Here is a 57,671-nt window from a genome sequence, read left to right as displayed (position 1 = left end):
GCCGACGGTGACAAGCACTGCTGGAATCACCAGGAATTCTCGGCACTCGCCTTCTCGTCCGTCGTCGCGGACCTCCACTGCGTGACGAAATTCAGCATGCTCGGTGCCGAATGGGGCGGAATCCCGGCCCGCGAGATCATGGAACTGGCGCCGCCCGCACCCCACGTCACGCATGTCATGGTCTGGGCCGAATACGGATTCAGCTCGAATCTGCGGCTGGCCGACTTCGCGTCGGACCGGGCGCTGTTCGCCACCCACAAGGACGGCGAGCTGCTCACCGCGGAACACGGATTCCCGCTGCGCCTGGTCGTACCGCATCTCTATGCCTGGAAGGGGCCCAAGTGGGTCCGGGGCATCGAGTACATGACGGCCGACCGCCGCGGTTTCTGGGAGGAGCGCGGCTACCACAACATCGGTGACCCGTGGAGCGAGCAGCGCTACTCCTACCAGGAGGAGCCCGGGGACGGTCCTGAACTCTGACGCCCCCGGGTGGTCGTTCAGTGGTGGCGGTGCACCACCGCGTGACCCTTGCCGCGGCCGATCATCCACTTGTTGACCGGTGTCGTGACGACGAAGGCGGCCGCCAGCGCGATGGCCAGGACGGTCCAGAACGTCGTGTCCGAGAGGTGGGCGTCCATGGCTCCCGGCCAGAGCGCGATCACCCCGTTGTCGATGAGCTCCATCACGGCGATGGAGGCGGTGTCGGCGGCGAGCGCGACCCTGACGGCCGCGCGGAGGCCCATGCCGGAGCTCAGGACCGAGTGCAGGGTCAGCGCGTAGCCGAAGAAGAAGGCCAGGACGATCGCGAGCACCATCGTCCGGACGTTGCCCCAGCCGAGCGCGGTGCCGATCACCATGCCGAGGATCTCGCCGATGGCGCAGCCGGTGAGGCAGTGCAGGGTGGCCCGCGCGGCCATGGCCCAGGACGAGCCCCCGCCGTGCGTGCTGTGGTGTCCCTGGTGCGCGTGGTGTGCGTCGTGCTGCATGAGGAGCCCCCGGAGCTCTGTCGCGGCTACCTGACATCCACCGTAACCACATACCCCCCTGGGGTATTCCATCGCTGTCTCAGCGGGTGTCCCGGAGTTCCTTCAGCCGTGCCACGTCCGCGGCGTGCCCCTCCTTGCCGCCCGGCGTCTCGATGATCAGCGGCACCCCCTCGGTCGCCGGATGCGAGAACAGCTCGGCAAACGGCTCGGCGCCGATATGACCCGCGCCGATGTTCTCGTGCCGGTCCTTGTGGGCGCCCACCACGTCCTTCGAGTCATTGGCGTGGATCAGCTTCAGCCGCCCCTCGCCCACCGTCCCGACCAGCAGATCCAGGGTCTGGCGCATGCCGGAGGGGCCGGCCAGGTCGTGCCCCGCCGCGTAGATGTGGCAGGTGTCCAGGCAGATCCCCAGCTTGGGGTGGGAGTCCATGGCCTCGAAGTACGGGCCGAAGTCCCAGGTCCGCGAGCAGAGCGAGGAGCCCTGGCCGGCGGTCGACTCCAGCAGCAGGAACGGATCGTCGTCATGGGTCAGCTCGTCCAGCAGCGGAAGCATGTGCGTACGCACCTGGGCGAGAGCCACCTCGCGCGGGCGTCCGCCGGTCGCCGAGCCCGTGTGCACCACCACGCCGAGGGCGCCGATCTCTCTCGCCCGGCGCAGCGAGTGGCGCAGCGACAGGACCGACCGCTCGACCGTGGCCTCGGTGTGCGAGCCGAAATTGATCAGGTACGGGGCGTGGACGTACGCCGGAACCGCGTCGGCCGCGCACTCCGAGCGGAACAGCTCGTCCTGCGCCGGATTGCCGGCCGGGGTCGCCCAGCCGCGCGGGTTGGCGACGAAGACCTGCACGGTCTCCGCCGCCAGCTCCCGCGCGTAGCCGAGACCGACCTTGGCCAGTCCACCGGCCACGGGGACGTGGCCGCCTACGGGGTTGCGCATGTGCTGCCTGTCCTTGCCTGATCTACAGAGCCTTGGTCCTGATGGTGATCGTGGAGCCTTCCGGGGCCTTCTCGCCGCCCTCGACCGACTGGCTCTTGACCGTGTCGCTGAAGGAGAGGAACGGGCGGTCCACCTCGACCTCGAACCCCGCGTCCTCCAGTGCGCCGCGGGCCTCGTCGACGTCCTTGCCCGTGACATCGGGGACCGGGAGCATGCGCGGGCCCTTGGAGACCGTCAGCTCCACGGTGTCGCCCTCGGCGGCCTCCGCACCGCTGCCGGGCGTCTGCCGGGCGATGTCGCCGTCCGCCTCGGAGGAGCTGACCCGCTCGGTCAGCACCTTCGCCCTGAGGCCCTCCCCCTCCAGGGCCGCCGTGGCGTCCTCGACGGAGAGACCGGTGACATCGGGTACGTCGACGGGGCTGCCCTTGCTGATCACCAGGGCGACCGCCGAGTCCGGGCGGCGCTCGGTGCCGACGCGGGGATCCGTACGGATCACCTTGCCCCGGTCGATCTCCTCGCTGAACTCCCGGGTCACCATCCCGGGCGCGAGGCCCGTCTCCTTCAGCTCGCGCCGGGCGTCGGCGAGGGCGAGCCCCTCGACGTCGGGCACCTTCACGATCTCCGGGCCGCGCGAGATCACCAGCTTCACCGCGTCGTTGCCACGGATCCGCTCACCGGAGCCGGGATCGCTGCTGATCACCGCGCCGCGCTCCACCGTGTCGCTGTAGGCGCGCTCGACCCCCTTCAGATCGAGGCCCTCGTCCGAGAGCCGCCGCTCGGCGGCGCTCTGGCTCTGGCCCAGGAGGGAGGGCACCCGGGTGAACTGGCCGGAGTTGATGTACCAGACACCCGCACCGGTCCCCAGCGCCAGCAGGACGGCGACGACCAGGGCGAGCATCCCGCGACGGCCCCGGCCCGCGAAGGACCGGCGCCGCCCACGCCCGGGCTCCCCGGGTCCGGACGGGGGCGGCATCTCCAGACGGCTGGTGTGGTGCGCGGTGCCCTGGCCGGCCGGGATCACCCGGGGGATCACGCTCGTACGGTCCTCGCCGGCGTCGTGCGCCTCCGCCAGGGCCCCCGGCGGCATCGCGTCGAGCTGCTCCCCGGTGAGATCCGCCCGTATCTCACGGGACCGCGCGAGGAGCGCCACCGCATCGGCCGGACGCAGATCGGGATTCCGTGCCGTGGCCGCGGCCACCAGCTCGTCCAGCCCGGCGGCCAGGCCCGGAACGGCACCGGACGGCGCCGGGACGTCCTGGTTCAGGTGCTGGTAGATGACCTGGGCGGCGGTGTCCCCGGCGTGGGGCTTGCCGCCGGTCAGCATCTCGTAGAGCACCACACCGCAGGCGTACACGTCGGACCGGGTGTCCGCCGTGCCCTGCTCGATCTGTTCCGGGGCGAGATACGAGACCGTGCCCAGGAGCGAGCCGGTGGTGTCCGTCGCGGTCCCCACCGCCCGTACGAGCCCGAAGTCGGCGACCTTCACCCGGCCGTCGTCCCCTATCAGAACGTTCTCCGGCTTCATGTCCCGGTGGACGAAGCCCGCGCGGTGGGCGGCGCCGAGGGCGGCCAGCACCGGTTCGAGGATGTCCAGGGCGGCACGGGGCTGCAGTGCGCCCCGCTCGCGCAGGACGTCTCGCAGGGTGCACCCGGCGACGTACTCCATCGCCAGGTACACGTAGGCGCCCTGGGCGCCCTGGTCGAAGACACCCACCACATTGGGGTGGGCGAGCCGGGCGACGGACTTGGCCTCGCGGATGAAGCGCTCGACGAACGCGGCGTCGGTCGCCAGCGCCGGGTGCATCACCTTGAGGGCGAGCACACGGTCGAGCCGGGTGTCCACGGCCCGGTAGACCGTGGCCATACCGCCGACGGCGATCCGCGCATCGATGCGATAGCGGCCGTCGAGCAGCTGCCCGACCAAGGGGTCCTGGAGGGTCGTGTCCACAGGGCGAGTCTACGAGCCGGCACGGACACCGCGGACGGGGTCGGGGCCCCGGAGCCGTTCCGGTGCGGAGCCGTGACAGGGGCATGCACGTGCTGTGACCGGGCGACGCCCGCCGGTGCCCGGATCAGAAGGCCGGACGCTCCGGATCCAGCACCGCACGGCCCTCCACCGGGGAGGACGCCTCCGCGAAGTGGCGGCGCGGGATCCGCCCCGCCCGGTACGCGAGGCGCCCGCCGTCCACCGCGTGCCGCATCGCCGCCGCCATCAGCTCGGGTTCCTGGGCCCGGGTCACCGCCGAGGCGAGCATCACAGCGTCACAGCCCAGCTCCATCGCCAGCGCCGCGTCCGACGCCGTCCCGGCACCGGCGTCCAGGATCACCGGGACCTCGGCCCGCTCGACGATCAGCTGGAAGTTGTGGGGGTTGCGGATGCCGAGTCCCGACCCGATGGGGGAGCCCAGCGGCATGATCGCCGCGCACCCCGCGTCCTGGAGCCTGCGGGCCAGGACCGGGTCGTCACTGGTGTACGGAAGGACCGTGAAGCCGTCGTCGACGAGGACCTCGGCCGCGTCCAGCAGCTCGATCGGATCGGGCAGCAGGGTCCGCTCGTCGGCCACCACCTCCAGCTTGATCCAGTCGGTGCCCAGCGCCTCCCTGGCCAGCCGGGCGGTCAGCACGGCCTCACCGGCGGTGAAACAGCCCGCGGTGTTGGGCAGGACCCGGATGGAGAGGCGTTCCAGGACGGAGAGCACCGAGCCCTGCACGGTCGGGTCGAGCCGGCGCATCGCCACGGTCGTCAGCTCGGTGCCCGAGGCGATCAGGGAACGTTCCAGCACGTCGAGGCTGGGGGCCCCGCCGGTGCCCATGATCAGCCGGGAGGAGAACGTGGTGGAACCCAGCGTGAAGAGATCGTCGGACATGGTCAGCCTCCCTGGACGGCGGTCAGGATCTCGACGCGGTCGCCGTCGCGGAGCGCGGTGGCGGACCACTGGCCGCGGGGGACGACGGTCTCGTTGACCGCGGCGGCGACACCGGATCCGGCCGCGGTCAGTCCGGCGACCAGGGTGTCCAGCGCGGTGCGGGCGGGGACGGTGCGGTGTTCTCCGTTGACGGAGACCCGGACGGGGCCGGCGGACGGCACGGACTGTGTCATACGGGCTGCTCCTGCGATGCGGGGGCGGTGGTCACGGGGGAGGGGGGCCGTGAGGCGTCCGACGGGACGGCCGTCGGCGCGAAGCGGCGCGGTGCGAAGGGGCGGCCCAGTTCGGGCAGCTCGCCGGTGGTCAGCACGTGGGCCATCACGTCACCGGTCACCGGGGTCAGCAGCACCCCGTTGCGGTGGTGGCCGGTCGCGAGGTGGAGGCCGTCCAGCGCGGTGGGGCCCAGCAGCGGCGCGTTGTCCGGCGAGGCGGGCCGCAGTCCGGCCCTGGTCTCGGTCAGCGGCAGCTCGGTGATGCCGGGCACCAGCTCGTGGGCGTCCCGGAGCAGCTCGTAGACGCCGCCCGCGGTGACGGTGGTGTCCCAGCCCTGCTCCTCGGTGGTCGCGCCGACCACCAGCTCACCGTTGGCACGCGGCACCAGATAGACGTGGCTGCCGCGCACGACGGCCCGCACCGTCCTGCTGAGGAAGGGGGCGTACGCGGGCGGCACCGTCAGCCGCAGCACCTGCCCCTTGACCGGGCGTACGGGCGGGACGACCGCCTCGGGTATCCCCGCAAGGCGGCCGCTCAGGCTGCCTCCGGCGAGGACCACCTGGCCGGCGGCGAGCTCCGTACCGTCCGCGAGGACGACCCCCGTCGCACGGCCGCCCGTGACCAGGAGCCGCTCGGCCCAGGAGCGGCGGAACCCGACCCCCGTCCGCTCGCAGGCCGTGACCAGCGCCGAGGCCAGCCGCCTGGGATCCACCTGATGGTCCCCGTCGACCCGGAGCCCGCCGCGTACACCGGGGGCGAGCATCGGCTCCAGACGCCGGCACTCACGGCCGGTGAGCCACTCCGACCGCAGCCCCGAACGCTGCTGCAGGGCGTGCAGCTCCCGCAGATGCGCCCGGTCGTCCGAGTCCAGCGCGACGGAGAGCGTGCCGCAGGCGCGGAAGCCGGTCTCCTGCCCGCTCGCCTCCTCCAGTTCGGCCACGAACTCCGGATAGCGCTCCGCGGAGGCCACGTTGAGGCCGAGCAGCATCTGCTCCCCGTAGTGGAGCTCGGTGACGGCGGCGAGCATCCCGGCCGCCACCCGGGCGGCGCCGCCGCCGGGTTCGGGGTCGGCCAGCGTCGTGCTCAGGCCGCGCTGGGCGGACCGCCACGCGGTCACCAGACCGATGATGCCGCCCCCGACGACCAGGACGTCGGAACTCTGTACGGAGGTGCGCATGGGCGTCCAGCCCCTCCCTTCGCCGGCATGACCCGGATCAGGTTCGTACGGTCGGAGGCCGGTCAGCCTCCCTCTCAGCCCGGTGCGTCCGGGCTCCCGCGAGTGTCTTACGGTGGCCAGCCTAGACCCCACCGGCCGCAGCCAGTAAGGGAGCCTCACCCGTGGCCCGTTCGCTCGACGGACTCGTCCTCTCGCCCGTCGCCGACCAGGCGCCCGGCCAGGTCGGCACCCGCACCCGCTTCACGTACCACGAGCGGGACGGGAGGATCTGGGCCGAGTACACCGGCGGCGACATCGTCCGCGGGCATCTCGTCGGAACACGGGCCGCGGACACCCTGGACTTCCGGTACGTCCAGCTGAAACAGGACGGCACCACCTCCTGCGGGCACTGCACATCGACCGTCACGGACCTCCCCGACGGCCGCGTCCGTCTCGAGGAGACCTGGGAATGGGAGTCCAGGGAAGGCAGCGGTACGAGCGTGGTGGAAGAGCTCACTCACTGACGTCACGTCAGGTGATTAGGGTGGACGGGTGAGCGAGCAGACAGAGGATCCGGCAACGGGACACCGGCCGCACGGAGTCGTGATCGTGGGCGCGGGCATGGCCGGGGTGCAGACGGCCGTGGCCCTGCGCGAACTGGGCTTCACCGGCCCGGTCACGCTGATCGGCGCCGAACCCCACCAGCCGTACGACAGGCCGCCCCTGTCCAAGGCGGTCCTGCTCGGCAAGGCCGAGGACTCCGCCTTCGACGTCGACTTCGAGGGGCTGGACATCACCCTGCGCCTGGGGCTCGACGTGGCCGGCCTGCGGGCCGGGGCGCACGAGCTGGACACGGCCGAGGGGCCCGTCCCCTACGACGCGCTGGTCCTCGCCACCGGGGCGGAACCCGTCGGTCTGCCCGGTGCCGAGGGTGTCCCGGGTGTGCACCTGCTGCGCACCCTCGACGACGCCGCACGGCTGCGGCCCGTCCTGGAGCGGCAGCACGACGTGGTCGTCGTCGGCGCGGGCTGGATCGGCGCCGAGTTCACGACGGCGGCGCGTGCGGCCGGCTGCGCGGTCACCGTCGTCGAGGCCGCCGACCGTCCTCTCGCGGGCACGATGCCCGCCGAGGTGGCCGCTCCGATGGCCGGCTGGTACGCCGAGAGCGGAGCCGAACTCCTCACCGGCACCCGGGTCACCCGTGTCGAACAGGGCGCGGTCCGCCTCTCGGACGGCCGGGTGATCCCCGCAGGAGCGGTGGTCGTGGGGATCGGGGCACGGCCCGCCACCGGGTGGCTCGCGGGCTCGGGCATCGCGCTCGGCCCGGACGGCTCGGTCACCGCCGACAGCTCGCTGCGCTCCTCGCTGCCCGACGTCCACGCGGTGGGCGACTGCGCCTCCTTCCCCTCCGCCCGCTACGGGGAGCGGCTGCTGGTCCACCACTGGGACAACGCCCTCCAGGGCCCCCGGGCGGTCGCCGCCGCCCTCGTGAACGGGGCGGCCGGGACGTACGACCCGGTGCCCTACTTCTGGTCCGAGCAGTTCGGGCGCTTCGTGCAGTACGCCGGGCACCACACCGGTGCCGACACCCTCCTGTGGCGGGGCGACCCGGCCGACCCCTCCTGGACGGTCTGCTGGCTGCGGCAGGGGGTCCTGGTGGCCCTGCTGGCGGTCAGCCGGCCGCGCGACCTGGCGCAGGGGCGCAAGCTCGTCGAGGCGGGTGCGCGGATCGATCCGGCGCGGGCCGCCGACTCCTCCGTCCCGCTGAAAACGACGGTGCTCCAGGGGTAGGCACGGCCTCGTACGCCCGGCCCGGCTACCGACTGTCGGTCCGGGATGGCACGCTTGTCCCTGTGACCGAGATTGACGCAAAGATCGATGCTCTCGTCCCTGCCTGGCTCCACCTTCCCGACATCGCGGAAATGCTCGATGTCGAGGTGACGCGCGTCCGGCAGCTGGTCAAGGAAGGCCAGCTGATCGCCGTACGCCGTGGTGAGAACCGGGCGCTCCAGGTGCCTGCCGCCTTCATCGACGGCGACAAGGTGGTCAAGGGCCTCGCAGGGACCCTGACGCTCCTGAGGGACGACGGCTACAACGACGAAGAGATGCTGGACTGGCTCTTCACCCCCGACCCGACCCTGCCCGGCACCCCCGCGCAGGCCCTGAGCGAGAATCGCGGTACGGAGGTGAAGCGCCGGGCCCAGGCGCTCGCCGTCTGACCGGACGACCGTAAGCGGGGTGCGGGCCGCGGCACACGCGGCCCGCACTCCGCCGTTACCGGGGTCCGCCGGCCGGCGGATCACCGACGCACCCGGCGCTCCGGCGCCGCACCAGAGATCCATCGACGCACCGACGGGGGAAACCACCATGCCCACGCCTCGCTCCCAGCTCTCCGGCGCCCGGCTCTATCTGTGCACGGACGCCCGCAAGCGGCAGGGGGACCTCCCGGAGTTCCTCGACGCGGTGCTGTCCGGCGGCGTGGACATCGTGCAGCTGCGGGACAAGGGCTTGGAAGCGGGTGAGGAGCTGGAGCACCTGGAGGTGTTCGCCGACGCCTGCAAGCGCCACGGACGGCTCCTCGCGGTGAACGACCGGGCCGACGTGGCCCACGCCATCGGCTCCGACGTCCTGCACCTCGGGCAGGGCGACCTGCCCGTGCCCGCCGCCCGCGCCGTCGTCGGCGGCGACGTGGTGATCGGCCGCTCCACCCACGCCGAGGCCGAGGTCGACGCGGCCGTCGCCGCGGCGGGCGTCGACTACTTCTGCACGGGGCCCTGCTGGCCCACCCCGACCAAGCCCGGCCGGTACGCCCCGGGTCTCGGCCTCGTGCGCTACGCGGCCTCCCTCGGCACGACGAGGCCCTGGTTCGCCATCGGCGGGATCGACGCGGGCAACCTCGACGAGGTGCTGGACGCCGGCGCGCGCCGCGTCGTCGTCGTGCGGGCGATCACCGAGGCGCAGGACCCGGCCGGGGCCGCGGCCTCGCTCGCCCGGCGCATCCGGGAACGCGCACTCTGAACCGGGCCGCCCGCGTCCGGCGCGCAGCTGTCCGAGGGGTGGACAAAATCCGCCTCATTCCGGTCAATTCGCTCCCTCTTGTTGGGGTACCGCCGGGCCCTGGTTAACCTCCCAGTATGGCCCTTGGCACACCTTCCACCAGGACAGATCACGCGCGCACCGTGCGTGAGCTGCTCGCGACCGGCGAGACGTCGTTCTCGTTCGAGTTCTGGGCGCCCAAGACCGAGAAGGGTGAGCGGAATCTCTGGAACGCCCTGCGCCGGGTCGAGGCGGTGGGACCGAGCTTCGTCTCCGTGACGTACGGGGCGGGCGGCTCCACCCGCGCGGGCACCGTCCGGGCGACCCAGCAGATCGCCGCGGACTCCACGCTGACCCCGGTCGCGCACCTCACGGCCGTCGACCACTCCGTCGCCGAACTGCGCAACATGGTCGGCCAGTACGCCGACGCCGGCATCCGCAACATCCTCGCGGTCCGCGGTGACCCGCCGGGCGACCCGATGGGTGAGTGGGTCGAGCATCCGCAGGGCGTGAAGTACGCGGCGGACCTCGTCCGGCTGATCAAGGAGGCCGGGGATTTCTGCGTCGGAGTCGCGGCATTTCCCGAAATGCATCCGCGCTCCACCGACTGGGACTCCGACATCGGTCATTTCGTGGACAAGTGCCGCGCCGGCGCCGACTATGCGATCACCCAGATGTTCTTCCACCCGGAAAGCTATCTGCAGATGCGTGACCGAGTCGTCGCTGCGGGTTGCGACACCCCGGTCATTCCCGAGGTGATGCCGCTCACCAGCGTCAAACAGCTGGAGAGGTTCGCGCAGCTCAGCAACGCGTCCCTGCCTTCCTCGCTGAAAGACCGCATCCACGCCGCAAAGGACGACCCGGCCGCTGTACGCTCCATTGGGATCGAGTTCGCCACGGAGTTCTGCGCGAAACTGCTCTCCGAGGGTGTCCCGGGGCTGCACTTCATCACGCTCAACAACTCGACGGCGACGCTCGAGATCTACGAGAATCTCGGACTGCACAAGCAGTCCTGACCGGCCGTACCCGCCACCGACCGGGGCGGTGGCCGCAGGAGGGGGCGGGCGTGGGCTGGACGGTCCTCTACATCGCATTCGGGATAGTGGCGCTGTGGCTGCTGGGCGAGGTGCTGCTGCAGTACAAGGCCCGCCTGCGCTGGCGCCTGCTCGCCTTCGCCGGCTTCCTCGGCGTGGTCCTCGGTGTCCTGATCGCCTCCGTGCTGGTGATCGCCGTGGGCGCGATCGCCTTCGCGACGGGCCAGACCTACGTGACGCTCTCCTTCAGGCGCGGCTTCTCGACGGGATGGGCCATAGGCGGCAGCCCGGGTGAGAGCCGCCGGCGCCGCGGGGCTACGGGCCCGGACGACCGGGGGGCCACCCTCGAGGTCTCCGGTCTCGAGTACGAGGAAGCCCCCGCGCCCCAGCACGCGGAGGCCGCCCCCTCGGCGGTCTACGAGCCGGAGCCGATGCCGGACGACACCGGGCAGTACGGCATCTACACCGACCCCGCACCGGCCGGCCGCGACGACCGCCAGGAGCAGCAGCCGCAGTACTCCTCCCACGACCCGTACTCCGGCTACGACGGCCAGGCCGCCCAGGACCCCTACGCCGCCCAGGGCGGCTACCAGGACCAGGGCGGCTACCAGGAACAAGGCCCATACCAGGACCAGGGCACCTACGCCGGCACGTACGACTACGGGACGGACCAGGGGAGCTACGCCGCCTACTCCGACCCCTACACCGGCACCGCCACCACCGCGGGAACCGGGCAGTACGCCCCGTACGACGACACCTACGGCAACGGCAGCGGCTACGACCCCGCCTACGGCACCGGGCAGCAGCCCGCCGATCCGTATGCCGGGCAGTACACCGACACCCCGCCCGGCGGAGTGTGGGTCCCGCAGCAGCGCGAGAGCGACCAGTACCCCCCGCTGCCGCCGGAAGCTCCCGCCCACCCCGCCCCGTACGGCAACGGCTACGACACGGGCCAGAACGAGCAGTACCGCTACTGAGCCGCCGGCCGGCCGCCGCTGTCCGGCGGCCGGTACCGGGTGCGCCGCCCCCGGAATCGCGGGCGGCGGGATCAGCGGGAGCCGCGGAAGCCGTCACCCTCCACGACGAGCCCGGCCACCAGGGCGCCCGACATACCCGCGTGCGCCGTCCCGCCGCCCGGATGGGACCAGCCGCCCGCCAGATACAGCCCCGGCAGCGGGCTGCGGTTCCCCGGGTGCAGATAGGCGCCCCCCGCACCGGCCAGGGCCGGGGGCGGCACCGAGCCGCCCCCGGCGCCGGTCTCGGCCGCGGTCTCGGCGGGCGTCCGCACCTCGGCGTGGAGGATCCGCCCACGCAGCCCGGGAACGGCCTCGGCCCCACGGCCGGTCACCACCTCCGCGAACCGCTCGCGCAGCGCCCCGTCCGTCCAGTCGACCGGACCGTGCGGCGCCACCGTCGCCATCAGGGTCACCGCCTCGTGCTCCTGGTCGGGGCGGGTGGCCGGATCGTCCGGGCGCAGCACGGTCACCGTCGGCTCGTGCGCCGTCCGGCCGCCGAACACCGCCTCCTGCTCCGCGCCCGGGTCCCCGGTGTGCACCACGGTCCGGTGCACGGCACCGGCCTCCCGGGCGTTCCGCAGCGACAGCATGACGAGGAAGCGGCCCGGTACCGGAGCCCCCTGGGTCCCTGCCGGCGGCTCCTCCCTGACCGGCAGGAGTCCGGGCGCCGGCTGCGCGCCCAGGACGACGTGATCGGCCTCCACACCCGTGCCGTCCGCCAGCTCCACGCCTGCCGCCCGGCCGTCCTTCTCGGACACCCGGACCACCTCGGCGCCGAAGACGAAGTCCACCTTGCGGGCCAGACACCGCTCGTACACCGCGTCGGCAAGCGCGCGCATGCCCCCGCCGACGTACCAGCTGCCGAACGTCTCCTCCATGTACGGCAGGAGGGCGGCGGCGGCCGGGGCGCGGCGCGGGTCGAGCCCGTACGACAGGGCGTAGCCGTCGAGCAGGGCGGCGAGCCGGGGATCGGCCAGCTCCCAGGCGCCCACCTCCGCCGGCGTCCCGGCCTGCCGGGCGCCGCGCAGCAGCCTGCGCCGGCGCACCCCGGGGTAGGGATCGCGGCCCAGCGTCTGCCGGTCCTCGGGCAGCGGCTCCTCCAGGAGCGGTCTGCGCGACCGGTTCCAGGCGATGCCGGCCCGGTCCAGGAAGTCGCCCCAGCGCGCTCCGGCGCCCTCGCCGAGCGCCCGGTCCAGCGCGCCGGTCACCCCTGCGCGGGAGGCGTTGGGCAGGGAGACCGCGGTGCCGTCGGCGAAGAGATGACGGCTCGCCGGGTCGACCTGGGTCAGCGTCACGCACTGCTCCAGGCTCTCCTTGCCCGTCTTGACGAACAGGTCGCGGTAGACCGCGGGCAGGTGCAGGAGACCGGGGCCGGTGTCGAAGACGAAGCCGTCACGGGCGTACCGGCCCAGCGAGCCGCCGTAGGTCTCCGAGCGCTCGTACACCGTCACCCGGTGGCCTGCCACGGAAAGCCGGGCGGCCGCCGCCATCGCGCCGGTCCCGGCGCCGATCACCGCAATTCGTGCCATGTCAGTGACCCTACGGGGTGCCACCGACAGGTCAGTCGTGAGGCCGGTACCCGGCCGCCCCGGCCGGGCGTCCCTCCTCGCGCCGCTGCGCCCTGCGGCGCAGGAACCGGCGGATCCGGGAGGCCATGAAGACCAGTATCACCAGGCCCAGCAGCAGCAGGACCCCGGCGACGACCGCGGACGCCACCGGGTGGAAGACCGCGAGGGTGATGATCCCGGCGACGCCGAGGTCCTCCGCCACGCTGACCCCGATGTTGCTGAAGGGCTCCGGGGAGGTGTTCACCGCCATCCTGGTGCCGGCCTTCACCAGATGGCTCAGCAGCGCGGTCGAGCCGCCCACGGCGCCCGCCGCCAGCTCCGGGAGCGATCCGCTCCCACCGGCCAGCAGCGCCGCGACGACCGCCCCCGCGACGGGCCGGATCACCGTGTGGACCGAGTCCCAGGCCGAGTCCACGTACGGGATCTTGTCGGCCACCGCCTCGAGGAGGAACAGAACCCCGGCGGCCACGAGCACATCGGTACGCTGCAGCGACTCGGGCACCTCGTCGGTGAGGCCGGTCGCGCCGAAGAGGCCGAGGAGCAGGACCACCGCGTAGGCGTTGATCCCGCTCGCCCAGCCGCTCGTGAACACCAGGGGGAGTACGGACACGGACGCGATCGTAGCCAGTCGGGGCGGGGCCCGGGTGGGTCCTGGCGCAGGGGCCTGAGTATTCCTACCCAGTGCCGGAGATGAGTAGCGACACGGATGGGCTCTCACCTGCGAGGACGGAAGAGTGGGGACCACGGAAGGGGCGCGGCTCCGGGACCGCCGGCACGGGGCGGCGGAACGGCGCGGCACCCCGGACGCAACGGGGGCGCACGACGCGGGGCTCCGGGACCACGGGGGACGACGGGGTCACGGGGGAGGGCTCCGCGGCGCTACGGGACGCCGGTCCGGCGGAATTCGGGGGGATCGAATTCCGCCGGACCGGCGTTTCCGTGCGCGATGGCCCTTCCAGGCGCGGCGGTTCAGCGCCCGCTGACCCGGCCGTGCAGCAGCAGCGACAGGGCGGAGTGCACGTCGTCGATCGTCCGCTCGGGCTGGAAGGCCTGCCAGTCGAGGGCGGCCACGAGGACCATCCCGACCAGGGCGGCCGCCGTCAGCTGGATGTCGATCTCCTCGCTGAGCTCACCGGCGGCGACGCCCTCCCGGAGCACCCCCTCGACCACGGCGACCGCCTCCTGACGCAGCACCAGGAGGGTCGACTGCCAGGCACGGTTGGTGCGCCAGAGCTCGGCCACGTACAGCTGGGTGAAGGCCGGGTAGCGGTCGATGAAGACGAGACCGGCCCGGATCATCGCGTCCAGTGCCTCCACACGGGTGCCGCCGCGGGCGTCCGTCGAGTCGGCGGCCGACCGCAGCGACTGCGTGAGGAGTCCGACCCCGTGCCGCAGCAGCTCCTCGAAGAGCTCGGTCTTGCTCTTGAAGTTGTAGTAGACCGTGCCCTTGGCGACCCCCGCGCGCTCGGCGATCTCGTCCACCGTCGTCGCGGAGAATCCCTTCTCCGCGATGAGGGTCACCGCCGCCTCGTAGAGCTTCTGCCGGGTGACCTGGCGGCGCGTGGTGCTACTGCTGTCCATACCCTTGATTCTCACAGGTCCCGGCGCGGTCACAGACTCAGCTCCGGGTGGAGCCGGTCCAGGGTCCACACCTGCTTGCGGCGCGCGGACAGGGCGGTCAGCGCCAGGGCGCCCGCGGTGAAGGCCACCAGCACCGCGCAGCCCTGCCAGACCGGGCCGAGCCCGCCACCCGTGATCAGCCGGCGCAGTCCGTCCACCACGTAGGTCATCGGCAGGTAGGGGTGGATCGCCCCGAAGAACCCCGGGCTGGTCTGGACGGGGTAGGTGCCCCCGGCCGAGGTCAGCTGGAGCATCAGCACCGCCAGGACGAGGATTCTGCCCGCCGCGCCGAAGCGGGCGTTGAGCCACTGCACGATCGCGGCGAAACAGCAGGTCACCAGCGCGAGGAAGCCGATCGTGCCGGCGGCGTGCGTCATCTGCAGACCGAGCCGCCAGTGCAGCACCGACATCAGTGCGGCGACCTGCAGCAGGCCGATCGCGGCGACCGGGAGCCACCCCGCGAAGGCGATGCGCCAGGCGGGAGCCCCGGCAGCGAGCGCACGCCGGTTGAGCGGCTGGACCAGCATGTACGCCACCATCGCGCCCACCCACAGCGAGAGCGGGATGAAGTACGGGGCGAACCCGGTGCCGTAGTTGGGCGCGGCGTGCAGCGAGGAGGAGGCCAGCCGCACGGGGTCGGACATGACACCGGTACGGGCGTCGCGGTCCTCCTTGTCGTAGTCGGGAATCTTGCCGACGCCGTCGTTCAGCCCCTGGGCGAGCGTCGCGGAGCCGTCACCCAGCCGGTACAGCCCGCTCTTCAGGGTCGTGGAACCCGTCTTGAGCTTCTTGACGCCGGCGTCCAGGTCCCCCGCTCCGGTCTTCGCGGTGCCGAGACCGGTGTGGAGCGCGTCGGCCCCCGCGGCGACCTCGTGCGCCCCGGTGTTGAGCGCGTTGATCTTCTTCACGGTCGCTTCCAGGTCCGTGTCGAGGTGCGGCGAGCGCTTCGCCAGGGCGTCGGCCTGCTTCTGCAGGGTGGCCAGCCGGCTCCGCAGTTTCGTCAGATCGCCCTTCTGGTTCGTGACCAGGGCGTTCACGTCGTCGGCGACCTCGGTGACATCCGCCGCCGCGGTCCTGGCGCGCTTCAGCTGGGGGCAGACCCCCGGGTCGGGCAGTGTCTGCTCCTCGCAGCGGAGGCGGTAGACCTCGGCCAGGTCGTCGGAGGCCGTGTGGGCGGCCGCCGATGCGGTGGGCGCCGCCTCGGCCAGCAGATCGAGGTTGTCCCGCACGGCCTTCGAGGAGTCGGAGACCAGGCGTGCGGTGTCCCCGATGGCCTTGCCGTTGTCCTTCAGGAAGGGGCGCACGTCGTCGGCGACCGCGTTGACCTTGTCGGCGAGCAGCTGGGTCCCCCCGGCCACCTGGCGGGAACCCGTCTCCAGGTCGCCCGCCCCCTTGTTCAGCGTCGTGACGCCGGTGGAGAGTCTGCCGCTGCCGGACTTGGCGTCCTTGAGGCCGTCCGCGAGGGCCTTGGAGCCCTTCTTCGCCTTGGTGAGGCCGCTCTCGAGGTCGTCGGCCCCCTCGGCGGCCTTGGCGGTCGCGTCGTGGAGGCTCGAGAAGTCGATGAAGATCCGGTCCAGGAATCGGCGCGAGGCCTTGGCCGACGCGGCACTGCGGACCTCGGCGAAGACCGTCCTGGAGATCTGCCCGACGATGTAGTTGTTCGCGTCGTTCGTGCGCACCCGCAGGGCACCGGTGCCGGGGGAGTCCCCGGCGCTCGAGGCGATCCTCTCGCTGAAGTCCGACGGCATGGTCAGCGAGAGGTAGTACGTTCCGTCCTCGACGCCCCGAGCGGCCTCCGAGGAACCGACCTCGTGCCAGTCGAAGACCTTGGAGCCGAGCAGCCGGTCCGCGATCTCGTCCCCGGCCGCCAGACGTTCGCGGCCGGCGTTCGCGCCCTTGTCGTCGTTGACGAGGGCTACGGGGATGCGGTCGAGACGCCCGTAAGGGTCCCAGAACGACCAGAGGTACAGCGCTCCGTACAGCAGAGGCAGCAGGAGGAGTGCCACGAGTGCGGCACGCGGCATCCGGCCCCTGCCGAACCGTCGCAGCTCAAGCGCGGCCAGTCTCGGCGATCGCATCGGCCGTCCCCTTCCCGGTCGTCGTGTCGTCGGCCGCTTTCCCGGCCTCCGTATCCGCTGCTGCGTCCGGCTCCGCGTCGGCCACCGGCCGGGTGCGCACGGTGAGCGCGTCCTCGGGTGCCTCGCTGCACACCGCCAGCACCGTGGTGCCGTCCGCGGCGATGGCGCGCAGCAGTTCCCAGGCCAGGGCGCGGTCCGTGACGGAGAGCTTGAGGTCGGTGTCGTCCACGGCGAGGAGCCGCGGACGGCTCATCACGGCGAGGGCGACGGACAGGCGCAGGGCCTCCAGGCGCTCCAGGTCCCGCACCGAGGTCCGTTCGGCCTTGGGCAGGGTCGAGGTGTCGAGGCCCGCGGTCTCCAGCGCGGCGTCCACCGTCGCCCGTGCCGCGGCGGCGCGCCCGGCGCCCGGACGCAGCAGGGAGCGGAGCGATCCGTCGAAGCGGCGCCGCAGGAGGGCGCGTTCGCGCAGATGCTCGGCGACGGTGAAGGAGGGGTCCAGTTCGCTGACCCCGGGGACGGGCCCCAGCGCGCTGAAGCGGCGGACGGCGGCGAGCCGGCCCGGCAGGCGCTCGCCGCCGACCTCGGCGTGGCCCTGCGTGGAACGCATCCGGCCGGTGAGTGCGAGCAGCAGACAGGTGCGGCCCGAGCCCGACGGCCCCTCGACCGCGACGAGCGATCCGGGACCGGCGGTGAACCCCACGCCCCGGAACGCCCAGCCACGTGGTCCCTTCAGACCGAAGTCCTCGGCGCCCAGCGCCGCCCCGTGCGGGCCGTCCACGACCCCACCCCCATCTTTTGAACTGACCAGTCAGTGCAAAAAATCTAACCCGAACTCGCGCTCGAAGCAAAGTGCCTGGTCGGAGCCGGATTCTGAGGGATTGTCAGTGGGGGGCGTCACGATGGACACATACGGCCACGGAGCCGTCACACGACGACAGGAGGCTCGTCATGGCCAGCTCGTCCGCAGCCGCCGCCCCGCGGCGCCGCGCAGTCAGCCCTGCCCCCTCACCGACCGGTCCGGCAACCGACGTCCACCCCGTTCCGCGCCGCACCACGGCGCCGCCCGCCGCGCTCGATCTGCTCGCCCAGGCCCACGCCGGCCTGGACGAGGCCGCCGTACTCGACGTGCCCAACGAGAGGTACGCCACCGCGCACCTCGCCGCGCTGCGCACCGCGGCCGCCGTGCTCGCCGCCCGCGCCCGGCCCGAGACCGGCAGGCGCCGCAAGGAGCGGATCCGCAGCGCCTGGGAGGTCCTTCCGGACATCGCGCCGGAACTCACCGAATGGAGCGCCCTGTTCGCCTCCGGAGCCCCGCGCAGGGCCCGTGCGGAGGCGGGCATACCCGGCGCGGCCAGCAGCCGCGACGCCGACGATCTGCTGCGCGACGCGGCGATGTTCCTGCGCCTGGTCGAGCGACTGCTGGTCCTCCAGCCCGCCCTCCCGCAGCCGCGGACGGACGGGACCGGGCGGCGGCCCGACGCGGAGTGACCGCGAGGGTGGTGCGAGGCAATAGGGTGGAGCGCACCCGTACCACCTGCACCGTTCACGCTCCGCCGTCCGTGGCGGCACCGTGCCGAGGAGTCAACTGCCGTGTCGGACCAGCTGCGCCCCCGCGCCTCCCTCCGTACCGCCGTGGTCTGGGAGGTCCTCAAGGACGCCCTCGAGCGCCGGGTCAAGGCGACCGGCAGGGAAGCCTTGGACGTGCTGGACACCGGCGGCGGCACCGGCAACTTCGCCGTGCCCGTCGCCCGGCTCGGCCACCGGGTCACCGTCGTCGATCCCAGCCCGAACGCCCTCTTCGCGCTGGAGCGCCGTGCCGACGAGGCCGGAGTCGCCGACCGGGTCCGCGGCGTCCAGGGCGACATCCTCGGCCTCTTCGAGGTGGTGGACCGTGCCGACTACGACGCGGTCCTGTGCCACGGCGTCCTGGAGTACGTGGACGACCCCGCCGAAGGCGTGCGCCACGCGGTCGACGCGCTCCGGCCGTCCGGCGCTCTCAGCCTGCTCGGTGCCGGCCTCGGCGGCGCCGTCCTGGCCAGGGCGCTGGCCGGACACTTCGCCGAGGCCCGGCAGGCCCTGACGGACCCCGCCGGGCGCTGGGGCGACGGCGACCCCGTGCCGCGCAGGTTCACGGCCGACCAGCTGACCGGACTGGTCGCCGACGCGGGCGTCGAGGTCGGAGCCGTCCACGGTGTCCGGGTCTTCGCCGACCTCGTGCCGGGCGTTCTCGTGGACACCCAGCCGGGCGCGATGGAGGAGCTCCTCAGGCTGGAGGCGGCCGTCGCGGAGCTGCCGGCCTTCCACTCGGTGGCGACCCAGCTGCACGTTCTGGGAGAGAAGCGGCCCTGACCGCCGGAGGGCACACCGGTGGAGCAAGGCCGCCGAGCGGCCGGAGCGGGGCTGATCAGCAACGCAGCTGCAGACGGAGTACCGCTGAGAACACCCGATCGGGCCGGGAGCCCCGTATGATCGGGTGACACCATCCGGCATGACGGATCGGAGGTCGGGGAATCTACGCCTCAGCAGCCGAGCCGATATGGCGGTCCGGACTGGCTATGGCTAGAGGGCGGGTTTCACGGGGGCGAATCCCTGCCTATCCTGGAAGGGCCGCATACCGGTCGCCCCCGCGGCCGACGACGAGGAGGACTCCGTGCCGCTCTCGGAGCACGAGCAGCGCATGCTCGAGCAGATGGAGCGAGCGCTGTACGCCGAAGATCCCAAGTTCGCTACAGCGCTTGAGGGAAGCGGGCTGCGCAGGTACACCCGGCGACGGGTCTACCAGGCGGTAGCCGGTTTTCTTGTGGGTATCGCGCTCCTCATGGCCGGAATGGTTTTCCAGCAGACCTGGGTCAGCGTGGCGGGATTCCTCGTCATGCTGGGCTGCGCCGTGCTGGCGGTCACCGGATGGCGCAAAGCGCCGAAGCCCGGTGAACAGCAGCCGGCAGGGAGTGCGAGCAGGGGCGAAGGCGAACGCCGACATCCCAGGCAGCGCCGGTCGATGATGAACCGGATCGAACAGCGGTGGCAGCGCCGCCGCGACGAACAGGGCCAGTGAGCCCTTCGCGTCCCGGACGGCGGCGGGTGGCCCCGGCCTCCGGGCCCGGACGCGGAGTGCGCACACCGAGAACTTGACGCTGGGCCTCGCAGGTGAGGGGCGGTCGCTTCGCAGCGACCGCCCCTCACGCGTTCTCCTCGGCGGGCGGCACCGCGCCAGTGGCAGCTCCGGCCGGGTGCGGAGCCCCTGGCGGGGCTGCGTCCGTATCGCGCCCGTCCCGGCCGCAGGACCCGGCCACCGGAGCAGGTCCGGGGTCCGGCCGCCCGAGGCCGGTCCCGGACGGCCGGATTCGAGAGCCCCGTCCGCCCGGACCTCGGCCCCGGCGGATCAGCCCCGCTGCCGTGACGGCCGGCGCAGCCGGGCCGCCCAGCGGTCACGCCCCATCCGGTCGGACCATCGGCGTCCGGCCTCCGCCCTGCGTTCCGCGAGCGCCCACACCACCCGAACGGCCGAACGAGGCGCGAGCGTCGCCCGCAGCCTGTCCCAGCGGCCGGCAGAGGCCCACAGTCCAGCCCGGACCGCGTGGACGTCCGCGGCCGACGCGGAGGCCGTGCCGGGCTCGGGCGCGTACAGCACCTGCTCCACGGCACCCGCGACCCGGTGGACCGCGGCCACCGCCGGTCCCTCAAGGCGGCCCACCCGTACGACACGGGCGGCGGCCTTCCGCGGGGTCTGTGACTCGTCCGGCGCAATGCCGTGGTCCCAGGCCGTGTCGGTGATCTCCCGCCAGGCGGCCAACACCCGGGCCGCGGCATCCGCGGCCGTACGCCCGCCCGAGGAGCCCAGCCGCCTGCCGCGTACCCGCATCCTCAGGAGCATCGGCACCAGCGGTAGCGTGAGCACCACCAGGGAGCCGAGCACCCACAGCACCACCGTGCCCGTCGGAGTGCCCGAATCGCCGGAATCCGCCGCACCGGGAGCCGCGGAGGCACCGCACTCGCCCTGTCGGCGCATCTGCTCCGGACAGGACTCCGTGGCGGAGGGCGCGGCCGTGGGCGCCGTGGACGCGCCGTCCGTCGGCAGGGCGGGATCGCTCGGGTTCTGCGAGGGCACGTCGGGCCGTGTGTACGCCGGGGTGCTGCCCCGGGACGGGGTCGGCTCGAAGCGGGTCCAGCCCACCCCCTCGAAGTACAGCTCGGGCCAGGCGTGCGCGTCCCGCAGCCCGACCGACACCGAACCGTCCGCCTGGACCGTGCCGGGCGTGAAGCCCACCGCGACCCGGGCCGGAATGCCCAGGGTCCTCGCCATCGCGGCCATCGCGAAGGAGAAGTGGACGCAGAAACCCTCCTTGTCCTTCAGGAAGCGCTCGATCGCCGCGGTGCCCGTACCCGACGTCACCGTCGTGTCGTACCGGAAGCCGCCCTCCGAGGCGAACCAGTCCTGCAGCTTCACGGCCCGCTCGTAGTCGTTGGCGGAACCCTCGGTCACCCGTTCGGCGGTCTCCTCGACCACGTCGGGCAGCGACGGGGGGACCCGGGTGTACTCCCGGGCGACCTCCGAGCGCGGTGCCATCGAAGCGGCGAGCTGAGCGGCCGTCGGCTCCACCACCAGGCTGCTCACCTCGTAGCGGGCTCCGCGCGTCGTCTGGCCGTCGTCGCCGACGAGGGTGCGCCCCTCGGGTTCGTACCGCCAGCGGCCCTCGATGTCGATCTCGCTCGCCGGATAGGGGAGCGGCAGATACGTCTGCTGGTACGAGCGCGACGCGGAGATGTTCGTCCGGATCTCGGTGACGGAGACGTCCCCTGCCAGTCCGGTGGGCTGTGGCAACCTGTCCGGCACGTCGCTCAGCCGGCGGGTCGACGGACGCCACTCGCCGCCGTTGAACTGGTCCAGGGCCTGGATGCGCAGATAGAGGTCCTGCGGGTCCCCGGAGTTGGTGCGATACGTCATCACCTCCCGGTTCTCCGGCTGGTTGAGATTGTTCTGCAGCGAGACCAGGGGGTTGACCGCGGAGATCGTGCCTCCGCCGCCGCCCCGGCCCGAGCCGCCCGAGCCGCCCAGCAGCCCGCCGTCCAGAGCGGGCAGGGCGGCGGGCACGGCCAGCGCGATACCCAGCGCCACCGCACCGATGCGCCGCCCCGTGCGGACGGACGCCACGGCGTTTCCGGCACCGTCCAGGCCGGCCGTGAGACCGCCCGACGCACGGGACACGCCGCCGAAGACCCGGCCCCACCGGGAGAGCCGGTCCCGGCCTTCGGCCAGCAGGAGAAGCAGGTAGCCGCACGCCGCGAGCAGGAACCAGAGCCATCCCGCCCCGCCGTCGGAGAGCCCCGCCGCCACCGAGTAGAGCGCCAGCAGCGGCAGGCCGGCCGGAGCCGCGGCGCGGATGGTGACCGCCAGGACGTCCACGGCGAGCCCGATCAGCAGCACCCCGCCGATCAGCATCAGCCTGATGCCGTCCGTCTCCGGTGCGGGAATGGCGTACCGCCCGACGTCGTCCGCCCCCGCGGTCAGCAGCTCGGCGAGCCGCTGGACCGCCTGGGGGCCGGGCACCACCCCGAACAGGGCGAAGTCCCTGGCGAACGCCACGGTCAGCGTCAGCAGGGTGGTGAGCACCTGGAGGGAGACCGTCAGGATCCGCGCCAGGCGCATCCGGCGTGCCAGCATCCCCACACCGCTCTGGAGGGCCAGCAGGAACCCGGCCTGCAGCACCCACTTCGACGTCTCCACCAGAGGGAGCAGGGCCCCCGCCGCCATCGTCGTGGCCGCGAAGGCGCACAGCGCCAGTCGGGTACGCCCGCTCATGACCATCCCCCGGAGAGCCCCGTCGTCGATCCGGCCCCGGAGGGCTGCGCGCCGGAGCCCTCCGGACCTGCCTGCTGCCACAACCGGGCGAGCTCGTCCCCGGGGCACACCGCCATCGCCGTCCATCCCGCCTCGCGCAGCAGCCGCAAGCGGTCGGAGGCCGGCGCGAGCGGCGCGGCCTCCAGGCCGCGCGCCCAGTCGTCACCGTCCAGCACGAACGCGACGGCCCCGCGGCTCCGCTGCCGCATCCTGGCGGCCACAGCCGTCTGCTCCTCGTCGAGATCGCCGAAGAACGCCACCAGCAGCCCCTCGTTGCTGCCGCGCAGCACGTCGTGGGCGCGGGAGAGACCGCCTCCGTCGGAGTGGTCGACGACCGCGAGGGTGTCCATCATCAGCCCCGCCGACTCCGCGGACTCCTGGGCCGATCCCGCGAAGCCGTCGGCGCTCTCACCCGGCACGACGCTCCCCTCGTCGGTGAGCAGCCGCACCGCGAAGCCACGCTCCAGCATGTGCGTCAGGGCGGAGGCGGCGCCGGACACCGCCCACTCGAAGGCCGACCCGGGTCCGGCACCGTCGTAGGCGATCCGCCGGGTGTCCAGCAGCACCGTGCACCGGGCCCGCTGCGGCTGTTCCTCCCGCCGCACCATCAACTCTCCGTAGCGCGCGGTGGAGCGCCAGTGCACCCGTCGCAGGTCGTCGCCGTGGCGGTAACCGCGCGGAATGATGTCGTCCTCGCCGGCCAGCGCCAGCGAATGCTGCCTGCCGTCGCCGTATCCGGAGGCGTCCCCGCCCAGCCGCAGCACCGGAAGCGGTTCGGTGCGCGGGACGACGACGAGGGTGTCGTAGGCGCTGAAGGAGCGCGTCAGCTCGCACATCCCGAAGGGGTCGCTCAGCTGCAGCTGCAGCGGACCCAGCGCATAGCGCCCGCGCAGATCGGACCGGACCCGGTAGGACACCTCCCGCATCCCGCCCGGCTCGACCCGGTCCAGCACGAACCGGGGCCGGGGGCCGAGGACGTAGGGGACGCGGTCCTGGAGCATGAGCAGTCCCGTGTGCAGCCGGGACACGTTGTCCATCCGCAGGTGCACCCGCGCCTCCGAGCCGGCCGGGACCCGGGACGGCGACAGCCGCCTGCTGCCGGCGACCCGGTAGCGGGTGCGGTAGAGCACGGTGACGCAGACCAGCGGCAGCACGGCCAGCAGCAGTCCGACCCGGAGCAGGTCGCCCTGGCCCAGCGCGTAGGCGCAGACCGCCGCCGCCACACCGGCGGCGAGGAAGGACCGCCCGCGCGTCGTCAGCCCGCCCAGAGCCGCCCGCAGGCCGCCCTTGTCGTCGCTGTCGTCCACGGGGCCGGGTGCGCCGGCCGCCATCACAGCCGCCGTGCGCCGGGCTGACGGCCGTACACCGGTCCGCCGGGCCGGGGCTGGGCGGGGGCGGAATCGGTGCCCGACGTCGGCACCGGCGTCCGCTGCAGGATGTCCAGGACGACCTGCTCGGCCGTACGGCGGTTGAGCTGCGCCTGTGCCGTCGGCAGCAGCCGGTGGGAGAGCACCGCGACCGCGAGGGCCTGGACGTCGTCCGGCAGGGCGTAGTCCCGCCCGGCCAGCGCGGCCGACGCCTTGGCGGCCCGCAGCAGATGCAGGGTGGCCCGCGGCGAGGCCCCGAGTCTGAGATCAGGGTGCTGACGGGTGGCGGCCACCAGCGTCACGGCGTACCGCCGGACGGCTTCGGCCACGTGGACCGAACGCACCGCGTCGATCAGCTTCACGATGTCGTGGGCGTGCGCCACCGGCTGCAGGTCGTCCAGAGGGGAGACCCCGCCGTGCACGTCGAGCATCTGGAGCTCGGCCTCGGCACTGGGGTAACCGATCGACACCCGCGCCATGAACCGGTCGCGCTGCGCCTCGGGCAGGGGATAGGTCCCCTCCATCTCCACCGGGTTCTGGGTGGCCACGACCATGAAGGGATCCGGCAGTTCATAGGTCTGGCCGTCGATGGTGACCTGGCGTTCCTCCATCGATTCCAGCAGCGCCGACTGGGTCTTGGGCGACGCGCGGTTGATCTCGTCGCCGATCACGATCTGGGCGAAGATCGCGCCGGGCTTGAACTCGAAGTCCCGCCGCTGCTGGTCGAAGATCGAGACCCCCGTGATGTCCGAGGGCAGCAGGTCCGGCGTGAACTGGATACGCCGCACCGAGCAGTCGATGGACCGCGCCAGCGCCTTGGCCAGCATCGTCTTGCCGACCCCGGGCACATCCTCGATGAGGAGGTGCCCCTCGGCGAGCAGCACGGTCAGCGAGAGCCGTACGACCTCAGGCTTGCCCTCGATCACACCCTCGACCGACCTGCGTACCCGCTCCGCTGTGGTGGTCAGATCTGTGAGGCTCGCTCGATCGTCATAGGTCGTCACCCGGCCCTCCTCGGCCCTTGTGCACGGACCGGCGCACAAAGCACCAGGCCCGCCCTGAAATACGGACACTCTCCGGAGGACCCGGAGAGATGTCACACCCGCATTCTTGTTGCCGTTACCGCTTCGTGTCACTCGCCTGTGGACAAGTGAGCGCGATATGCCGGATGTGGCCCGTATGTCGAGGGGGCGTCAGGAGGTGGAGACGGGCAGGATCTCGCGCAGGCTGCCCGTCTTCACGTCGAAGACGAAGCCGCGGACGTCGTCCGTGTGGAGGAGGAAGGGAGAGGTGCGCACGCGCTGCATCGACTGCCGGACGTCCTGGTCGGCGTCGGAGTAGGCCTCGACGGCCCACGCCGGGCGCTGGCCGACCTCGCGCTCCAGGTCCTGCCGGAACTCCTCGGTGAGGGACTCCATGCCGCAGTTCGTGTGGTGGATGAGGACCACGCTGCGGGTGCCGAGCGCCCGCTGGCTGATGGTCAGCGACCGGATGACGTCCTCGGTGACGACGCCCCCCGCGTTGCGGATGGTGTGGCAGTCACCGAGTTCGAGGCCGAGTGCCCGGTGGAGGTCGAGGCGTGCGTCCATGCACGCGACCACGGCGACGCGCAGCACCGGCCGCGCGTCCATGCCCGGATCGGTGAACGCCTCCGCGTAACGCGTGTTCAGTTCGACGAGGCGGTCGGTGACTGTCCCTCCGGTAGGGGCGTCGGCGCCGGCGGGGGAATCGGTCTCGGCGGAAGAGTGCGCAGAAGTCGACATGGAGACGACGTTAGTCGTCACGCTCGCTCCTGGCGTGCCGTGGAAGGGGACAAAGAACGTCAACGGGGCTTGTTGTGAGGTAACCCACAAGCCTCACGTCCGGGCACCCGACCGGGTGAGGTTGCCGCACCGCCGCGGCGGTGCGACGCGCTGCCCGGTTCGTTGATCGGGAATGGATCGAATGGCAGGGTGGACTAAAGTGACGCGAAGTTACCGACACGCCTGCACATTCTGCATATTTTTATACGTTTCGACTTCCCTGTGATGTGCGGCGTACGTGCGGCCCGGCCCTCTCCCGCTCGCGGTCGGCCGACGCCTCCTTTCCTGGCGCCGGCGGACCTCCCCTTCCGGGCGGGCGGGGACCGGACCGCACGTGCGGCCGCACGGGACAGAGCCTGAGAGGGCGCTTTGAGCCAGACCCGACACGTCCCGGTGATGCTCCAGCGATGCCTGGACCTGTTGGCCCCGGCTCTGGAGGAGGCAGGACCGCGACCACCGGTCGTCGTCGACTGCACCCTCGGGCTCGGCGGGCACAGCGAGGCCCTGCTCGCCGCCTTCCCCGCGGCCCGGCTGGTCGCCCTGGACCGGGACAAGGAGGCGCTGCGGCTCTCCGGCGAGCGCCTGGCCCCGTACGGCGACCGGGCCACCCTGGTGCACGCCGTCTACGACGAACTGCCCGAGGTCCTGGAGAGGCTGGGGATCCCCAAGGTCCAGGGTGTCCTGTTCGACCTCGGCGTCTCCTCCATGCAGCTGGACGAGGCCGACCGCGGCTTCGCCTACGCCCAGGACGCGCCGCTCGACATGCGCATGGACCAGACGACCGGCATCGGCGCCGCCGAGGTGCTCAACACCTACCCGCCCGGCGAACTCGTGCGGATCCTTCGCGCGTACGGCGAGGAGAAGCAGGCCAAGCGCATCGTCTCGGCCGTCGTGCGCGAACGCGAGAAGGAACCCTTCAGCAACAGCGCCCGCCTCGTCGAGCTGATCCGCGACTCCCTGCCGCAGGCCGCCAAGCGCACCGGAGGCAATCCGGCCAAGCGCACCTTCCAGGCCCTGCGCATCGAGGTCAACGGCGAACTGACCGTCCTGGAGCGTGCCGTTCCGGCCGCCGTGGCGAGCCTCGACGTCGGGGGCAGGATCGCCGTCCTGTCGTACCACTCGCTGGAGGACCGGCTCGTCAAGCAGGTCTTCGCCGCCGGTGCGGCCAACACGGCGCCGCCCGGACTGCCCGTCGTCCCCGAGCGCTACCAGCCCCGGCTGAAGCTGCTCACCCGCGGAGCCGAACTGCCCACGGAGGAAGAGGTCGCCGAGAACAGGCGGGCCGCCCCCGCCCGGCTGCGCGGCGCCGAGCGGATCCGTGCGGAGGAGCGATGAACGGGCCCGGCCGGACGCGGAAGAGGACGGTGGCCCCGCGGTGACCAGGACGGCCGAGCAGATGAAGGGGCGGGCCGGCCGGCTCGCCCGGCTGATGCCGTCGGGGCCGAGCACGGCCGCCCGTACCCCCTTCGTCCTGCTCGTCGTGCTGCTGCTCGCCGGTGGCCTGATTTCGCTCCTGCTGTTGAACTCCGCGCTCAACGAAGGATCGTTCAGGCTGAGCAAGCTCAAGCGGGAGACCACCGAGCTGACCGACGAGCAGCAGGCCCTGCAGCGGGACGTCGACGGCTACTCCGAACCCGACGCGCTGGAGCGCAGGGCGAGGGAGCTCGGCATGGTGCCCGGCGGCAGCCCCGCCTTCCTCGACCCGGACGGCACGGTGCGGGGCGTGCCCGAGCGGGCGAGCGCCCAGCCGTCCCCCACCGTGGCGCCCGCACCGGCCTCCAGCCCGGCCGAGCCCGCCGGAACACCCGCCCCGCCCGCGTCCGTGGCGCCGCCGGCATCCCCCGCCACGCCGTCCACGACCCCGACCACACCGCTTCCGACGAGCTCCGGCAGGTGACGCAGTGCCGTCCAAGGAACCGCCGCGCCGACGCGTACCCGGCCCCGCGCGCCCCCGTAACACGGCCGGCGGATCGGGGCGTCCCCGTCCCTCCGCCCGTCCCGAAGCGCGCCGGCCCCGGCGCCCGGCGGCCGGGAAGCGCCGCGGCGGCACCCCGCAGTCCATCCGGCTGGGCAGCCCGCGCCCCCGGCTGCGCCTGATCAGCCTCTGCCTGACCCTCGTCATGCTGGCGTTCGTCATCCGGCTCCTCCAGGTCCAGGCGGTCGACGCGAGCACGTACGCCGCCAAGGCCGAGAAGAACCGCTACCTGGAGTACACGATCGCCGCCGAGCGCGGCGAGATCACCGACCGCAGCGGTATCGCACTGGCCACCAGCGTCGACGCGCACGACATCACCGCCGACCCGAAGCTGTTCACGCCCGAGGAGAGCAAGGCCCCGGACGCCCCCCAGCAGGCCGCCGCGCTGCTCGCCCCGATCCTCGACAAGGACGAGGCGGAGCTGGCGAAGAAGCTCTCCACCCCCGACAGCCGCTACACGGTGCTGGCACGGCGGCAGACCCCGCAGGTCTGGAAGCAGATCAAGGACCTCAAGTCCGTCTTCGCGGAGAAGGCCGGCGAGGACAGGGCGAACGGAGGCCCCGGAGCCAACGTGCTGGCAGGAGTCCTCCAGGAACCCACCACCAGGCGGGTGTACCCCAACGGCGACCTGGCCGCCGGAATACTGGGCTTCGTCAACGCCGAGGGCAAGGGCGGTGGAGGCCTGGAGGCACAGCTGAACAAGGAGCTCCAGGGCGAGGACGGCAAGATCCGCTACGCCCAGGCGGGCGGCCGCCCCGTCCCGACCGCCGGCTCCGAGGAGAACCCGGCCGTCGCCGGCACCGACGTCGAGCTGACGATCGACCGCGACATCCAGTGGGCGGCCCAGCGCGCCATCGCCGACCAGGTCGAGAAGTCCGCGGCGGACCGCGGCTACGTGGTCGTCCAGAACACGAAGACCGGCGAGGTGCTCGCGATGGCGAACGCGCCCGGTTACGACCCCAACGACCTCGCGCAGAGCAACTCGGCGGCCCTGGGCAACGCGGCCCTCCAGGACGTGTACGAACCCGGCTCCACGAGCAAGGTCATGTCCATGGCCGCGGTACTGGAGGAGGGGGCCGCCACGCCCGCGACGCACGTCACGGTGCCCAACAGGCTGCACCGCGGCGACCGGCTCTTCCGGGACGACATCGACCACCCCACCTGGTACCTCACGCTCAACGGCGTACTCGCCAAATCGAGCAACATCGGCACCATCCTGGCCACCGGCCAGCTCGGGAAGACCCAGACCGAGGCCAACAAGGTCCTGTACTCCTACCTGCGTAAGTTCGGCCTCGGCAGCACCACCGGGCTCGACTACCCGGGGGAGTCGCCCGGCATCCTCGCCAAGCCCCAGGACTGGTCGACCTCGCAGCAGTACACGATCCCCTTCGGCCAGGGGCTCTCGCTCAACGCCATGCAGGCCGCCTCCGTCTACCAGACCATCGCCAACGGCGGGGTCCGGGTCGAGCCGTCCCTGGTGCGCGGCTCCAAGGACGCCGACGGCCGCTACACGGCGTCCGAGGCCCCCGAACGCACCCGGGTGGTCAGCGAGAAGACGGCCAAGACCCTGGCGAAGATGCTGGAGTCCGTCGTGGACGACGAGGAAGGCACCGGGACCAAGGCCCACATCCAGGGCTACCGCGTCGCGGGCAAGACCGGCACCGCCAACCGCGTCGATCCCGTACGCGGCATCTACAAGGGCTACACCGCCTCCTTCGCGGGCTTCGCCCCCGCCGACGATCCGCAGGTCACCGTCTACTGCGCGATCCAGAACCCCACCAAGGGCAGCTATTTCGGCGGCCAGATCTGCGGCCCGATCTACAAGAAGGTCATGGAGTTCGCCCTCAAGACCCTCCAGACCCCTCCCTCCGGCAGCGACCCCGCCCGGCTGCCGGTGTCCTTCAAGCCCGGCGAGTAACTCGGGGGAACCCTCAGTGACGACCATCACCCCTGATCCCTGGAACCGGAACGAGAAGTACCGCAACCCCGGCCCCTCACTTCGCGAGAGGCCGGGTCCGCCCGGTACGCTCACCGCCGTGCCCCACGCTGATCAGTGCCAAACCACTCAGAAGGACGCGCCTGTGAACTACCCGGGAGCGCCCCGACCGGACCGGCTCAGGCCGACTTCCCTCGGAGAGCTGGCAGCCCGGCTCGGTGCCGGACCGCAGGATTCCGGTGAGGTCACCGGCATCACCCACGATTCCCGGGCCGTGCGCCCGGGGGACGTGTACGCGGCCCTGCCCGGTGCCCGCTTCCACGGCGCCGACTTCGCCGCCCAGGCCGCGAGCCTCGGCGCCGCCGCGATCCTCACCGACCCGGCGGGCGCCGAGCGTGCCTCCGCCACCGGCCTCCCGGTCCTCGTCACCGACGACCCACGGGGCCGGATGGGCGATCTCGCCGCCGAGATCTACGGACGGCCGGGGATCGGCCTCCTCCAGATCGGCATCACCGGAACATCCGGCAAGACCACCACGGCGTACCTCGTCGAGGGCGGGCTGCGCGGAGCCGGACGCAGCACCGGACTGATCGGCACCGTCGAGATGCGGATCGGCGACGAGCGCATCAAGTCGGAGCGCACCACCCCGGAGGCCACCGAACTCCAGGCCCTGTTCGCCGTCATGCGCGAACGCGGTGTCGAGGCGGTCGCCATGGAGGTCTCCAGCCACGCCCTGGTGCTCGGCCGGGTGGACGGCTGCGTCTTCGACGTCGCCGTGTTCAACAACCTCAGCCCGGAGCACATGGAGTTCCACTCCGGCATGGAGGACTACTTCCAGGCCAAGGCGCAGCTGTTCACCCCGCAGCGCAGCAAGCTCGGCGTCGTCAACTTCGACGACGAATACGGCCGCAGGCTGGTGGACGAGGCGTCCGTCCCGGTCGTCACCTTCTCCGCGGAGGGCCACCCGGACGCCGAGTGGCGGGCCGAGGACGTGGAGGTCGGTCCCCAGGACAGCACCTTCACCGTGATCGGCCCCAAGGGCGAGCGGATCACCGCCAGGGCCCCGCTGCCCGGCCCGTTCAACGTCGCCAACACCCTCGCCGCGATCGTCACCCTGGCCGTCGCGGGTGTGGACCCGCAGAACGCCGCCGACGGTGTCGCGGCCGTCCCCGGTGTCCCCGGCCGGCTGGAACGCGTCGACGCCGGACAGGAGTACCTCGCGGTCGTCGACTACGCGCACAAGACCGACGCCGTCGAATCGGTCCTGCGCTCCCTGCAGAAGGTCACCGAGGGCCGGGTGCACATCGTGCTGGGCTGCGGCGGCGACCGCGACACGACGAAGCGCGGCCCGATGGGCGCCGCGGCGGCACGGCTCGCCGACACCGCGGTACTGACCTCCGACAACCCCCGTTCCGAGGACCCCCTCGCGATCCTCGCCGCGATGCTCGTCGGCGCGGCCGAAGTGCCCGTCCACGAGCGTGGCGACGTGATCGTGGAGGCCGACCGGGCCGCGGCCATCGCCGCCGCGGTGGCCCGGGCCGAGCCGGGCGACACCGTGCTGGTGGCCGGAAAGGGACATGAGCAGGGCCAGGACATCCACGGAGTGGTTCGTCCCTTCGACGACCGGAAGGTCCTGCGCGAGGCCATCGAGCGCTCCCTGGGGCGCACCGGCGCCGGGCGCGCCCCCGAGGACCTCGTACACACCCAGAACAACAGTCAGGGATGACCCAGTGATCGCCCTTTCCCTCGCCGAGATCGCCGGAATCGTCGGCGGGCAGCCGCACGACGTCCCGGACCCGTCCGCCGTCGTCACCGGCCCCGTCGTCATCGACTCCCGGGAGGTGCGGCAGGGCTCTCTGTTCGCCGCGTTCGCGGGCGAGCGGGTCGACGGCCACGACTACGCGCAGCTCGCCGTCGACGCGGGCGCGGTGGCCGTGCTCGCCGCCCGCCCCGTCGGCGTCCCGGCGATCGTCGTCGACGACGTCGTGGGCGCGCTCGGCGCCCTCGCCCGCGCCGTCGTCGAACGCCTCGGCGCAGCCGTCGTCGCGCTGACCGGCTCGGCGGGCAAGACGTCCACGAAGGACCTGATCGCCCAGCTGCTGGAGCGCAAGGCCCCCACGGTCTGGACGCAGGGCTCCCTCAACAACGAGATCGGCCTGCCGCTCACCGCGCTGCGTGCCACTGCCGAGACCCGTCACCTCGTGCTGGAGATGGGGGCGCGCGGTATCGGCCACATCCACTACCTCGCCGACCTGACGCCGCCGAGGATCGGCCTGGTCCTCAACGTGGGCAGTGCCCACATCGGTGAGTTCGGCAGCCGCGAGGCCATCGCCCAGGCCAAGGGTGAGCTGGTGGAGGTCCTCCCGGAGGACGGCACCGCGATCCTCAACGCCGACGACCCGCTCGTGAGGGCGATGGCGTCCCGCACAAAAGCCCGGGTGCTGCTCTTCGGAGAGGCCCCGGATGCGGACGTACGGGGAGAGAACGTGCGGCTCACCGACGACGGGCGCCCCGCTTTCGAGCTCCACACACCCACCGGGTGCAGCGACGTGACCTTGCGCCTGTACGGTGAGCACCACGTGTCGAACGCGCTCGCCGCGGCCGCCGTCGCCCATGAGTTGGGCATGTCCGTGACCGAGATCGCCGATGCGCTCTCCGGGGCGGGCACCCTCTCCCGCTGGCGCATGGAGGTCACCGAGCGTCCGGACGGTGTGACGGTCGTCAATGACGCCTACAACGCGAACCCCGAATCCATGAAGGCCGCACTCCGTGCGCTGGCCGCCATGGGTAAGGCCCGACGGGCGGGAGGGGGGCGCACGTGGGCGGTGCTCGGTCAGATGGCCGAGCTCGGTGACGCGTCGCTCGCCGAGCACGACGCGGTCGGACGGCTCGCCGTCCGGCTCAACGTCAGCAAGCTCGTCGCAGTCGGAGGGCAAGAGGCCTCATGGCTGCAACTGGGCGCATATAACGAGGGTTCGTGGGGTGAGGAGTCGGTGCACGTGTCCGACGCACAGGCGGCCGTCGACCTGTTGCGCAGTGAACTGCGCCCGGGAGACGTCGTGCTGGTGAAGGCGTCCCGGTCGGTCGGCCTGGAGAAGGTCGCCCTGGCACTGCTGGAGACGACCGAGGGCGAGGTCGCCGTCCGATGAGGCAGATCCTCTTCGCGGGGGCCATAGGGCTCTTCCTGACGCTGGTCGGCACCCCGCTGCTGATCAAACTTCTGGCCCGCAAGGGCTACGGGCAGTTCATCCGGGACGACGGCCCGCGTACCCACGGCAGCAAGAAGGGCACCCCCACCATGGGTGGGATCGCCTTCATCCTGGCGACGATCATCGCGTACGTCCTGGCGAAGGTGATCACCGGCGAGGACATGCGCTTCTCCGGCGTCCTGGTGCTGTTCCTGATGGCGGGGATGGGCCTCGTCGGCTTCCTCGACGACTACATCAAGATCGTCAAGCAGCGTTCGCTCGGCCTGCGGGCCAAGGCGAAGATGGCCGGCCAGCTGATCGTCGGCATCGCCTTCGCGGTGCTCTCGCTCCAGTTCGCCGACATCCACGGCAACACCCCGGCGTCCACCCGTCTCTCGTTCGTCGAGGACTTCGGCTGGTCGATCGGCCCGGTGCTGTTCTGCGTCTGGGCCCTGTTCATGATTCTCGCCATGTCCAACGGCGTGAACCTGACGGACGGTCTGGACGGTCTGGCCACCGGCGCGTCGGTGATGGTCTTCGGCGCCTACACCTTCATCGGCCTCTGGCAGTTCCAGGAGTCCTGCGCCAACGCGGAGACCCTGACCAACCCCCAGGCCTGTTTCGAGGTACGGGATCCGCTCGACCTGGCGGTCGTCGCCTCCGCCCTCATGGGCGCCTGCTTCGGCTTCCTGTGGTGGAACACCTCGCCCGCCAAGATCTTCATGGGTGACACCGGGTCCCTCGCCCTCGGCGGCGCGCTCGCGGGCCTGGCGATCTGCTCCCGTACGGAATTCCTGATGGCCATCCTCGGCGGCCTCTTCGTGATGATCACGATGTCCGTCGTCATCCAGGTCGGTTCCTTCAAGATGACCGGCAAGCGGGTCTTCCGGATGGCACCGCTCCAGCACCACTTCGAACTCAAGGGGTGGTCCGAGGTCCTTGTCGTGGTCCGGTTCTGGATCATCCAGGGCATGTGCGTGATCGTCGGACTCGGCCTCTTCTACGCGGGATGGGCAGCCAAGAAGTGAGCAACGTGGACTGGCAGGGCAAGCACGTCACGGTCGCCGGGCTCGGCGTCAGCGGTGTCCCCGCCGCTCGCGCCCTGCACGGGCGGGGGGCCCTCGTCACCGTCGTCAACGACGGCGACGACGAGCGCTCCCGTGCTCAGGCGGCCGAACTGGAGGCGCTCGGCATCACCGTGCGCCTCGGCGACGGCGACACCCTGCCGGAGTCCGCCGAGCTCGTGGTCACGGCCCCCGGCTGGATGCCGGGGAAGCCCCTCTTCCAGGCAGCCGCCGAGGCGGACGTCCCCGTCTGGGGTGACGTCGAACTCGCCTGGCGGCTGCGGGGGCTGGACGGCAGGGAACCGGCGCCCTGGCTCGCCGTCACCGGCACCAACGGCAAGACCACCACCGTCCGCATGCTCGCCTCGATCCTCGAAGCGGCCGGGCTGCGCACCGCCGCCGTCGGCAACATCGGGGTCTCGCTGCTCGACGCGGTCCTCGCCGACGAGCCGTACGACGTGCTCGCCGTCGAGCTCTCCAGCTACCAGCTCCACTGGGCGCCCTCGCTGCGCGCCCACTCCGGGGCCGTGCTCAACCTGGCCCCCGACCACCTCGACTGGCACGGCTCGATGGAGGGCTACGCCGCCGACAAGGGCCGTGTCTACGAGGGCAACACCGTCGCCTGCGTCTACAACGCGCAGGACGGGGCGACGGAGGACCTCGTGCGCGAGGCCGACGTCGAGGAGGGCTGCCGGGCCATCGGCTTCACCCTCGGTACGCCGGGGCCCTCGCAGCTCGGTGTGGTCGACGGGATCCTCGTCGACCGGGCCTTCGTCGCCAACCGCCAGAAGCAGGCCCAGGAGCTCGCCGAGGTCGGCGACGTGAACCCTCCGGCGCCGCACAACATCGCCAACGCCCTCGCGGCGGCGGCACTGGCCCGTGCCTTCGGCGTGCAGCCCTCCGCCGTGCGGGACGGGCTGCGGGCCTTCCGCCCCGACGCCCACCGGATCGAACACGTCGCGGACGTCGCCGGTGTCACGTACATCGACGACTCCAAGGCCACCAACACCCACGCCGCCGAGGCCTCCCTCGCGGCCTACGAGCCGATCGTGTGGATCGCGGGGGGCCTCGCCAAGGGCGCCACCTTCGACGAACTGGTGAGCGGCGCCGAGAAGCGGCTGAGGGGCGTGGTGCTGATGGGCGCCGACCGGGCGCTGATCCGCGAAGCCCTGGCGCGACACGCCCCCGAGGTACCGGTGGTCGACCTCGACCGGACCGACACTGGGGCGATGTCCGCAGCGGTCCGCGAAGCGGCACGGCTGGCCAGTCCCGGCGACACCGTCCTGCTGGCCCCGGCCTGCGCCTCGATGGACATGTTCGCCAACTACAACAAGCGTGGCGAGGCGTTCGCGGACGCGGTCCGCCAACTCGCCGACGAGAGCGCCTGACGGGCCCGGTCTCCGCGTCGTACTGTCCCGGAGGACCGGAGACGTCCGGGGACCCGGTCACGAGCAGCAGCACCGCCGCGAGCCCGGGCGCCCGGCGACAGCCCCGGGCACGAGCAGTGGAGGGGACAGCGACAATGCCGGCCGACGAGAGCTCAGCCGCGCCCGGAGCCGACCGACCACGGGTGACCGGGGCGATCGGCCGGGCGCTCACCCCGCCCCTGCCCGCCGGACCGCTGCCCGCGGGCCCCGGGCCCCTCGCGGGGCTCGTCCTGCGCAGCCGCCCCGCCACCGGTCCCCGACGGCCCCCCACCGCCCGTGGCGAAGCCCGTGGAACGGGTACCCCGCCCGGCCCGCGCAGGGGCGCCGGGGTGCGACGGATGTACGAACAGGCGCGACGGGCCTGGGACCGCCCCCTGACCGCCTACTACCTGATCCTCGGATCGAGCCTGCTGATCACCGTGCTCGGCCTCGTCATGGTCTACTCCGCCTCGATGATCAAGGCGCTGGAGCTGGCGCGGCCCGGCACCTACTTCTTCCGCAAGCAGTTCCTCGCGGCCGTGATCGGCGCAGGGCTGATGCTGCTCGCCTCCAGGATGCCCCTCAAGCTCCACCGGGCGCTGGCCTACCCGCTGCTCATGGGCACGGTCTTCCTGATGGTCCTGGTCCAGGTGCCGGGGATAGGGATGTCGGTCAACGGCAACCAGAACTGGATCCACCTCGGCGGCCCCTTCCAGCTCCAGCCCAGCGAATTCGGCAAGCTCGCCCTCATCCTCTGGGGTGCGGACCTGCTCGCCCGCAAGCACGACAGGCGGCTGCTGGCCCAGTGGAAGCACATGCTCGTCCCGCTCGTCCCGGTCGCCTTCATGCTGCTCGGGCTGATCATGCTCGGCGGCGACATGGGCACCGCGATCATCCTGACCGCGATCCTCTTCGGCCTGCTCTGGCTGGCCGGCGCCCCCACCCGGCTCTTCGCCGGCGTGCTCGCGTGCGCCGGCCTCATCGGATTCGTCCTCATCAAGACCAGCCCCAACCGGATGTCCCGGCTCGGCTGCATCGGCGCGTCCGAGCCCGGCCCCGGCGACTCGTGCTGGCAGGCGGTGCACGGAATCTATGCTCTGGCGTCCGGCGGCTGGTTCGGTTCCGGGCTCGGTGCGAGTGTGGAAAAATGGGGTCAACTTCCCGAACCGCACACCGACTTCATCTTCGCCATCACCGGGGAGGAACTGGGTCTGGCGGGGACGCTGTCGGTGCTGGCCCTCTTCGCGGCTCTAGGCTGTGCGGGTATCCGCGTGGCCGGACGCACGGAGGACCCCTTCGTGAGGTACGCAGCGGGAGGCGTGACGACCTGGATCACGGCGCAGGCCGTGATCAACATCGGTGCGGTGCTCGGCCTGTTGCCGATCGCCGGTGTCCCCCTGCCGCTGTTCTCCTACGGGGGTTCGGCCCTGCTGCCGACCATGTTCGCTGTGGGACTCATGATCGCCTTCGCGCGTGACGACCCTGCGGCGAGAGCGGCCCTGGCCATGCGGAGGCCCGGGGTCAGATGGAAGACGATGAGACGGCGCGTCATGAAGCGTACGTCCGGAGAGCGGTGAATTTCGGTGCATGTCGTACTCGCCGGCGGGGGGACCGCCGGGCACATCGAGCCCGCGCTTGCCCTCGCAGACGCCCTGCGGAGGCAGGACCCGACCGTGGGAATCACTGCCCTCGGCACGGAGCGCGGACTCGAGACCAGGCTCGTACCCGAGCGGGGGTACGACCTGGCCCTGATCCCTGCCGTGCCGCTGCCGCGGAAGCCCACACCCGAGCTGATCACCGTCCCGGGGCGGCTGCGCGGCACCATCAAGGCCGCCGAGCAGATCCTGGAGCGCACCAGGGCGGACTGCGTGGTCGGCTTCGGCGGCTACGTGGCCCTGCCCGGCTATCTCGCCGCCAAGCGCGCAGGGGTTCCGATCGTCGTCCACGAGGCCAACGCGAGGCCCGGCCTGGCGAACAAGATCGGCTCGCGGTACGCCCACGGGGTCGCCGTCTCCACCCCGGACAGCAAGCTGCGCGGAGCCCGCTACATCGGCATCCCGCTGCGCCGCACCATCGCCACCCTGGACCGCGCCCGGGTCCGCCCCGAGGCGCGTGCCGCCTTCGGCCTCGACCCCAACCTGCCGACGCTGCTGGTCTCCGGCGGCTCGCAGGGCGCCCGGCACCTGAACGAGGTCGTCACGCGGATCGCGCCGCTGCTCCAGCGGTCGGGAATCCAGATCCTGCACGTGGTCGGTCCGAAGAACGAATTGCCGCGCATCGACAACATGCCCGGGATGCCGCCCTACATCCCGGTACCGTACGTGGACCGGATGGACCTCGCGTACGCCGCTGCCGACATGATGCTCTGCCGCGCGGGCGCGATGACCGTCGCCGAGCTCTCCGCCGTCGGGCTGCCCGCCGCCTACGTCCCGTTGCCGATCGGCAACGGCGAACAGCGGCTCAACGCCCAGCCGGTGGTCAACGCCGGCGGTGGTCTGCTGGTGGACGACGCGGCGCTCACCCCGGAGTGGGTGCAGGGCAACGTCCTGCCGGTGCTATCGGATCCGCACCGATTGTATGAAATGTCCCGTGCGGCGGCCGAGTTCGGCCGGCGGGACGCCGACGACCTGCTCGTCGGCATGGTGTACGAGGCGATTGCCGCACGCCGCCAGGCGTGAGGCGGTGCGGACCCGGGGCGTGCGCCCCGGGTCCGGTGAAGGAGCGAGCGTGGCCGGACCGACGACCGCCCAGCGCGGTGAGGCCGAGCGGGCCGACACCCCCGCCCGCCCACCGCACATCGGCCCCGAGGGGCAACGGCTGACCGGTCGTACGCGACTGGTTCTGGCCGCACTTGGCCTCGTGGTGATCGTGGCTGCCACCGTATGGGTGCTCTACGGATCGTCCTGGCTGAGGCTGGAGAAGGTGACGACCACCGGCACCGACGTCCTCACCCGGAGCCAGGTGGAGGCCGCCGCGGCGGCCCCGGTCGGATCGCCGCTGGCCTCCGTGGACACCGACGCGATCGCGGACCGGTTGCGCCAGAAGCTGCCTCGTGTCGACTCCGTGGATGTCGCACGGTCATGGCCGCACGGTGTCAGCCTTAGAGTGACCGAACGGAAACCGGTCCTGCTGGTCGAAAAAGGCGGAAAGTTTATCGAAGTGGACGCGAAGGGCGTGCGCTTCGCCACCGTGGACAGGGCGCCCGCGCACGTCCCGCTCCTGGAGTTGACGCCTGACCGGTCGGCCAGCCTGCGCCGCTTCGGCAGCGACCGCCTGGTCCGGGAAGCCGTCGGCGTCGCGGGGGACCTTCCGGGGGGCATCTCCGGGGTGACCAGGACCGTACGCGTCACCTCGTACGACTCCGTCGTCCTGGAACTGACCCGGGGGCGCACGGTGATGTGGGGCAGCAGTGAGGAGGGGCCCGTGAAGGCGCGGGTGCTCACCGCTCTCATGAAAGCGTCCCCCAAAGCGGGACACTTCGACGTGAGTGCCCCCACCGCCCCTGCGCTGTCGAAGAGTTGACGCGCGTTTGGCCAGGCCAGCCCCCTGGTTGGTCAGCGCTACGGGTGATCACATAGGGTGAAAAGAAAAACGGGAGGTTCGGCGTGTTCGTTGAACGTGCGCCACTTGTCGACTTAGTGTCCTGTTCGGAAGAGTCCAAGAAGCAGACACACTGGTAACCCTAAACTTCAGCGTTAGGGTTTGGGTCGGCGTTCGGACCGACCCAATCGGCATCCGTCGTCGCGGCGGGACTACCGCGAAGCGACGACACGTAACTCGAGGCGAGAGGCCTTCGACGTGGCAGCACCGCAGAACTACCTCGCAGTCATCAAGGTCATCGGTGTCGGCGGCGGTGGTGTCAATGCCATCAACCGAATGATCGAGGTCGGTCTCAAGGGCGTCGAGTTCATCGCCATCAACACCGATGCGCAAGCACTGTTGATGAGCGACGCCGACGTCAAGCTCGACGTCGGCCGTGAACTCACCCGCGGCCTCGGCGCCGGGGCGAACCCGGCCGTCGGTCGTAAGGCGGCAGAGGACCACCGTGAGGAGATCGAGGAGGTCCTCAAGGGGGCCGACATGGTCTTCGTCACCGCCGGAGAGGGCGGCGGCACCGGCACCGGCGGCGCACCTGTCGTCGCCAACATCGCACGCTCGCTGGGCGCCCTGACGATCGGTGTGGTCACCCGGCCGTTCACCTTCGAGGGCCGGCGTCGCGCGAACCAGGCGGAGGACGGCATCGCCGAGCTCCGCGAAGAGGTCGACACCCTCATCGTCATCCCCAACGACCGGCTGCTGTCCATCTCGGACCGCCAGGTCAGCGTGCTCGACGCGTTCAAGTCGGCCGACCAGGTGCTGCTCTCGGGTGTCCAGGGCATCACCGACCTCATCACCACCCCGGGTCTGATCAACCTCGACTTCGCCGACGTCAAGTCGGTCATGTCCGAGGCCGGATCGGCGCTCATGGGTATCGGGTCCGCCCGCGGCGACGACCGCGCGGTGGCAGCCGCGGAGATGGCGATCTCCTCGCCGCTCCTGGAGGCGTCCATCGACGGCGCCCGCGGTGTCCTGCTCTCCATCTCCGGCGGCAGCGACCTCGGTCTCTTCGAGATCAACGAGGCCGCGCAGCTGGTGAGCGAGGCGGCTCACCCGGAGGCGAACATCATCTTCGGCGCGGTCATCGACGACGCCCTGGGCGACGAGGTGCGGGTCACCGTCATCGCCGCGGGCTTCGACGGCGGACAGCCGCCGGCCCGCAGGGAGACCGTCCTCGGGTCGAGCGCCGGTAAGCGCGAGGAGCCGGCTCCGCCGGCCCGGACATCCGAGCCGGCGCGCCAGACCGGTGGACTGGGCTCCGTGCCCCCGCGCGAGGAGCCCCAGACGCCGGCCGAGCCGGTGCCCGTGGTGAACGAGACCTTGGCTCCGCCCGTCTCCCCGCCGCACGTCCCGACGGCCCGTCCCTACCAGGACAACCAGGCCGAAGAGCTGGACGTACCGGACTTCTTGAAGTGATAGATCCGCAGCACGCGGTGAAAGCCGCGGAGTCTTCGGCGGGCGGCGCCCATTTCGCCTTCACCGACAGGTGGGGCGGAGTGAGCGCCGTTCCGTACGAGGAGCTCAACCTCGGCGGCGCGGTCGGCGACGACTCCGCCGCCGTCGGCACGAACCGCGCCCGAGCGGCCCGTTCCCTCGGTCTCGACCCGGCCCGCGTGGTCTGGATGAACCAGGTGCACGGGCGTGACGTCGCCGTGGTCGACGGTCCCTGGGGTGACGCCCCCGACACCTCGGGCATTCCCGCGGTGGACGCCGTCGTGACGACGAGGCGGGAACTCCCGCTCGCGGTCCTCACCGCGGACTGCACGCCCGTACTGCTCGCCGATCCCGTGGCCGGTGTGATCGCGGCCGCCCACGCCGGGCGGCCCGGTCTGGTCGCGGGGGTCGTCCCCGCGACGGTCGAGGCCATGATCACGCTGGGCGCCGAACCGTCCCGGATCGTCGCGCACACCGGACCCGCCGTCTGCGGGCGGTGCTACGAGGTTCCGGAGCAGATGCGCGCCGAGGTCGCCGGCGTCGTCCCGGCCTCGTGGTCGGAGACGAGCTGGGGGACACCAGCGGTGGACGTCACGGCCGGCGTCCACGCCCAGCTCGACGAGCTCGGCGTCGCCGACCGGCACAGCTCGCCGTACTGCACGCTGGAATCGGGCGACCACTTCTCGTACCGCCGCGACCGCACCACGGGTCGGCTCGCCGGATATGTCTGGTTGGACTGATAGGGCATGACGGATCGCAGGACTCAACTCGCGGCGAACCTGGCACAGGTGGAGGAGCGGATCGCTTCCGCCTGCGTCTCGGCCGGGCGCAAGCGGGAGGACGTGACCCTCATCGTGGTCACCAAGACCTACCCCGCGAGCGATGTGCGCATGCTGCACGAACTCGGTGTGCGCCACGTCGCGGAGAACCGGGACCAGGACGCCGCACCCAAGGCCACGGCGTGTGCGGACCTGTCGCTCACCTGGCACTTCGTCGGACAGTTGCAGACCAACAAGGTCCGCTCCGTGGCCGGTTATGCCGACGTGGTGCAGTCGGTGGACCGGGTGAAGCTGGTCACGGCCCTGTCGGCGGCCGCGGTCAGGGGTGAGCGTGAGCTCGGCTGCCTCATCCAGGTCGCCCTCGACGCGGAGAGCGGCGAGCGCGGGGACCGGGGAGGCGTCGCACCGGACGCGATCGAGGAGTTGGCCGCGTCGGTGGACGCGGCGCAGGGGCTCAGGCTCGACGGCCTGATGACCGTCGCCCCGCTCGCCGGACCGTACGCCGGACGGCAACGGGCCGCCTTCGACCGCCTGATGGAATTCTCATCCCGCCTGCGCGGGAACCATCCGGCTGCGAACATGGTCTCTGCTGGGATGAGCGCGGATCTCGAGGACGCGGTTGCGGCCGGAGCGACACATGTACGCGTCGGTACGGCGGTACTCGGAGTCCGACCCCGGCTCGGGTAACGTCGCGAAGCAAGTCGGACCACAGCAGAAAATATGGTCATTCCCGCTTGCCGCGGGCGGGCCGGAGTGGATCTCGGGCACTTGGTGACACGAATGCCGATCCACCACAGAGCGGAGGACTCGGAGCATGGCCGGCGCGATGCGCAAGATGGCGGTCTACCTCGGCCTCGTGGAGGACGATGGGTACGACGGTCCGGGGTTCGACCCCGATGACGAATTCGAACCCGAGCCGGAGCCCGAGCGCGACCGGCGGCGGCATCAGCCCGCGCATCCGGTGGAGCGGGAACGGGACGAACCGGTACGAGCGGTGCAGCCGCCCGCACCGAGAGAACCGGTTCAGCTCCCGGCGGAAAGCGGACGACCCGCCCGAATCGCCCCCGTGGCATCCATCACACCTGACCGCCCGAACATGGAGAAGAACGCACCGGTGATCATGCCCAAGGTCGTGTCCGAGCGGGAGCCCTACCGGATCACCACGCTGCACCCCAGGACCTATAACGAGGCCCGTACCATCGGGGAACACTTCCGCGAGGGCACTCCGGTGATCATGAATCTCACGGAGATGGACGACACGGACGCGAAGCGACTTGTCGACTTTGCCGCAGGACTCGTCTTCGGTCTCCATGGCAGCATTGAGCGCGTGACGCAGAAGGTGTTCCTGTTGTCGCCTGCTAACGTCGATGTCACGGCGGAGGACAAGGCCCGCATCGCAGAGGGCGGGTTCTTCAACCAGAGCTGAGAACACCGGGAACAAACCCGGCCGGGAGGCCGGGGCTACGAGAGCCAGGGGAGAGGGAAGCGCGGAACATGGGCGTCGCACTGGATGTGGTCTATATCGCGCTGATGTGTTTCCTCATCGTGCTGATCTTCCGGCTGGTCATGGACTACGTCTTCCAGTTCGCACGTTCATGGCAGCCAGGCAAGGCGATGGTGGTCGTTCTCGAGGGCACTTACACTGTCACGGATCCACCACTGAAGCTTCTGCGGCGGTTCATACCGCCGTTGCGTCTCGGGGGCGTGGCACTTGACCTGTCCTTCTTCGTTCTGATGATCATCGTCTACATTCTGCTCAGCCTCGTGGGCAAGCTTGCGAGCAGCGTGTGAACGATACGGTCTTGCCGACTGCCGACGACTACGTAGAGGTGAAGAAGAGATGCCGCTGACCCCCGAGGACGTGCGGAACAAGCAGTTCACGACCGTCCGCCTCCGAGAAGGCTATGACGAGGACGAGGTCGATGCCTTCCTCGACGAGGTCGAATCGGAGCTGACCCGTCTGCTCCGTGAGAACGAGGACCTGCGCGCCAAGCTGGCCGCCGCCACGCGCGCGGCCGCGCAGAACCAGCAGCAGAACCAGCAGCAGGGAATGCGCAAACCCCCGGAGCAGCAGGACCGGCCGGGCGCCCCGGTGCCCGCCGCCATATCTGGTCCACCGGTACAGCAGCAGCAGCCCCCGCAGATGGGTCCCCCCCAGCTGCCCGGTGGCGCTCCGCAGCTGCCTGCCGGTCCCAGCGGCCATGGTCCTCAGGGTGGCCACGGTCCCGGTCCGCAGGGCCCGCACGGCCCCGGCCCGATGCAGGGCGGTCCCATGGGTGGCCCGATGGGCGGCCCCATGGGCGGTCACGCTCCCCAGCAGCAGCAGCAGCAGCAGCAGATGCAGCAGATGCAGCAACAGCAGCAGCAGATGCAGCAGCCCGGTCAGGGCCCCGGTGGCGACAGCGCCGCCCGTGTCCTCTCCCTTGCGCAGCAGACCGCCGACCAGGCGATCGCGGAGGCCCGTTCCGAGGCCAACAAGATCGTCGGTGAGGCGCGCAGCCGTGCCGAGGGCCTCGAGCGTGACGCCCGTGCCAAGGCGGACGCCCTGGAGCGGGACGCTCAGGAGAAGCACCGCGTGGCGATGGGCTCGCTGGAGTCGGCCCGCGCGACGCTGGAGCGCAAGGTCGAGGACCTGCGTGGCTTCGAGCGCGAGTACCGGACCCGTCTGAAGTCCTACCTGGAGAGCCAGCTGCGTCAGCTGGAGACCCAGGCCGACGACTCGCTGGCTCCGCCGCGGACCCCCGCCGCCGCCTCGCTGCCGCCGTCGCCTTCGCTGGCTCCGGCCGGTGCGGGTGCGATGGGGCACACCATGGGTGGCAACCACGGCGGTCACGGCAACCAGCAGATGGGCGGCGGCAACCAGTCGATGGGCGGCGGCAACCAGTCGATGGGCGGTGGCCCGTCGTACGGCGGCGGCCAGCAGCAGATGTCGCCCGCGATGACGCAGCCGATGGCGCCGGTGCGGCCGCAGGCGCCGCAGCCGATGCAGCAGGCGCCGTCGCCGATGCGCGGGTTCCTGATCGACGAGGACGACAACTGATCGGTTCGCGCTCGCTGAGCGCGTAGCCGTCGGCAGGCAGAGGGCCGGGCCCCGGGGATCTCCCCGGGGCCCGGCCCTTTGGCGTGGGTCCGGCCCGGAGCGGGGTGAGGCGGGCCCCTGCGGCGGGGCGTGACCCTACCCGCCCCTTCCCGGAACCGGGGCTCCGCCCCGGACCCCGCTCCTCGATCGCCGGAGGGGCTCGGGGAGCGATATCGGCGGGCCCGGCCGGAGAGGCCGGAAGGGCCGGCGAGACCGCATCCGGGGGCCGACGGTGGATTCGGACGGGGCCGATGGCGGACTCGAAGGGGGTCTGGAGTGGTCTCGGCGCGGGCTCGGAGCGGAGTCAGCAGGGGGCCGGGAGCGGAGCCGGTGCGGGCCGGGAGCGGCGTCGGCGGAGCCGAAGGGCGAGCGGACGGCGAAGAGCCCGGCCGGAGGCAGGTCCGGCCGGGCTCTTCGGGTGTGATCCGGGCTACTGCTCCGTCTTGCGGAGGCGGAAGACGAGAGCCAGGCCCTCGTCCTCGAACGGGGCGCCGTACGTGTCGTCCGCCTCACCCTGCGCGTAGTCCAGGGCCAGGACCTCGTCCGCGATCAGCGTCGCGTGCGCGGTCAGGGCCTCGGCCGTCTCCGGGGACGCCGACGTCCAGCGGACGGCGATCCGGTCCGCCACGTCCAGGCCGCTGTTCTTGCGGGCCTCCTGGATCAGCCGGATCGCGTCGCGGGCCAGTCCGGCGGCGCGCAGCTCCGGGGTGATCTCCAGGTCCAGGGCGACCGTCGCGCCCGAGTCGGACGCCACCGACCAGCCCTCGCGCGGGGTCTCCGTGATGATGACCTCGTCGGGGGCGAGGGCGATCCGCTCACCGTCGACCTCGACCGAGGCCGTGCCCTCGCGCAGCGCCAGCGACAGCGCGGCGGCGTCGGCGTCCGCGACGGCCTTGGCGACCGCCTGGACGCCCTTGCCGAACCGCTTGCCCAGCGCACGGAAGTTCGCCTTGGCCGTGGTGTCGACCAGCGAGCCCCCGACCTCGGAGAGCGACGCCAGGGACGAGACGTTCAGCTCCTCCGTGATCTGCGCCCGCAGCTCCGGCGTGAGCGCCTCGAAGCCCGAGGCCGCGACCAGGGCGCGCGACAGCGGCTGCCGGGTCTTGACCCCCGACTCGGCACGGGTCGCCCGCCCGAGCTCCACCAGGCGGCGTACCAGGGCCATCTGCGAGGAGAGCGACGGGTCGATCGACGCCGGGTCCGCCTTCGGCCAGGACGACAGGTGCACCGACTCCGGAGCGTCCGGAGCGACGGGGACGATCAGGTCCTGCCAGACCCGCTCGGTGATGAACGGGGTCAGCGGGGCCATCAGCCTTGTGACCGCCTCGACGACCTCGTGCAGCGTGCGCAGGGCCGCCTTGTCACCCTGCCAGAAGCGGCGGCGCGAGCGGCGGACGTACCAGTTGGACAGGTCGTCCACGAACGCGGAGAGCAGCTTGCCGGCACGCTGGGTGTCGTAGCCCTCCAGTGCGGTGGTGACCTCCTCCACCAGGGTGCCGAGCTCGCTCAGCAGCCAGCGGTCCAGGACCGTGCGGTCGGCCGGGGCCGGATCGGCCGCGGACGGCGCCCAGTTCGACGTACGGGCGTACAGGGCCTGGAAGGCCACCGTGTTCCAGTACGTGAGGAGCGTCTTGCGGACGACCTCCTGGATCGTGCCGTGGCCCACGCGGCGCGCCGCCCACGGGGAGCCGCCCGCCGCCATGAACCAGCGGACGGCGTCGGCGCCGTGCTGGTCCATCAGCGGGATCGGCTGGAGGATGTTGCCCAGGTGCTTGGACATCTTCCGGCCGTCCTCGGCGAGGATGTGGCCCAGGCAGACCACGTTCTCGTAACTCGACCTGTCGAAGACGAGGGTGCCGATGGCCATGAGCGTGTAGAACCAGCCACGCGTCTGGTCGATGGCCTCCGAGATGAACTGCGCCGGGTAGCGGTTCTCGAAGACCTCCTTGTTCTTGTACGGGTAGCCCCACTGCGCGAAGGGCATCGAACCCGAGTCGTACCAGGCGTCGATGACCTCCGGGACGCGGTACGCCTCCAGCTGGCAGTTCTCGTGCGAGCAGGTGAACGTGATCTCGTCGATGAACGGGCGGTGCGGGTCCAGCTCCGACTGGTCGCGGCCGGTGAGCCCGGAGAGCTCCGCGCGCGAGCCGACACAGGTCAGGTGGTCGTCCTCGCAGCGCCAGATGGGCAGCGGGGTACCCCAGTAGCGGTTGCGGGACAGGGCCCAGTCGACGTTGTTGTTCAGCCAGTCGCCGAAGCGGCCGTTCTTGACCGATTCCGGGAACCAGTTGGTCTTCTCGTTCTCCTGGAGCAGCCGGTCCTTGACCGCCGTCGTGCGGATGTACCAGGACGGCTGCGCGTAGTAGAGCAGGGCCGTGTGGCAGCGCCAGCAGTGCGGGTAGCTGTGCTCGTACGGGACGTGCCGGAAGAGCCTGCCGCGCGCGGCCAGGTCCTCGGTGAGCGTCTCGTCGGCCTTCTTGAAGAAGACACCGCCGACCAGCGGGAGATCCTCCTCGAAGGTGCCGTCGGGACGCACCGGGTTCACCACCGGCAGGCCGTACGCCTTGCAGACCAGGAGATCGTCGGCGCCGAACGCGGGGGACTGGTGGACCAGGCCCGTACCGTCCTCGGTCGTGACGTACTCGGCGTTGACGACGAAGTGCGCCTCGCTCGGGAACTCGACGAGCTGGAAGGGGCGTTCGTACGTCCAGCGCTCCATCTCGCGGCCGGTGAAGGTCTCGCCGGTGGGCTCCCAGCCCTCGCCGAGCGCCTTCTCGACCAGCGGCTGTGCCACGACCAGCTTCTCCGTGCCGTCCGTCGCGACGACGTAGGTGACGTCGGGGTGCGCGGCGACGGCGGTGTTGGAGACGAGGGTCCAGGGCGTCGTCGTCCAGACGAGCAGCGCGGCCTCGCCGGCCAGCGGTCCGCTCGTCAGCGGGAAGCGGACGAAGACCGAGGGGTCGACGACCGTCTCGTAGCCCTGGGCGAGCTCGTGGTCCGAGAGGCCGGTGCCGCAGCGCGGGCACCAGGGGGCGACGCGGTGGTCCTGGACCAGCAGGTCCTTGTCGAAGATCTCCTTCAGGGACCACCACACGGAGTCGACGTACTCCGGGTCCATCGTGCGGTAGGCGTCGTCGAGGTCGACCCAGTACCCCATGCGGGTCGTGAGCTCGGCGAACGCGTCGGTGTGACGGGTCACCGACTCACGGCACCTGGCGTTGAACTCGGCGATGCCGTACGCTTCGATGTCCTTCTTGCCGTTGAAGCCCAGCTCCTTCTCCACCGCGAGCTCGACCGGCAGGCCGTGGCAGTCCCAGCCGGCCTTACGGCCGACGTGGTAGCCCTGCATGGTGCGGAAGCGCGGGAAGACGTCCTTGAAGACGCGGGCCTCGATGTGGTGGGCCCCGGGCATGCCGTTGGCGGTCGGCGGACCCTCGTAGAAGACCCACTCGGGGTGGCCCTCGGACTGTTCGAGGCTCTTGGTGAAGACCTTGTTGTCGCGCCAGAAGTCGAGCACGGCGTGCTCGAGGGCGGGCAGGTCGACCTGGGCGGGTACCTGGCGGTACTGCGGCGATGTCATGTGCGGGCTTCCTCCGGCGGACGTCTTCCACTTCCGTCGGAGGGACGAGAGCCGGATCAGCTCCCGCGGTACCACCCTCCTTGGCCCCGGGCGTGCGCCCGTGGCCCCCTCATTGGGGTCGCGATGCCGGGTCTAGTCGCCCTGTGACCGTGGGGGAGCCCACAGTCCAAGGCTTTCTTCCGGCGGCTCCGGGGTGATGTTCACGTCGCGCCAGCCCCCGGGCTCCCACCGTCCCCGGGTCGCTCCTGGCCGCGTACGACGCTACTCGTCCCATCCACGCCTCTCGCTGCGGCCAGTGTACGGGCCCGCGCGCGCGACGCCCGACCGGTTTTTCCACGGGGCGGTGCTTGACCCGAATGGCCAGTCGGGCCGGACGGAGTCCCTGAGGGCGTGCGGGGGCGGATTACCGCGCGGGGAGCTGGGCACAACGGTTGCAGGCGCGCCACCGCCCTGCCGCGGGAGGTGAGAACCGGCGGCGTGCCCCGTTGCCGCGGAGCTGGGGTCGATTTATCGTCCCAGCACGATTCGCGTGCAAGATCACAATATGTGAAGGGGCCGCGGCCATGGTGGCGAAGAAGACCGCCGTATCGAGAACGGCGTCGATGAGATCCACGGCTGCGGCTGCCGAGGAGGAGCACGGGAGCGCGGGCGAGGAGGCCGGTCCGGAGCCGGACCAGGAGAAGCCGGCCGCGAAGAAGGCGGCGAGGAAAGCCACGAAGAAGGCCGCGAAGAAGGCCGTCGCGAAGAAGGCGGCGGCCCGGCCTGCGGAGCCGGAGCGGACCGGCGGGGAACCGACGCGTCACGGGCCGGCGAAGAAGAGCACCGCGAAGAAGAGCGCAGCCGAGAAGGCGTCGAAGAAGGCCACGGGGGCGGCCCGGGCCGCCGAGCAGACAGGAGCCCACACGGTGGTAGCCAAGAAGAGCGCGGCCGGGACCACGGAGGCAGGAGAGGGCACCGCGACAGCGACGGCGCCCGGAGACCTCGCCGTCAGGCCGGGAGAGGACCCCTGGACCCCGGAGGAGGTCGAGGCGGCCCGGACCGAGCTGACCGGTGAGGTCCTGCGGCTGAGGAGCGAGCTGGAGGCGTCGGGCGCGGCGCTCGCCGGTCTGATGCGCGACTCCGGGGACGGGGCCGGCGACGACGACGCGGACACCGGCACGAAGAACATCACCCGCGAGCACGAGCTGTCCCTGGCGGCCCACGCCCAGGAGACCCTGGACCAGACCGAGCGGGCCCTGGCCCGCCTCGACGCGGGGACCTACGGGCTCTGCGAGGTCTGCGGTAAGCCGATCGGCAAGGCGCGGATGCAGGCCTTCCCTCGGGCCACGCTCTGCGTCGAGGACAAGCAGAAGCAGGAGCGGCGCGGCTAGCCGATCCGTCCGGATCGCGCCCGGATCATGCCGCGTCATGGTCCGGGCCGCCTCCGGGACCCGTCCGGGCCGCGTCCGGACGAAAGGTCCGGGCGGTGGCGGAGGCCCGGGACGGTCCGGGGCCTGAGGCCCCTGACAGCCTGGGTGTGTCGTACCCTCGTCCTCAGTCAGGCACCTAGGTTGAGGGACTCACGTGGCAGAGGCGGAGCGCATCATCGGTACGCCGGATATCCCTGATGCCGAGGGGGCCGACGGGGCTGAGCCCCAGCACCCGGCCGAGGGCTCGACCCGGGCCGGCCGGGGCAGGAAGAAGGTCCTCGCCCTCCTCGTCGTGGCCGTCCTGGCCTACCTCCTGGACCTGATCAGCAAGATGATCGTGGTCGCGAAGCTGGAGCACGAGGAGCCCATCGAGATCTTCGGTGAGTGGCTGAAGTTCGACGCGATCCGCAACGCGGGCGCCGCGTTCGGGATCGGCGAGGCGTTCACCGTGATCTTCACGGCCATCGCGGCCGTCGTGATCATCGTCATCGTCCGGCTCGCCCGGAAGCTCTACAGCCTGCCCTGGGCCATCGCCCTGGGGCTGCTGCTCGGCGGGGCGCTCGGCAACCTCACCGACCGCATCTTCCGCGCGCCGGGCGTCTTCAAGGGCGCGGTGGTCGACTTCATCGCCCCCGCGCACTTCGCCGTCTTCAACCTCGCGGACTCCGCGATCGTGTGCGGCGGAATCCTCATCGTGATCCTCTCCTTCAAGGGCCTGGACCCCGACGGCACCGTGCACAAGGACTAGCGGGCGCAAGGCATACTCGACTGGTGAGTACGTATCCCGAGGTCCGCACCCTGCCCGTACCCGACGGCCTGGAGGGCGAGCGTGTCGACGCCGCCATCTCCCGGATGTTCGGTTTCTCCCGCACCAAGGCCGCCGAGCTGGCCTCCGCCGGGAAGGTCCAGGTGGACGGCGCGGTGGCCGGGAAGTCCGAGCGGGTGCACGGCGGTGCCTGGCTGGAGGTGGAGATGCCCCAGGCGGCCGCTCCGGTCCAGATCGTCGCCGAGCCCGTCGAGGGCATGGAGATCGTCCACGACGACGACGACATCGTCGTGATCATGAAGCCGGTCGGTGTGGCCGCCCACCCGAGCCCCGGCTGGACCGGCACCACCGTCATCGGCGGTCTCGCCGCGGCCGGCTACCGCATCTCCACCTCGGGTGCCGCCGAGCGCCAGGGCATCGTGCACCGGCTGGACGTCGGCACCTCCGGCCTGATGGTCGTGGCCAAGTCCGAGCGTGCCTACACCCTGCTCAAGGCGCAGTTCCGCGACCGGGTCGTCGAGAAGAAGTACCACGCGCTGGTGCAGGGCCACCCGGACCCGATGAGTGGCACCATCGACGCCCCCATCGGCCGCCACCCGCAGCACGACTACAAGTGGGCCGTCACCGCCGAGGGCAAGCCCTCCGTGACCCACTACGACCTCATCGAGGCCTACCGCGCCGCCAGCCTTCTCGACATCAAGCTGGAGACCGGGCGCACGCACCAGATCCGCGTGCACATGTCCGCCCACCGCCACCCCTGCGTCGGCGACCTGACCTACGGCGCCGACCCCACGCTGGCCAAGCGCCTCGGCCTGACCCGGCAGTGGCTCCACGCGGTCCGGCTCGGCTTCGAGCACCCGGCCGACGGCGGCTGGGTCGAATTCGAGAGCACCTACCCGGACGACCTGCGCCACGCCCTCGACACGATCGCCGCGGAGAGCCAGTGACCTCCGTCGCCTCGTACAGCACCCGAAGGGCCCTCGACGAGAGTGACCTCGCGGCCTGTTTCCAGGTCCGCAAGGACGTCTTCGTCGGTGAGCAGCAGGTGCCCGAGGAGCTCGAGTACGACGCCCACGACCCTGCGGCGGTCCACGTCCTGGCGGTCGCCGCGGACGGCTCCGCGCTCGGCACGGGACGGCTGCTGCACGGTGAGGCGGCGGCGGACCGGACCGACGGCGACCCCGCGGCCGGCTCACTGGGCCGCCTCGCGGTGACCCGCGAGGCCCGCGGCCTCGGTGTCGGCGCCGCACTGGTGCGGGCGATCGAGGAGGAGGCCCGCGCGCTGGGCCTGGCCGCCGTGGACCTGCACGCCCAGACCCACGCGCTCGGCTTCTACGAGCGGCTCGGCTACACGGCGTACGGCCCCGAGTTCCCGGACGCCGGGATGCCCCACCGGGCCATGCGCCGCACACTCTGACCGCGCGGCCCGCGGGGGCTGCCGCGGGACGGCCGGTCCGGCGTGGCACGCTGGGAGCCCTGGCCCGCTGATCAACGGGTCCGGCGCGCTGCGGAAGGCACAACGTGGACCAGATGGCACTCCTGCTCCTGCTTCTCCTCGGAGCGGTGGTCACGGTGCCACTGGGGGAGCGGCTGGGTCTGCCCGCGCCCGTGCTGATGACGCTCGCCGGGATCGGCATGGCCTTCGCGAGTTTCGTCCCCGACGTGGACATCCCGCCGGAGGTCATCCTCCCCGCCCTGCTGCCCCCGCTGCTCTACGCCTCGGTGCAGCGCACCTCCTGGCGGCAGTTCGCGGCCAACAGGCGGCCGATCTTCCTGCTGGCGGTCGCCCTCGTCTTCGTCACGACGGCGGCCGTCGCCGCGGTCGCCGACGCGATCGTCCCCGGGCTGCCCGTCGCCGCCGCCGTGGCGCTGGGTGCCCTCGTCGCCCCGCCCGATCCCGTCGCCGCCACGGCGGTCGCCGGCTCGGTCGGACTGCCGCGCCGCCTCGTCTCGATCCTGGAGGGCGAGGGGCTGTTCAACGACGTCACAGCCATCGTCCTGTACCACGTGGCGATCGCCGCGGCCGTCAGCGGCACCTTCTCGCTTCCCGAGGCCTTCGGGCTCCTCCTGCTCTCCGCGGTCGTCGCCGTGGTGGTCGGGCTGGTGCTCGGCTGGCTGACCATCAAGCTGATGGGGCTGCTGGGCGACGCCACGCTCCAGGTCGGCCTGACCCTGCTGGTCCCCTTCGTCAGCTACGTGCTCGCCGAGGAGCTGATGGGATCCGGCGTGCTCGCGGTCCTCACCACCGCGCTCTTCCTCGCGGAGCACGCCGCGGACGCCGACGACGTCCTCGGCCGCCTCACCGGCCGTTCCTTCTGGGAGATCGTCGACACCCTCGTGACCGGTGTCGCCTTCGGCCTCATCGGGCTGGAACTCCACAGCGTCTTCGGCACCGCCGACGGCCGGGAACTGGAGCTCGTGGGATGGGGGCTGGTGATCGTCGCGGTCGTCGTCGGCGTACGGCTCCTCTGGCTGCTGCCGGCGACGTGGCTCGCCAAGCGGCTCCACCGGCGGCGTGAGTACGACGAGGAGATCCCCACCAACTGGCGGGAGACCATCGTCATGTGGTGGGCGGGGATGCGCGGGGTGGCCTCCGTGGCGCTCGCGCTGGCGATCCCCCTGGAGACCGACGACGGGAAGCCGTTCCCCGGCCGGGACGAGATCGTCTTCATCGCCTTCGCCGTCATCATGGCCACCCTCGTCTTCCAGGGCCTCACCCTGCCGTGGCTCGTGCGGAAGCTCGGCGTCAGGGCCGACACCGAGGCGGAGCAGGCCCTGGAACGCGCCCTCGCGATCCGGGCCGCCAAAGCGGCCAAGCACCGCCTCAAGGAGATCGAGGACGCCGAGGACTTCCCCGAGGACGTCCAGGAGAGGCTGCAGCGCGCTGCGTACGACATCGGGGCCCGGATCAGTCCGGACATGCTCGACGACGAGCGGCGCGAGGCCTACGCCCAGCGCGCCGAGCGGTTCAGGACGTTCGGCCGGGTGCAGCGAGAGCTGCTGTCGGCAGCCCGCCACGAGGTGCTCTCCGCCCGCAGCGAGCCCGGCGCGGATCCGGAGGTCGTGGACCGGGTGCTGAGGAACCTGGACGTGCGCAGCCTGCGCTGACGGGCCCGCCGCGGCGCGCGGGGGTCAGCCACGGCCCGTACGGGGACTCCTGTCGGTGTCGACCGTCTGCCCGTTCGCCGACGGGCCGTGTGCCGCACCGGCCAGCTCCCGCTCCCGCTCACGCGACGAGCCCGGCTCCCGACCGTGGTCGCCCGGTGCCTGTGCGGCGGGTGCGGTCATGACGCGGGGAAGCGCGTACGGATGCGTCTCCCGGAGCCAGCTGATCATCTGCTCCCGCACGGCGCACCGCGCGGTCCAGACGTCGTCGGCGTCCTTGGCGGTGACCACGGCGCGGACCTCGATCGTCGTCGGGGTGGTGTCCGTCACGGCCAGGGACCAGTCGCGGCCGTCCCACGCGGCACACTCGCCCAGGATGTCCCGGAGCCGTTCGCGCATCGCCGCGATCGGCGCGGCGTGGTCGAGCTGGAAGTAGACGGTGCCGGTCATCTGCGCCCCGCCGCGGGACCAGTTCTCGAACGGCTTGCTGGTGAAGTAGGACACCGGCATCGTGATCCGCCGCTCGTCCCAGGTGCGGACGGTGAGGAAGGTCAGGGTGATCTCCTCCACCGTTCCCCATTCCCCCTCCGCCACCACGGTGTCGCCGATCCTGACCATGTCGCCGAAGGCGATCTGGAACCCGGCGAAGAGGTTGCCGAGCGTCGACTGCGCGGCGACACCGGCGACGATGCCGACCACACCTGCCGAGGCGAGCATCGAGGTGCCGACCGTGCGCATCGCGGGGAAGGTGAGCAGCATCGCCGCGATCGCCACCGTCGCGACCACGGCGGTGACCACGCGCTGGATCAGGGTGACCTGGGTGCGGACCCGGCGAACGCGTGCCGCGTCGCGCGAGGCCGAGGCGTACCGGGCGTAGGACGACTCCACGACGGTGGCCGCGACCCGCAGGACCAGCCAGGCCGACGCCGCGATCAGCACCAGGGTCAGGGCCTGGCCGATCACGGCGCGGTGGTCCCGGATCGGCTCCAGGCGGATCTGGCTGAACGTGGCCCTCAGCAGGGCGGTGCAGAACACCACCTGCAGAGGTGGCCGGCAGCGCCGCAGCAGACCCCACAGCGGGGTCTCGCTGTGCCGGCTGTCTGCGCGGCGCAGCATCAGGTCGACCACCCATCCCAGCACCAGGGTGATCACCACCGAACCGCCCACCACCAGCAGCGGGCGCAGTATGTTCTCCATCCGGTCGTCCTCCAAGACTCGGGGCGCGCCTGGCACCATGGACCGCATGAACATCATGCTTTTCCACTCGACCTACGGTCTGCGGCCGGCCGTGCACGCGTCGGCGGACCGGCTGCGCGCAGCCGGCCACGAGGTGCGCGTGCCCGATCTCTTCGAGGGTCACACCTTCGAGACGGTCGAGGAAGGACTGGCCTTCAAGGAGGAGGTCGGCAAGGACGAGCTGCTCAAGCGCGCCGTGCTGGCCGCCGCGCCCTACTCGGACCAGGGCCTCGTCTACGCGGGGTTCTCCTTCGGGGCGTCGGTGGCGCAGACCCTCGCGCTCGGTGACGCGAAGGCGCGGGGACTGCTGCTGCTCCACGGCACGTCGGACATCGCGGAGACAGCCTCGGTGGACGAGCTGCCGGTCCAGCTGCACGTCGCCGACCCCGACCCCTTCGAGTCGCACGACTGGCTGACCAGCTGGTACCTCCAGATGCAGCGCACCGGCGCGGACGTCGAGGTCTACCGCTACCCGGGCGCCGGGCACCTGTTCACCGACCCGGACCTGCCCGACCACGACGAGGACGCGGCCGAGCTGGCCTGGAAGGTCTCGCTGGGCTTCCTCGCCACGCTGTAGCCGCGGAAAGGGGCCGCGCACCCCGGCGCGCGGCCCCTTCGGCGTACTCCAGTGGTCAGCGCACCGGGGCGTCGGCCCTCTCGATCCTCTGTGTGCCGCTGCGCGTGCGGTACGAGCGGGCCCAGGACGACGTCGCGTCCCGCCTCGTCTTGTCGGAGACCACGTAGTAGTCCATCTGGGAGCGTTCGGCCGTCACGTCGAGGACGCCGTAGCCGTGCCCGTCCATGTCGACCCACTTCACATGGCGGTTGGCTGCCTTGACCGCGGCCGCCGCGACCACCGAGACCGTCCCGGGGGCGACCCGCAGGATGTCGTCCAGGTTGTCCGAGGTGACCGACGTCACCACGAACTCGGTGGCCGCCGAGGCGGACAGCGGATAGGTCGCCGCCTTCACGGGCACGTCGTTGGCCCACGCCATGTGGATGTCGCCGGTCAGGAAGACCGTGTCCCTTACGGCGTTCTCCCGCAGGTGCGCGATCAGCTCCTTGCGGTCGTCCGTGTAGCCGTCCCACTGGTCGACGTTGACCGCCAGCCCCTCCGCGGGAAGCCCGAGCAGCTCCGCCAGCGGAGCCAGCAGATGGGCGGGCAGGGCGCCGAAGGCCACCGGGGAGATCATCACCGAGGTGCCGACCAGCTTCCAGGCGGCGTCCGAGGCGGTCAGCCCGGCCTTGAGCCAGTCCAGCTGGGCCCGCCCGGTGATCGAGCGCTCCGGGTCGTCGACCGCGCCGTCGCCGATCGACGCCTGCTCGGAGCGGAAGCTGCGCAGGTCGAGCAGGTGCAGCTCGGCCAGATCGCCGAAGCTCAGCCGCCGGTAGACGGTGCCCTCGGTGGAGGCGCGGACCGGCATCCACTCGAAGTACGCCTGCTTCGCCGCGGCCACCCGGGCGGCCCAGGCGCCCTCGGTGCCGGGGGTGTGGTTCTCGGCTCCCCCCGACCAGGCGTCGTTGGCGAACTCGTGGTCGTCCCAGATCGCGATCACCGGGTGGGTGGCGTGGAGCGTCTGGAGGTCGGTGTCCGTCTTGTACGTGCCGTGCCTCAGGCGGTAGTCGGCGAGGGTCAGGATCTCGTGGAGCGGGGCGTGCGGGCGTACGACGGTGTCCCGGGTCGGGTAACTGCCCGACGCGTACTCGTAGATGTAGTCACCCAGGTGCAGCACGGCGTCCAGATCGGCACGGGCCGCGAGATGGCGGTACGGGGAGAACCAGCCCGCCTCCCAGTTGGCGCAGGACACCACGCCGAAGCGGATCCCGGCGACCTTCGCCCCGGCGGCGGGCGCCGTGCGGGTGCGGCCGACGGGGGAGAGGACGCCCTGGCCGCCCTCCTGGCCCCCGTGAGCGGCGGCCGCGAAGCGGAACCAGTACGTCGTCGCCGGGCGCAGCCCCCGGACATCGGCCTTGACGGTGTGGTCGGAGCCGGCCCGTGCGACGGCCGTGCCCCGGGCGGCGATCCGGGAGAAGGCCTTGTCCTCGGAGACCTCCCAGGTCAACGGTGTGTCGGGGCCCAGGCCCGAGCCCGGCAGGGCGTCCGGGGACGGGGTGACGCGGGTCCACAGGAGTATGCCGTCGGGCAACGGGTCGCCGGAGGCGACGCCGTGCAGGAAGGCCGGGCCGTCGGCGGCCCGGGCACTGGTCGAGGTCAGCACGGAGCCGGCGACCGCGGTGGCTGCGGCGGCCTTGACGACCGTGCGGCGGGTGGGTGCGGCGGAGAGGTGTCGTCTGGTCACGGGCGATCACCCTACTGGCGGGTAGAGCGAACGGGCGGGCGAACAAAGGAAGTTCGCCCGCCCGTTGGCTGAATGACGCCCGGAGTTACGTCGGCCGCCCCGGTCCGGCCGTGAGTCTTCCCGCCGTTCTGCGGGCGCGGAGTCCCCGGAGCCGGTGGTCCGTCAGCCCTTCAGGGCCTTGGTGACCGCCGCGTTGAAGTCGGCCACCGTCATGGGGGCGTTCTCGCTGCCCTCGGCGGTGAGCGTCTTGCCGTCCATCTTGAGGGTGGGTGTCCCCTGGACCCCGCTCTTGTCGAACGTCTTGGACATCTTGATCGCCCAGGCGTCGTACGTACCGTCCTCGACGGCCTTCTGGAAAGCCTTGTTGCCCTTCAGCGCGTCCACGGAGTCCGCCACCTCGATCAGGTAGCTGTCCTTGGCGAACTTGTCGTTCGTCTCCTCGGGGTGGTACTTCGCGGAGTACAGAGCGGTCTTGTACTCCAGGAAGGCCTCCGGGCTCACGTCGAGCGCCGCACCCAGGGCGCTCAGGGCGTTCTTCGAGCCCTCGCCGCTGTCGGAGTTGTCGATGAAGGTCGCGCCGACGTACTTGATCTTGTACTTGCCCGCGTCGACGTCCTTGGCCACGGTCTCGCCGACCGTCTGCTCGAAGGTGGCGCAGATCGGGCAGCGCGAGTCCTCGTACAGCTCCAGGGTCTTCTTGGCGCTCGACTCGCCGATCACGACGGTCGTGCCGTCGTCGCCCGAGGTGTTCTTGGGCGCGGTGACGTTCTTCGCGTCCGCCGCGGCGTCCCAGGCGGAGGGCTTGTTCAGTTGCATCACGCCGTAGCTGACGGCGCCGGCGATCGCGAGCACGCCGACGATCGAGACGCCGACGACGACCTGCTTGCGTACCTTGTCCTTCTTCGCCTGGCGCTCGCGCTCCACGCGCAGCCGCTCGCGGGCGGCGGACTTGTTGGCCTGGCTGTTGCGACTGCTCATGGGAGTGCTCCGTAGGGGTGGGGATGGCTCAGGGGGTCGTACCGCGTGCTCAGGCAAAGCTGAAGGCCGAGCGCGGCGGACCCCTCCGTCCCACGGAGTGCACGAGGAAGCGGGCCGGGGCGAGCGGGTGGACGCGTCCGGCGCGCCGGACGCGGGACCGCGCCGGATGTCGCACCGCGCCCACCACGGCGACCGCGGTGAGCAGGGGGCGGAAGGCGAAGGCGGCCGCCGCGCGCACCAGGCCCGCGAGGGCGGACTCG

51 protein-coding genes, 1 pseudogene and 1 riboswitch (1 of these 53 running past the window's edge) are annotated in these 57,671 nt (G+C 71.7%); of the genes and pseudogenes, 32 read left to right on the top strand and 20 right to left on the bottom strand.

The genetic code is table 11. The features are described from left to right. On the top strand, nt 1-480 hold the 3' portion of the coding sequence (locus tag B9S57_RS00520; RefSeq protein WP_103513536.1) for a sulfite oxidase-like oxidoreductase. It extends 153 nt beyond the left edge of the window; only the last 480 of its 633 coding nucleotides appear in the window; its start codon lies beyond the left edge, outside the window; the stop codon is at nt 478-480. Between the two features lie 17 nt (nt 481-497). Here B9S57_RS00520 and B9S57_RS00515 read toward each other — a convergent pair whose 3' ends face one another. The 6 genes from B9S57_RS00515 to thiO form a co-directional block, all read right to left on the bottom strand. Then, nucleotides 498-986 carry a DUF4396 domain-containing protein gene (locus tag B9S57_RS00515; RefSeq protein ID WP_103513535.1) on the bottom strand — a complete coding sequence of 163 codons (489 nt, stop codon included), beginning with the start codon at nt 984-986 and terminating at the stop codon, nt 498-500. Between the two features lie 79 nt (nt 987-1,065). Further along, nucleotides 1,066-1,923 carry a deoxyribonuclease IV gene (locus tag B9S57_RS00510; protein WP_103513534.1) on the bottom strand — a complete coding sequence of 286 codons (858 nt, stop codon included), beginning with the start codon at nt 1,921-1,923 and terminating at the stop codon, nt 1,066-1,068. Between the two features lie 22 nt (nt 1,924-1,945). Next, a complete protein-coding gene (pknB, locus tag B9S57_RS00505; RefSeq protein WP_103513533.1) occupies nt 1,946-3,871 on the bottom strand; it encodes a Stk1 family PASTA domain-containing Ser/Thr kinase in 1,926 nt (641 codons plus the stop codon). A gap of 124 nt (nt 3,872-3,995) precedes the next feature. After that, the gene (locus B9S57_RS00500) at nt 3,996-4,790 is read right to left on the bottom strand and encodes a thiazole synthase (RefSeq protein WP_103513532.1); all 795 of its coding nucleotides are present in this window, start codon (nt 4,788-4,790) and stop codon (nt 3,996-3,998) included. A gap of 2 nt (nt 4,791-4,792) precedes the next feature. Further along, nucleotides 4,793-5,023: a sulfur carrier protein ThiS gene (gene thiS, locus B9S57_RS00495; protein WP_103513531.1), complete on the bottom strand. Its 231-nt coding sequence runs from the start codon at nt 5,021-5,023 to the stop codon at nt 4,793-4,795. After that, nucleotides 5,020-6,240: a glycine oxidase ThiO gene (gene thiO / locus B9S57_RS00490; RefSeq protein ID WP_103513530.1), complete on the bottom strand. Its 1,221-nt coding sequence runs from the start codon at nt 6,238-6,240 to the stop codon at nt 5,020-5,022. Before thiO ends, thiS begins: the two co-directional genes overlap by 4 nt. Further along, nucleotides 6,238-6,350, bottom strand: a riboswitch (TPP riboswitch). (Overlaps the previous gene by 3 nt.) 51 nt (nt 6,351-6,401) lie before the next feature. On the opposite strand from thiO, the gene B9S57_RS00485 reads away from it, so the two are divergent. From B9S57_RS00485 to B9S57_RS00460, 6 genes are all read left to right on the top strand, one after another. Further along, nucleotides 6,402-6,743 (top strand): hypothetical protein, encoded by a 342-nt coding sequence (locus B9S57_RS00485; protein ID WP_103513529.1) that lies wholly within the window; start codon nt 6,402-6,404, stop codon nt 6,741-6,743. Between the two features lie 28 nt (nt 6,744-6,771). Next, a complete protein-coding gene (locus B9S57_RS00480) occupies nt 6,772-8,010 on the top strand; it encodes an FAD-dependent oxidoreductase (RefSeq protein WP_103513528.1) in 1,239 nt (412 codons plus the stop codon). 62 nt (nt 8,011-8,072) lie between these two features. Next, on the top strand, nt 8,073-8,438 hold the full coding sequence (locus B9S57_RS00475) for an Rv2175c family DNA-binding protein (protein ID WP_103513527.1): 366 nt from the start codon (nt 8,073-8,075) through the stop codon (nt 8,436-8,438). Nucleotides 8,439-8,586: 148 nt separating this feature from the next. Next, complete coding sequence (gene thiE, locus B9S57_RS00470) at nt 8,587-9,237, top strand: thiamine phosphate synthase (RefSeq protein ID WP_103513526.1); 651 nt, start codon at nt 8,587-8,589, stop codon at nt 9,235-9,237. A 116-nt stretch (nt 9,238-9,353) separates the two neighbouring features. Then, on the top strand, nt 9,354-10,271 hold the full coding sequence (metF, locus tag B9S57_RS00465) for a methylenetetrahydrofolate reductase [NAD(P)H] (RefSeq protein WP_103513525.1): 918 nt from the start codon (nt 9,354-9,356) through the stop codon (nt 10,269-10,271). Between the two features lie 50 nt (nt 10,272-10,321). Further along, nucleotides 10,322-11,266 (top strand): hypothetical protein, encoded by a 945-nt coding sequence (locus B9S57_RS00460; protein WP_103513524.1) that lies wholly within the window; start codon nt 10,322-10,324, stop codon nt 11,264-11,266. 71 nt (nt 11,267-11,337) lie between these two features. On the opposite strand, the gene B9S57_RS00455 is transcribed toward B9S57_RS00460, so the two are convergent. The 5 genes from B9S57_RS00455 to B9S57_RS00435 all read right to left on the bottom strand — a co-directional run bounded on the left by B9S57_RS00455 (nt 11,338) and on the right by B9S57_RS00435 (nt 17,349). After that, nucleotides 11,338-12,834, bottom strand: a complete 1,497-nt coding sequence (locus B9S57_RS00455; protein ID WP_103513523.1) for an NAD(P)/FAD-dependent oxidoreductase — start codon at nt 12,832-12,834, stop codon at nt 11,338-11,340. A gap of 31 nt (nt 12,835-12,865) precedes the next feature. Beyond that, entirely contained in the window at nt 12,866-13,483 is a 618-nt protein-coding gene (locus B9S57_RS00450; RefSeq protein ID WP_103513522.1) for a DUF4126 domain-containing protein, read from the bottom strand. A gap of 359 nt (nt 13,484-13,842) precedes the next feature. Beyond that, complete coding sequence (locus tag B9S57_RS00445) at nt 13,843-14,454, bottom strand: TetR/AcrR family transcriptional regulator (protein ID WP_103513521.1); 612 nt, start codon at nt 14,452-14,454, stop codon at nt 13,843-13,845. A 29-nt stretch (nt 14,455-14,483) separates the two neighbouring features. After that, the gene (locus B9S57_RS00440) at nt 14,484-16,571 is read right to left on the bottom strand and encodes a YhgE/Pip family protein (protein ID WP_103513520.1); all 2,088 of its coding nucleotides are present in this window, start codon (nt 16,569-16,571) and stop codon (nt 14,484-14,486) included. Continuing rightward, nucleotides 16,543-17,349, bottom strand: a complete 807-nt coding sequence (locus tag B9S57_RS00435; protein ID WP_103513519.1) for an ATP-binding cassette domain-containing protein — start codon at nt 17,347-17,349, stop codon at nt 16,543-16,545. The genes B9S57_RS00440 and B9S57_RS00435 overlap by 29 nt, the downstream gene beginning before the upstream one ends. Nucleotides 17,350-17,519: 170 nt before the next feature. Here B9S57_RS00435 and B9S57_RS00430 point away from each other — a divergent pair, with 170 nt between their 5' ends. The 3 genes from B9S57_RS00430 to B9S57_RS00420 all read left to right on the top strand — a co-directional run bounded on the left by B9S57_RS00430 (nt 17,520) and on the right by B9S57_RS00420 (nt 19,626). Beyond that, nucleotides 17,520-18,059 carry an SAV_6107 family HEPN domain-containing protein gene (locus B9S57_RS00430; protein WP_103513518.1) on the top strand — a complete coding sequence of 180 codons (540 nt, stop codon included), beginning with the start codon at nt 17,520-17,522 and terminating at the stop codon, nt 18,057-18,059. A gap of 102 nt (nt 18,060-18,161) precedes the next feature. Next, the gene (locus tag B9S57_RS00425) at nt 18,162-18,920 is read left to right on the top strand and encodes a methyltransferase (protein WP_103513517.1); all 759 of its coding nucleotides are present in this window, start codon (nt 18,162-18,164) and stop codon (nt 18,918-18,920) included. Nucleotides 18,921-19,221: 301 nt separating this feature from the next. After that, the gene (locus B9S57_RS00420; RefSeq protein ID WP_103513516.1) at nt 19,222-19,626 is read left to right on the top strand and encodes a DUF3040 domain-containing protein; all 405 of its coding nucleotides are present in this window, start codon (nt 19,222-19,224) and stop codon (nt 19,624-19,626) included. A 327-nt stretch (nt 19,627-19,953) separates the two neighbouring features. Here the strand turns inward: B9S57_RS00420 and B9S57_RS00415 are convergent, their stop codons facing one another. The 4 genes from B9S57_RS00415 to B9S57_RS00400 form a co-directional block, all read right to left on the bottom strand. After that, the gene (locus tag B9S57_RS00415; RefSeq protein WP_103513557.1) at nt 19,954-22,371 is read right to left on the bottom strand and encodes a DUF3488 and transglutaminase-like domain-containing protein; all 2,418 of its coding nucleotides are present in this window, start codon (nt 22,369-22,371) and stop codon (nt 19,954-19,956) included. Further along, nucleotides 22,368-23,741 (bottom strand): DUF58 domain-containing protein, encoded by a 1,374-nt coding sequence (locus B9S57_RS00410; protein WP_103513515.1) that lies wholly within the window; start codon nt 23,739-23,741, stop codon nt 22,368-22,370. Before B9S57_RS00410 ends, B9S57_RS00415 begins: the two co-directional genes overlap by 4 nt. Further along, nucleotides 23,741-24,781 carry a MoxR family ATPase gene (locus B9S57_RS00405; protein WP_103513514.1) on the bottom strand — a complete coding sequence of 347 codons (1,041 nt, stop codon included), beginning with the start codon at nt 24,779-24,781 and terminating at the stop codon, nt 23,741-23,743. Before B9S57_RS00405 ends, B9S57_RS00410 begins: the two co-directional genes overlap by 1 nt. Nucleotides 24,782-24,970: 189 nt before the next feature. Next, nucleotides 24,971-25,540: a carbonic anhydrase gene (locus B9S57_RS00400; protein ID WP_103513513.1), complete on the bottom strand. Its 570-nt coding sequence runs from the start codon at nt 25,538-25,540 to the stop codon at nt 24,971-24,973. Nucleotides 25,541-25,948: 408 nt separating this feature from the next. Here B9S57_RS00400 and rsmH point away from each other — a divergent pair, with 408 nt between their 5' ends. The 16 genes from rsmH (at nt 25,949) to B9S57_RS00315 (ending at nt 43,998) form a co-directional block, all read left to right on the top strand. After that, the gene (gene rsmH, locus B9S57_RS00395) at nt 25,949-26,914 is read left to right on the top strand and encodes a 16S rRNA (cytosine(1402)-N(4))-methyltransferase RsmH (protein ID WP_103513512.1); all 966 of its coding nucleotides are present in this window, start codon (nt 25,949-25,951) and stop codon (nt 26,912-26,914) included. 40 nt (nt 26,915-26,954) lie between these two features. Beyond that, nucleotides 26,955-27,476, top strand: coding sequence for a septum formation initiator family protein (locus B9S57_RS00390; protein WP_103513511.1), 522 nt, complete (start codon nt 26,955-26,957; stop codon nt 27,474-27,476). A gap of 4 nt (nt 27,477-27,480) precedes the next feature. Further along, nucleotides 27,481-29,472: a penicillin-binding protein 2 gene (locus B9S57_RS00385; RefSeq protein WP_103513510.1), complete on the top strand. Its 1,992-nt coding sequence runs from the start codon at nt 27,481-27,483 to the stop codon at nt 29,470-29,472. 16 nt (nt 29,473-29,488) lie between these two features. Beyond that, nucleotides 29,489-31,216 carry a UDP-N-acetylmuramoyl-L-alanyl-D-glutamate--2,6-diaminopimelate ligase gene (locus B9S57_RS00380; protein WP_103513509.1) on the top strand — a complete coding sequence of 576 codons (1,728 nt, stop codon included), beginning with the start codon at nt 29,489-29,491 and terminating at the stop codon, nt 31,214-31,216. Nucleotides 31,217-31,220: 4 nt separating this feature from the next. Further along, nucleotides 31,221-32,639 carry a UDP-N-acetylmuramoyl-tripeptide--D-alanyl-D-alanine ligase gene (gene murF / locus B9S57_RS00375; protein WP_103513508.1) on the top strand — a complete coding sequence of 473 codons (1,419 nt, stop codon included), beginning with the start codon at nt 31,221-31,223 and terminating at the stop codon, nt 32,637-32,639. After that, complete coding sequence (gene mraY / locus B9S57_RS00370; protein ID WP_103513507.1) at nt 32,636-33,706, top strand: phospho-N-acetylmuramoyl-pentapeptide-transferase; 1,071 nt, start codon at nt 32,636-32,638, stop codon at nt 33,704-33,706. The genes murF and mraY overlap by 4 nt, the downstream gene beginning before the upstream one ends. Then, a complete protein-coding gene (gene murD, locus B9S57_RS00365; protein ID WP_103513506.1) occupies nt 33,703-35,130 on the top strand; it encodes a UDP-N-acetylmuramoyl-L-alanine--D-glutamate ligase in 1,428 nt (475 codons plus the stop codon). The genes mraY and murD overlap by 4 nt, the downstream gene beginning before the upstream one ends. A 134-nt stretch (nt 35,131-35,264) precedes the next feature. Beyond that, nucleotides 35,265-36,725, top strand: a complete 1,461-nt coding sequence (gene ftsW / locus B9S57_RS00360; RefSeq protein WP_181011183.1) for a putative lipid II flippase FtsW — start codon at nt 35,265-35,267, stop codon at nt 36,723-36,725. Nucleotides 36,726-36,731: 6 nt separating this feature from the next. Continuing rightward, complete coding sequence (gene murG, locus B9S57_RS00355; protein ID WP_103513505.1) at nt 36,732-37,826, top strand: undecaprenyldiphospho-muramoylpentapeptide beta-N-acetylglucosaminyltransferase; 1,095 nt, start codon at nt 36,732-36,734, stop codon at nt 37,824-37,826. 49 nt (nt 37,827-37,875) lie between these two features. After that, nucleotides 37,876-38,670 (top strand): cell division protein FtsQ/DivIB, encoded by a 795-nt coding sequence (locus tag B9S57_RS00350; protein WP_103513504.1) that lies wholly within the window; start codon nt 37,876-37,878, stop codon nt 38,668-38,670. 276 nt (nt 38,671-38,946) lie between these two features. Next, nucleotides 38,947-40,161, top strand: a complete 1,215-nt coding sequence (gene ftsZ, locus B9S57_RS00340; protein WP_103513502.1) for a cell division protein FtsZ — start codon at nt 38,947-38,949, stop codon at nt 40,159-40,161. A gap of 17 nt (nt 40,162-40,178) precedes the next feature. Next, nucleotides 40,179-40,919, top strand: a complete 741-nt coding sequence (gene pgeF, locus B9S57_RS00335; RefSeq protein WP_103513555.1) for a peptidoglycan editing factor PgeF — start codon at nt 40,179-40,181, stop codon at nt 40,917-40,919. Between the two features lie 6 nt (nt 40,920-40,925). After that, entirely contained in the window at nt 40,926-41,645 is a 720-nt protein-coding gene (locus B9S57_RS00330; protein ID WP_103513501.1) for a YggS family pyridoxal phosphate-dependent enzyme, read from the top strand. A 127-nt stretch (nt 41,646-41,772) separates the two neighbouring features. Continuing rightward, nucleotides 41,773-42,384, top strand: coding sequence for a cell division protein SepF (locus B9S57_RS00325; protein ID WP_033303289.1), 612 nt, complete (start codon nt 41,773-41,775; stop codon nt 42,382-42,384). Nucleotides 42,385-42,452: 68 nt separating this feature from the next. Continuing rightward, a complete protein-coding gene (locus B9S57_RS00320) occupies nt 42,453-42,749 on the top strand; it encodes a YggT family protein (RefSeq protein ID WP_014156754.1) in 297 nt (98 codons plus the stop codon). A 49-nt stretch (nt 42,750-42,798) separates the two neighbouring features. Next, nucleotides 42,799-43,998, top strand: a complete 1,200-nt coding sequence (locus B9S57_RS00315) for a DivIVA domain-containing protein (protein ID WP_103513500.1) — start codon at nt 42,799-42,801, stop codon at nt 43,996-43,998. Nucleotides 43,999-44,467: 469 nt separating this feature from the next. Here the strand turns inward: B9S57_RS00315 and ileS are convergent, their stop codons facing one another. Continuing rightward, nucleotides 44,468-47,617, bottom strand: a complete 3,150-nt coding sequence (gene ileS / locus B9S57_RS00310; protein WP_103513554.1) for an isoleucine--tRNA ligase — start codon at nt 47,615-47,617, stop codon at nt 44,468-44,470. A gap of 563 nt (nt 47,618-48,180) precedes the next feature. Here ileS and B9S57_RS00305 point away from each other — a divergent pair. The 5 genes from B9S57_RS00305 to B9S57_RS00285 all read left to right on the top strand — a co-directional run bounded on the left by B9S57_RS00305 (nt 48,181) and on the right by B9S57_RS00285 (nt 52,900). Beyond that, the gene (locus tag B9S57_RS00305) at nt 48,181-48,987 is read left to right on the top strand and encodes a TraR/DksA C4-type zinc finger protein (protein ID WP_103513499.1); all 807 of its coding nucleotides are present in this window, start codon (nt 48,181-48,183) and stop codon (nt 48,985-48,987) included. Nucleotides 48,988-49,180: 193 nt separating this feature from the next. Then, nucleotides 49,181-49,774: a signal peptidase II gene (gene lspA, locus B9S57_RS00300; RefSeq protein WP_103513498.1), complete on the top strand. Its 594-nt coding sequence runs from the start codon at nt 49,181-49,183 to the stop codon at nt 49,772-49,774. Between the two features lie 23 nt (nt 49,775-49,797). Continuing rightward, nucleotides 49,798-50,739: an RluA family pseudouridine synthase gene (locus B9S57_RS00295; protein WP_103513497.1), complete on the top strand. Its 942-nt coding sequence runs from the start codon at nt 49,798-49,800 to the stop codon at nt 50,737-50,739. Continuing rightward, nucleotides 50,736-51,209 carry a GNAT family N-acetyltransferase gene (locus B9S57_RS00290; RefSeq protein ID WP_103513496.1) on the top strand — a complete coding sequence of 158 codons (474 nt, stop codon included), beginning with the start codon at nt 50,736-50,738 and terminating at the stop codon, nt 51,207-51,209. Before B9S57_RS00295 ends, B9S57_RS00290 begins: the two co-directional genes overlap by 4 nt. Before the next feature lie 104 nt (nt 51,210-51,313). Continuing rightward, nucleotides 51,314-52,900, top strand: coding sequence for a Na+/H+ antiporter (locus B9S57_RS00285; RefSeq protein WP_103513495.1), 1,587 nt, complete (start codon nt 51,314-51,316; stop codon nt 52,898-52,900). 24 nt (nt 52,901-52,924) lie between these two features. On the opposite strand, the gene B9S57_RS00280 is transcribed toward B9S57_RS00285, so the two are convergent. Then, nucleotides 52,925-54,094 (bottom strand): mechanosensitive ion channel family protein, encoded by a 1,170-nt coding sequence (locus B9S57_RS00280; protein WP_103513494.1) that lies wholly within the window; start codon nt 54,092-54,094, stop codon nt 52,925-52,927. 37 nt (nt 54,095-54,131) lie between these two features. On the opposite strand from B9S57_RS00280, the gene B9S57_RS00275 reads away from it, so the two are divergent. Beyond that, nucleotides 54,132-54,710, top strand: a complete 579-nt coding sequence (locus B9S57_RS00275; RefSeq protein WP_103513493.1) for a dienelactone hydrolase family protein — start codon at nt 54,132-54,134, stop codon at nt 54,708-54,710. A 55-nt stretch (nt 54,711-54,765) separates the two neighbouring features. On the opposite strand, the gene B9S57_RS00270 is transcribed toward B9S57_RS00275, so the two are convergent. From B9S57_RS00270 to B9S57_RS00260, 3 genes and pseudogenes are all read right to left on the bottom strand, one after another. Continuing rightward, on the bottom strand, nt 54,766-56,433 hold the full coding sequence (locus B9S57_RS00270; protein ID WP_103513492.1) for an alkaline phosphatase: 1,668 nt from the start codon (nt 56,431-56,433) through the stop codon (nt 54,766-54,768). Between the two features lie 162 nt (nt 56,434-56,595). After that, nucleotides 56,596-57,411: a DsbA family protein gene (locus tag B9S57_RS00265; RefSeq protein WP_103513491.1), complete on the bottom strand. Its 816-nt coding sequence runs from the start codon at nt 57,409-57,411 to the stop codon at nt 56,596-56,598. 49 nt (nt 57,412-57,460) lie between these two features. Then, nucleotides 57,461-57,671 (bottom strand): annotated as a pseudogene (locus B9S57_RS00260) (hypothetical protein); the annotation flags it as partial.

Source organism: Streptomyces sp. SM10, assembly GCF_002910915.1.
Lineage (GTDB): Bacteria > Actinomycetota > Actinomycetes > Streptomycetales > Streptomycetaceae > Streptomyces.
This window is presented reverse-complemented; position numbering and strand designations above follow the sequence as displayed.

What these genes read in the sequence shown, in the direction of transcription:
- B9S57_RS00315 (WP_103513500.1), top strand. Translation starts at nt 42,799, where the DNA reads ATGCCGCTGACCCCCGAGGACGTGCGGAACAAGCAGTTCACGACCGTC.
- metF (WP_103513525.1), top strand. Translation starts at nt 9,354, where the DNA reads ATGGCCCTTGGCACACCTTCCACCAGGACAGATCACGCGCGCACCGTG.
- B9S57_RS00400 (WP_103513513.1), bottom strand. Translation starts at nt 25,540, where the DNA reads ATGTCGACTTCTGCGCACTCTTCCGCCGAGACCGATTCCCCCGCCGGC.
- B9S57_RS00430 (WP_103513518.1), top strand. Translation starts at nt 17,520, where the DNA reads ATGGCCAGCTCGTCCGCAGCCGCCGCCCCGCGGCGCCGCGCAGTCAGC.
- B9S57_RS00325 (WP_033303289.1), top strand. Translation starts at nt 41,773, where the DNA reads ATGGCCGGCGCGATGCGCAAGATGGCGGTCTACCTCGGCCTCGTGGAG.
- thiS (WP_103513531.1), bottom strand. Translation starts at nt 5,023, where the DNA reads ATGACACAGTCCGTGCCGTCCGCCGGCCCCGTCCGGGTCTCCGTCAAC.
- thiE (WP_103513526.1), top strand. Translation starts at nt 8,587, where the DNA reads ATGCCCACGCCTCGCTCCCAGCTCTCCGGCGCCCGGCTCTATCTGTGC.
- B9S57_RS00415 (WP_103513557.1), bottom strand. Translation starts at nt 22,371, where the DNA reads ATGAGCGGGCGTACCCGACTGGCGCTGTGCGCCTTCGCGGCCACGACG.
- B9S57_RS00280 (WP_103513494.1), bottom strand. Translation starts at nt 54,094, where the DNA reads ATGGAGAACATACTGCGCCCGCTGCTGGTGGTGGGCGGTTCGGTGGTG.
- B9S57_RS00445 (WP_103513521.1), bottom strand. Translation starts at nt 14,454, where the DNA reads ATGGACAGCAGTAGCACCACGCGCCGCCAGGTCACCCGGCAGAAGCTC.
- B9S57_RS00320 (WP_014156754.1), top strand. Translation starts at nt 42,453, where the DNA reads ATGGGCGTCGCACTGGATGTGGTCTATATCGCGCTGATGTGTTTCCTC.
- B9S57_RS00455 (WP_103513523.1), bottom strand. Translation starts at nt 12,834, where the DNA reads ATGGCACGAATTGCGGTGATCGGCGCCGGGACCGGCGCGATGGCGGCG.
- B9S57_RS00305 (WP_103513499.1), top strand. Translation starts at nt 48,181, where the DNA reads ATGGTGGCGAAGAAGACCGCCGTATCGAGAACGGCGTCGATGAGATCC.
- B9S57_RS00515 (WP_103513535.1), bottom strand. Translation starts at nt 986, where the DNA reads ATGCAGCACGACGCACACCACGCGCACCAGGGACACCACAGCACGCAC.
- B9S57_RS00265 (WP_103513491.1), bottom strand. Translation starts at nt 57,411, where the DNA reads ATGAGCAGTCGCAACAGCCAGGCCAACAAGTCCGCCGCCCGCGAGCGG.
- ileS (WP_103513554.1), bottom strand. Translation starts at nt 47,617, where the DNA reads ATGACATCGCCGCAGTACCGCCAGGTACCCGCCCAGGTCGACCTGCCC.
- B9S57_RS00330 (WP_103513501.1), top strand. Translation starts at nt 40,926, where the DNA reads ATGACGGATCGCAGGACTCAACTCGCGGCGAACCTGGCACAGGTGGAG.
- B9S57_RS00510 (WP_103513534.1), bottom strand. Translation starts at nt 1,923, where the DNA reads ATGCGCAACCCCGTAGGCGGCCACGTCCCCGTGGCCGGTGGACTGGCC.
- B9S57_RS00410 (WP_103513515.1), bottom strand. Translation starts at nt 23,741, where the DNA reads ATGGCGGCCGGCGCACCCGGCCCCGTGGACGACAGCGACGACAAGGGC.
- mraY (WP_103513507.1), top strand. Translation starts at nt 32,636, where the DNA reads ATGAGGCAGATCCTCTTCGCGGGGGCCATAGGGCTCTTCCTGACGCTG.
- B9S57_RS00500 (WP_103513532.1), bottom strand. Translation starts at nt 4,790, where the DNA reads ATGTCCGACGATCTCTTCACGCTGGGTTCCACCACGTTCTCCTCCCGG.
- ftsW (WP_181011183.1), top strand. Translation starts at nt 35,265, where the DNA reads ATGCCGGCCGACGAGAGCTCAGCCGCGCCCGGAGCCGACCGACCACGG.
- B9S57_RS00440 (WP_103513520.1), bottom strand. Translation starts at nt 16,571, where the DNA reads ATGCGATCGCCGAGACTGGCCGCGCTTGAGCTGCGACGGTTCGGCAGG.
- thiO (WP_103513530.1), bottom strand. Translation starts at nt 6,240, where the DNA reads ATGCGCACCTCCGTACAGAGTTCCGACGTCCTGGTCGTCGGGGGCGGC.
- B9S57_RS00275 (WP_103513493.1), top strand. Translation starts at nt 54,132, where the DNA reads ATGGACCGCATGAACATCATGCTTTTCCACTCGACCTACGGTCTGCGG.